Source organism: Psychrobacter sp. HII-4, from assembly GCF_904846595.1.
Classification (GTDB): Bacteria; Pseudomonadota; Gammaproteobacteria; order Pseudomonadales; family Moraxellaceae; genus Psychrobacter; species Psychrobacter celer.
Genome location: NZ_CAJHBJ010000008.1, coordinates 57,672 through 100,908 on the forward strand (window position 1 = coordinate 57,672; position 43,237 = coordinate 100,908).

35 protein-coding genes and 1 pseudogene (1 of these 36 running past the window's edge) are annotated in these 43,237 nt (G+C 46.5%); 10 read left to right on the forward strand and 26 right to left on the reverse strand.

Annotated elements, in window-relative coordinates; all coding sequences use genetic code 11:
• Together JMX98_RS06180 and JMX98_RS06185 are read right to left on the reverse strand one after the other, a co-directional pair.
• On the reverse strand, window positions 1–1,450 hold the 5' portion of the coding sequence (locus JMX98_RS06180; RefSeq protein ID WP_201585319.1) for a hypothetical protein. 260 nt of this gene lie to the left of the window's left edge; the window shows 1,450 of its 1,710 coding nt (coding positions 1–1,450); the start codon lies at window positions 1,448–1,450; its stop codon lies off the left edge, out of view.
• 136 nt (window positions 1,451–1,586) lie between these two features.
• A pseudogene (locus JMX98_RS06185) lies at window positions 1,587–2,540 on the reverse strand (YifB family Mg chelatase-like AAA ATPase); the annotation flags it as partial.
• Window positions 2,541–2,831: 291 nt separating this feature from the next.
• On the opposite strand from JMX98_RS06185, the gene JMX98_RS06190 reads away from it, so the two are divergent.
• The 3 genes from JMX98_RS06190 to hemN all read left to right on the forward strand — a co-directional run bounded on the left by JMX98_RS06190 (window position 2,832) and on the right by hemN (window position 5,479).
• Window positions 2,832–3,077, forward strand: a complete 246-nt coding sequence (locus JMX98_RS06190; protein WP_201585322.1) for a hypothetical protein — start codon at window positions 2,832–2,834, stop codon at window positions 3,075–3,077.
• Window positions 3,071–3,664, forward strand: coding sequence for a penicillin acylase family protein (locus JMX98_RS06195; RefSeq protein WP_265089352.1), 594 nt, complete (start codon window positions 3,071–3,073; stop codon window positions 3,662–3,664). The genes JMX98_RS06190 and JMX98_RS06195 overlap by 7 nt, the downstream gene beginning before the upstream one ends.
• A 354-nt stretch (window positions 3,665–4,018) precedes the next feature.
• On the forward strand, window positions 4,019–5,479 hold the full coding sequence (gene hemN / locus JMX98_RS06200) for an oxygen-independent coproporphyrinogen III oxidase (protein WP_413786522.1): 1,461 nt from the start codon (window positions 4,019–4,021) through the stop codon (window positions 5,477–5,479).
• 223 nt (window positions 5,480–5,702) lie between these two features.
• On the opposite strand, the gene JMX98_RS06205 is transcribed toward hemN, so the two are convergent.
• The 4 genes from JMX98_RS06205 to JMX98_RS06220 all read right to left on the reverse strand — a co-directional run bounded on the left by JMX98_RS06205 (window position 5,703) and on the right by JMX98_RS06220 (window position 8,577).
• Window positions 5,703–6,563, reverse strand: coding sequence for an SPFH domain-containing protein (locus JMX98_RS06205; RefSeq protein WP_075101278.1), 861 nt, complete (start codon window positions 6,561–6,563; stop codon window positions 5,703–5,705).
• A 39-nt stretch (window positions 6,564–6,602) separates the two neighbouring features.
• Window positions 6,603–7,100: an NfeD family protein gene (locus tag JMX98_RS06210; protein ID WP_201585326.1), complete on the reverse strand. Its 498-nt coding sequence runs from the start codon at window positions 7,098–7,100 to the stop codon at window positions 6,603–6,605.
• A 232-nt stretch (window positions 7,101–7,332) separates the two neighbouring features.
• Window positions 7,333–7,887, reverse strand: coding sequence for a porin family protein (locus JMX98_RS06215; protein ID WP_201585328.1), 555 nt, complete (start codon window positions 7,885–7,887; stop codon window positions 7,333–7,335).
• A gap of 144 nt (window positions 7,888–8,031) precedes the next feature.
• Entirely contained in the window at window positions 8,032–8,577 is a 546-nt protein-coding gene (locus JMX98_RS06220; RefSeq protein ID WP_201585329.1) for a porin family protein, read from the reverse strand.
• 414 nt (window positions 8,578–8,991) lie between these two features.
• On the opposite strand from JMX98_RS06220, the gene JMX98_RS06225 reads away from it, so the two are divergent.
• Window positions 8,992–10,242, forward strand: a complete 1,251-nt coding sequence (locus JMX98_RS06225; RefSeq protein ID WP_201585373.1) for an 8-amino-7-oxononanoate synthase — start codon at window positions 8,992–8,994, stop codon at window positions 10,240–10,242.
• 122 nt (window positions 10,243–10,364) lie between these two features.
• The gene (locus JMX98_RS06230) at window positions 10,365–11,171 is read left to right on the forward strand and encodes a methyltransferase domain-containing protein (RefSeq protein WP_201585330.1); all 807 of its coding nucleotides are present in this window, start codon (window positions 10,365–10,367) and stop codon (window positions 11,169–11,171) included.
• A gap of 104 nt (window positions 11,172–11,275) precedes the next feature.
• Here JMX98_RS06230 and dnaK read toward each other — a convergent pair whose 3' ends face one another.
• Window positions 11,276–13,213, reverse strand: coding sequence for a molecular chaperone DnaK (dnaK, locus tag JMX98_RS06235; RefSeq protein WP_201585331.1), 1,938 nt, complete (start codon window positions 13,211–13,213; stop codon window positions 11,276–11,278).
• 197 nt (window positions 13,214–13,410) lie between these two features.
• The gene (grpE, locus tag JMX98_RS06240) at window positions 13,411–14,010 is read right to left on the reverse strand and encodes a nucleotide exchange factor GrpE (protein ID WP_201585332.1); all 600 of its coding nucleotides are present in this window, start codon (window positions 14,008–14,010) and stop codon (window positions 13,411–13,413) included.
• 526 nt (window positions 14,011–14,536) lie between these two features.
• On the opposite strand from grpE, the gene JMX98_RS06245 reads away from it, so the two are divergent.
• Window positions 14,537–15,937, forward strand: coding sequence for an alpha/beta hydrolase (locus JMX98_RS06245; RefSeq protein ID WP_201585333.1), 1,401 nt, complete (start codon window positions 14,537–14,539; stop codon window positions 15,935–15,937).
• A gap of 24 nt (window positions 15,938–15,961) precedes the next feature.
• Here JMX98_RS06245 and JMX98_RS06250 read toward each other — a convergent pair whose 3' ends face one another.
• From JMX98_RS06250 to fmt, 10 genes are all read right to left on the reverse strand, one after another.
• The gene (locus JMX98_RS06250; protein WP_201585334.1) at window positions 15,962–16,219 is read right to left on the reverse strand and encodes a hypothetical protein; all 258 of its coding nucleotides are present in this window, start codon (window positions 16,217–16,219) and stop codon (window positions 15,962–15,964) included.
• A 223-nt stretch (window positions 16,220–16,442) separates the two neighbouring features.
• A complete protein-coding gene (locus JMX98_RS06255) occupies window positions 16,443–16,925 on the reverse strand; it encodes a hypothetical protein (protein WP_201585335.1) in 483 nt (160 codons plus the stop codon).
• Between the two features lie 95 nt (window positions 16,926–17,020).
• On the reverse strand, window positions 17,021–17,980 hold the full coding sequence (locus tag JMX98_RS06260) for a TIGR01777 family oxidoreductase (RefSeq protein ID WP_201585337.1): 960 nt from the start codon (window positions 17,978–17,980) through the stop codon (window positions 17,021–17,023).
• A gap of 260 nt (window positions 17,981–18,240) precedes the next feature.
• A complete protein-coding gene (locus tag JMX98_RS06265; RefSeq protein WP_413786521.1) occupies window positions 18,241–18,903 on the reverse strand; it encodes a fatty acid desaturase family protein in 663 nt (220 codons plus the stop codon).
• 252 nt (window positions 18,904–19,155) lie between these two features.
• A complete protein-coding gene (locus JMX98_RS06270) occupies window positions 19,156–19,785 on the reverse strand; it encodes an L-threonylcarbamoyladenylate synthase (RefSeq protein ID WP_201585339.1) in 630 nt (209 codons plus the stop codon).
• 89 nt (window positions 19,786–19,874) lie between these two features.
• Complete coding sequence (gene dprA / locus JMX98_RS06275) at window positions 19,875–21,107, reverse strand: DNA-processing protein DprA (RefSeq protein ID WP_201585341.1); 1,233 nt, start codon at window positions 21,105–21,107, stop codon at window positions 19,875–19,877.
• 64 nt (window positions 21,108–21,171) lie between these two features.
• Window positions 21,172–22,269 (reverse strand): LysM peptidoglycan-binding domain-containing protein, encoded by a 1,098-nt coding sequence (locus JMX98_RS06280; RefSeq protein WP_201585343.1) that lies wholly within the window; start codon window positions 22,267–22,269, stop codon window positions 21,172–21,174.
• 341 nt (window positions 22,270–22,610) lie between these two features.
• Window positions 22,611–24,032, reverse strand: coding sequence for a threonine synthase (gene thrC / locus JMX98_RS06285; RefSeq protein ID WP_201585345.1), 1,422 nt, complete (start codon window positions 24,030–24,032; stop codon window positions 22,611–22,613).
• Window positions 24,033–24,090: 58 nt separating this feature from the next.
• Entirely contained in the window at window positions 24,091–25,662 is a 1,572-nt protein-coding gene (locus tag JMX98_RS06290; protein WP_201585347.1) for a transcription antitermination factor NusB, read from the reverse strand.
• An 85-nt stretch (window positions 25,663–25,747) separates the two neighbouring features.
• Window positions 25,748–26,833 carry a methionyl-tRNA formyltransferase gene (fmt, locus tag JMX98_RS06295; protein ID WP_201585349.1) on the reverse strand — a complete coding sequence of 362 codons (1,086 nt, stop codon included), beginning with the start codon at window positions 26,831–26,833 and terminating at the stop codon, window positions 25,748–25,750.
• Between the two features lie 252 nt (window positions 26,834–27,085).
• On the opposite strand from fmt, the gene JMX98_RS06300 reads away from it, so the two are divergent.
• Window positions 27,086–29,962, forward strand: coding sequence for a response regulator (locus JMX98_RS06300; protein WP_201585351.1), 2,877 nt, complete (start codon window positions 27,086–27,088; stop codon window positions 29,960–29,962).
• A gap of 377 nt (window positions 29,963–30,339) precedes the next feature.
• On the opposite strand, the gene JMX98_RS06305 is transcribed toward JMX98_RS06300, so the two are convergent.
• From JMX98_RS06305 to rpmH, 8 genes are all read right to left on the reverse strand, one after another.
• A complete protein-coding gene (locus JMX98_RS06305; protein WP_105244450.1) occupies window positions 30,340–31,014 on the reverse strand; it encodes a riboflavin synthase in 675 nt (224 codons plus the stop codon).
• 513 nt (window positions 31,015–31,527) lie between these two features.
• Entirely contained in the window at window positions 31,528–32,583 is a 1,056-nt protein-coding gene (gene ribD / locus JMX98_RS06310; RefSeq protein ID WP_201585353.1) for a bifunctional diaminohydroxyphosphoribosylaminopyrimidine deaminase/5-amino-6-(5-phosphoribosylamino)uracil reductase RibD, read from the reverse strand.
• A 68-nt stretch (window positions 32,584–32,651) separates the two neighbouring features.
• Window positions 32,652–33,110 carry a transcriptional regulator NrdR gene (nrdR, locus tag JMX98_RS06315; protein ID WP_058369796.1) on the reverse strand — a complete coding sequence of 153 codons (459 nt, stop codon included), beginning with the start codon at window positions 33,108–33,110 and terminating at the stop codon, window positions 32,652–32,654.
• 113 nt (window positions 33,111–33,223) lie between these two features.
• Entirely contained in the window at window positions 33,224–34,681 is a 1,458-nt protein-coding gene (gene mnmE / locus JMX98_RS06320) for a tRNA uridine-5-carboxymethylaminomethyl(34) synthesis GTPase MnmE (RefSeq protein ID WP_413786523.1), read from the reverse strand.
• A 175-nt stretch (window positions 34,682–34,856) separates the two neighbouring features.
• The gene (gene yidC / locus JMX98_RS06325) at window positions 34,857–36,539 is read right to left on the reverse strand and encodes a membrane protein insertase YidC (protein ID WP_201585355.1); all 1,683 of its coding nucleotides are present in this window, start codon (window positions 36,537–36,539) and stop codon (window positions 34,857–34,859) included.
• A 215-nt stretch (window positions 36,540–36,754) separates the two neighbouring features.
• Window positions 36,755–37,120 (reverse strand): membrane protein insertion efficiency factor YidD, encoded by a 366-nt coding sequence (yidD, locus tag JMX98_RS06330; RefSeq protein WP_201585357.1) that lies wholly within the window; start codon window positions 37,118–37,120, stop codon window positions 36,755–36,757.
• A 1-nt stretch (window position 37,121) separates the two neighbouring features.
• Window positions 37,122–37,493, reverse strand: coding sequence for a ribonuclease P protein component (gene rnpA / locus JMX98_RS06335; protein ID WP_201585359.1), 372 nt, complete (start codon window positions 37,491–37,493; stop codon window positions 37,122–37,124).
• A gap of 199 nt (window positions 37,494–37,692) precedes the next feature.
• Window positions 37,693–37,827, reverse strand: a complete 135-nt coding sequence (rpmH, locus tag JMX98_RS06340; RefSeq protein ID WP_007394757.1) for a 50S ribosomal protein L34 — start codon at window positions 37,825–37,827, stop codon at window positions 37,693–37,695.
• Window positions 37,828–38,445: 618 nt separating this feature from the next.
• Between rpmH and dnaA the strand changes: the two genes are divergently transcribed.
• The 3 genes from dnaA to recF all read left to right on the forward strand — a co-directional run bounded on the left by dnaA (window position 38,446) and on the right by recF (window position 43,079).
• Window positions 38,446–39,891, forward strand: a complete 1,446-nt coding sequence (gene dnaA / locus JMX98_RS06345; RefSeq protein ID WP_201585361.1) for a chromosomal replication initiator protein DnaA — start codon at window positions 38,446–38,448, stop codon at window positions 39,889–39,891.
• Between the two features lie 452 nt (window positions 39,892–40,343).
• The gene (gene dnaN, locus JMX98_RS06350) at window positions 40,344–41,519 is read left to right on the forward strand and encodes a DNA polymerase III subunit beta (protein ID WP_201585363.1); all 1,176 of its coding nucleotides are present in this window, start codon (window positions 40,344–40,346) and stop codon (window positions 41,517–41,519) included.
• Window positions 41,520–41,849: 330 nt separating this feature from the next.
• Window positions 41,850–43,079: a DNA replication/repair protein RecF gene (gene recF, locus JMX98_RS06355; protein ID WP_201585365.1), complete on the forward strand. Its 1,230-nt coding sequence runs from the start codon at window positions 41,850–41,852 to the stop codon at window positions 43,077–43,079.
• Window positions 43,080–43,237 lie beyond the last annotated feature (158 nt).

Here is a 43,237-nt window from a genome sequence, read left to right on the forward strand (position 1 = left end):
AATCGAATAGATAAAAAACTCCAAGATTAGTAATCAGGCGCATGACGAACACTACCCTTACTTGAAAGTCATTTTTTTTACTGCGCATACCACGCACTGTCTCACCAATAAATATAGGATCGTAAGCAACATTTACACAGTCTATGATTACAGGAGCGTAGCGCAAAGTAACTTTAAGGTCTTGAGCATAGCGTAAAAGACGTTCAAAATTATTCTTTATAGAGTGAATCGCGCCACTATCCACTAAAGCTTCAAATCTACCAATGTCACCATTAGCATTACCATCCTCCCCATCAGCATAAGCGTCAGGCTTGTTCTGCGGCAACCATATAACCTTTGATTTACAGCTATCTACAGCCTCATCTAAGGTCAAATTTGCGCCCTTGACAAGCTCTCTTATCTTGCCTATGAGTTCTATCCTATGCCTGACTACAGCTGTGGTTATATTATTAGCATCTCTTTCAGCCTCTAGTAAGATCTCATCAGACTCAACGGTGTTATAGATCGGTCTAATTCTGGATGTTTGAGGTTTGATGCCATCGCCGTATGTAGCAGAATTAGGCTTGTCTATCCTATATTCTATGGCATCTCCTTGCGGCATAGACATACCTAATATTTCAGTACAAAGCAGAGTCTGATCGTCAATTCTCAAACCTGCTATTTTAATTTGAATGTCCTGCTTGTGATAAGGTTCGACCTTTAAGGAATAGTACTGCTTGTCATTAGCGAGCATTCTTTTATTGAGGTTCCAAACCAACCCTTTAGTATAAGAGTTTGTTTTTAAGTAGTATAAAAATACAGCGTCGGCAATTACGCATCGATCAGGAATAGTAATTAGATCACCATATCCATCATTTAGATTAAGTCTCTCTTCGACCTCCTGTTTATGCCAGCTAATAAGAACTTTATTAATCTCTTTTGATACCCCATAGTGCGCAACAAAGAACAAGACCGATGGGATGATTATTTTAACAGTATCTGTATGTACGACGATGTTGGAATTAGAGTCTGTTTTGATGTCATCAACTGGATAGCTATCAGGCTTGAGAATATACTCGCCCTTATCCTTTGAGATGCCATAATGGTTAGTATAGGTAAGGTTTGGGCGCTTGTATTTCTTATTGTCATAAGCATCTAGCTTGGTATATAAAGTTTCAAATTCGTACTTTTCTTCGCACTTCCCCTCTACCCAAATAGATCCTATGGGTAATTTCAAAATTGATTTAATTGATACTCCAACTACAACTTGTTTATTGGTAGTAGAGTTTAAAAAGTACACTTGAACCGTTTTGCGTCTACGGTGATAGTATATTTTTCCATACCACAGTACGATGTATTCAGTCTCTGGGTTATAGTAACTTCCTAAACATATCTCAAAGTATCTTTTGATATTTACCATACCCATGTATTTAACTTTTTTGCCGTTAGAATCGAACAATGCATCAAACATAACTCACCCCCAGCATGCTTGATCTAGGTGGCGAGTTAGCTATTTTTTTGAAGGGTGTTTTGAGTGAACAAAGAGAGATAAAGAGGTGTTTTTGACATCTATTCTTGGAATTTGACATTAATTGTTGGAATTGACAGCCACCGCCCACCAGTGCCACTGCCGATATGGTGTGATGCACTTGACGAAAGGGCCGTGTACCATAATCATAATCACTGTCTGCCACCGAGTAAGTGCTGGCTACCTCCAGCGCCTCCTCATCACTCAAATCTGGCAAGATGGTCGGCAATCTCGATGCCATCAGCGTCTTGCCAGAGCCAGGCGGCCCTGTAAACAGTAACGAATGACCGCCTGCTGCCGCAATCTCTAATGCCCGTCTGGCATGATGCTGGCCTTTGACATCAGCCAAATCTACCTGATAGCCGACATGCCGCTGCACGGTGCTGGGCGTGACAATAGGTAAACGCTGAGAGGTCGCGTTTGGGTCAGTCAGTGACTGTAAGTGCTCACACACAGCCTGCAAGCTCTCGGCGGCCAATACATCTACACCCTCGACGCGGCTGGCCTCAGCACCATTATCCATGGGCACGATCAACTGCGGCAGTTTTTGCGCGCTAGCTTCTTTCTGATCTTCTTTTTGCGCGCAGCCTTTTGGGTCAGCTGTCGTTGTCATCTGCCCTAACCGCGCCGTTACCCCCTCTGCTTTTATCGCCCGTGCTACTGCCAGACTGCCGCTGACTTGGCGCAGCTCGCCATTTAGCGCCAGCTCGCCGATAAACTCAAACGCGGACAAGCTCTCAGGCTCGATCTGACCACTCGCCGCTAAGATACCAATCGCAATCGGCAAATCCAGCCGCGCGCCATCTTTTGGCAGGTCCGCTGGCGCTAAGTTGATGGTCAGACGACGATTGGGAAATTGAAAACCTGAGTTTAAGATGGCGGAGCGTACGCGATCCTTACTCTCACGGACGGCCGCCTCTGGCAAACCCACAATGGTGAGTGCAGGCAAGCCTTGCGATAAATGCACCTCAATGATGACCTTGGGGGCATGCAGCCCGACGACTGAGCGGGTATAGACTTGAGCAAACGACATCAGTACTTCCTAATATAGGGAATCAATCGATAATAAAACATTAATTATAAGTGCGCAAATGTCGTGTCTCACTCGCTTTGTTTTCAATTTTAATATCATTTAATACCGATGCGTTAAATAAGGCAGCACTAGCATCACACTTCTATATTGTTATATGATGAATAGATGCGTCTTAATCTCAACCCTAGTCTTAAACGCATGCGCAATAAAAGGATGTTATTGCCTCATAAAGCTGATTGAGTCGAGCTTTATGTACCACGCTTTTTTTAACCAACCAAGGATGGATAAGTTATGAACATCAATGTGCTTAAGCATCGACGTGTGCCGACCCTTACGCTACTGACAGTGGCTGTCTCCTTAGCTCTATTCGGTTGTTCGGATAGTGATAACAGTTTTAATAACGCTGATACCGCCCAGCCCACGACCACCTACGAGGTGGACATCCAGCGCACCGAGTTTGGTATTCCGCATATCACCGCAAAAGGACGTTATCGAGCGGTGGCAGTATCGACGCGACCCAAGCTTGCACAGTGCTGAGCAATTGGGACCGCCGTAATAACTTAGACAGTAGGGGCGCTCATGTCTTTAGAGAGTTTTGGCGCAATGTCGACTTTACCGAAACCACTGATGATGCCTTTAATGTGCCGTTTGATGAGTCTGACCCTATCAACACACCGCGCGATCTTAAAATCACAGCGAGCACCCGTGCCGCCTTGGCAGATGCGATTGCCTACTTTCAAAACAATGGCGTGGCGCTCGATGCCACATTGGGCGAGCTACAATACACCCTTGATGCCAGCAAAAACAACGAGCGTATTCCGATGCATGGCGGCCAAGGACGTGAAGGCGTCTTTAACGTAGCGCGCGGCCCAGCACCAAACGCCGATGCCAGCGAGTATGCCTTTATCAATAACGGCCCGACATATATGCAAGCGGTGACGTTTGATGACAAAGGCCCTGTGGTCAACGCCTTACTGGCGTATTCGCAATCCGCGGATAGCACACGCCCTTATCACCGTGACCAGACGCGGCGTTACTCTGCAAAAGACTGGATTCGCCTGCCGTTTAGTGCCGGTGAGATTGCAACTCACGCGGTGGGCGATACGCTGCAATTAACCGAGTAAAACCAACTGCTATTTAACCTTATCAAAAGACCTCAGATCACACCGCTGAGGTCTTTTTTTCTGCTGAGCAAGCGCCGTTTCAAGAGCATAGCAATTCTAAGCCTTTACACCCCCGCTATCACTTCTCCACATCCCAGTCCTTACCCAACTGCTATAAGTCGTCTCCCCACTACTGGTAGGGATTTGTTATACTAGCGGTAGCAAGTCAGTCATCTCTATACAATCAAAAGCGACACCCAAAACCGCAGCCTGTATGGTCAACCCGAGGAATGCCGTATGACAGAATACTCACAACCAGATACTCAGCAGCCCTACAACCGCGCTGACGAGCAGCCGACGACCACGCGCCCTGTCATGCAGCCTGACAACCCATATGCCAGTACGCGCGGCAGTATCACCAGCAAGCAGCTGCCAGCATTTGATGAAGCGTTGATCCAAAAATACAATCGTTCAGGGCCACGTTATACCTCTTATCCAACAGCGCTGGAGTTTACCCCGATACCAGTAGATTTAGAGACCAAAATTCTAAAAAATCGCGAAGCGCGGGCGCCACTGTCTTTATACTTTCACATCCCGTTTTGTCGCCACCTTTGTTATTACTGCGCTTGCAATAAAATCATCACTAAGAAAAATAGCGATTCAGGCGACTACTTAGAGTATCTCATCGCTGAGATTAAACTCAAGCGGCGCTTATTGACCACTGAAGGTGGCAAGAACCCAGTCGTCAAGCAGTTGCATTTAGGTGGAGGTACGCCGACATTCTTGCGTGACGAGGAGATGGTACAGCTGTGGGAGTTTTTACAAACCCAGTTTGAGTTTTTAAGTGATGATGAAGGCGACTACTCTATCGAGATTGATCCGCGTGAGCTGAGCGGCAACACCCTCAAAGTCCTACGCGATCTGGGCTTTAACCGCATCAGCTTAGGGGTACAAGACTTAGATGAGAGCGTCCAAATCGCCGTCAACCGCGTGCATTCAGCGGAATTAATCGAAAGCGTACTTACTGAAGCACGCGAATTGGGCTTTCATTCTATCAATATCGATCTGATCTACGGTCTGCCGCATCAAACGCCTGAGACATTGGAGCAAACCGTACGTCGCATCATCGAGATGGCACCCGACCGGCTGTCGGTGTTTAACTACGCGCATCTGCCGGAGCGCTTTAAAGCCCAGCGCCAAATCAAAGAAGCGGATTTACCTAGTCCTGCAGCCAAACTGACCATGCTGGGCAACACCATTAACACGCTCACCGAGGCAGGCTATCAATACATCGGCATCGACCACTTTGCCAAGCCCGATGACGAGCTGGCTGTGGCACAGCGCGAGGGTAAGTTGCATCGCAATTTTCAGGGCTATACCATCATGGGCGACTGTGATTTGCTCGGCTTTGGGGTCTCATCGATCAGTCAAATCGCCAATGCTAATAGCCGCTATATCTTGCAAAACGATACCGACCTGCAAGCTTATCAAGCCACCATCGATGCTGCGCAGCACAATCTGGCCATCATGCCTGCGGTCAAAGTGATCAAAACCTCTATCAAAGATCGCTTGCGCGAGTATGTGATCATGAATCTGCTGTGTCACGACTACATCGACTTTAAAGACGTCAATCAAAAATTTGGTATCGATGCCATCACCTATTTTATTGATGAGATTGCGCAGTTAGGCGCGATGCAAGAGGACAGACTTATCGATATGGATGCCGCTGGTATTCGTGTGCTGCCAAAAGGCCGCCTACTCGGTCGCAACGTCGCCATGGTGTTTGATGAATATTTGGACAAAAAGCATAAAAACCGCTTTTCTAAAGTGATTTAACGTATAGTCGATACATTCTAAAAATGTCATAGCGCTACTGGGATGAATTTTGCGCAGCCTCTGGGAACGCAGCACGCAAGTAAAATTTATACCAGTAGCGCGTCTAAATTCATAACAGTTTTACATTCAGCTAACTATACTTTAAAAAATACTTTATGCACAAAAAAGACCTCGTTTTTGAGGTCTTTTGTTATGTCAATATGAGCGCTCAACCGTAGCGTTGTTACACCTTAAACTTATCGCCAACCATACCTTTGACCGTGCTCAAGATGTCGGCAGGCAGTACCACCATTTTTGAGTTATCAGACTCTGCAAGCTGACGTATCGACTTGATGTATTGCTCGCCTAGCAGATAAACAATCGGCATCTCTTCATCGCCCATCGCAGCGGTAATCAAGCGAATGGACTCCTCAGAGCCTTTGGCCAGCACCACTTGCGCTTCAGCGTCACGACGGGAGGCTTCTAAGCGGCCGTCTGCTTCTAAGATAGCGGCTTGCTTTTGACCATCGGCACGCGTCACTGTCGCACGGCGCAAACGCTCAGCAGCCGCCTGCTCTTCCATCGATGCTTGCATCGTATCTGAGGGGTTGATATCTTGAATCTCGACTGTTTTGAGTGTGATACCCCAGTCAGCGATGTCTTCTGAGATGGCATGCTTGAGCTTGGTTTTAATCTCCTCACGACTAGATAGTGCGTTATCCAAATCCATCTCACCGATGATCGAGCGCAGGGAAGTCTGTACCAGATTACGGATACCATACTCATAATCTTCGATACCATAGACCGCCTTATCGGGGCGGACGATATTGATATAAGCCACCGCGTTGGCGATGATTACCACGTTATCACGGGTGATGACTTCTTGCGATGGAATATCAAGTACGATGTCTTTGGTCGTCACTTTATACGCGACGTCATCGACATAAGGGATAATCAGGTTGAGACCAGGCTCTAGTGTCTGGCTATATTTACCCAGTCGCTGCACCACCCACTTATAACCTTGCGGTACGATGCGCACCCCTTTAAACACGGTAAAGACTACCAGCGCAATCAACACCACCATCACAATGCTAAAGCTTTCCATAACTCATCCCTATAATTGATAATTCTATTTGACTGGCAGTCAAACTTGCCTATTTTTTTGGCTCAGCGTAGGCGACTGCATACTTCTGACGATCAGCTCATTGCCCACGATATCTGTCACCACCACCCGCTCACCAACTGCAATCTCCTCTCCTGTGGTGCGGCACATCCACTCTGCCGCGCCAACGATAGGGACACTAAAGCGCACGATACCTGCGCGCTCGGACTGCGGTGATAGCACAATCATCCCTGTCTCACCCACGATGACACCACCGCCCAATCCAGCTTTGGTACGGTCCACTGATAAAGGCTTGATAAACTTAAACCATGCCACTAAAAACACCGCCGACAGCACCAACCAAATGACAACTTGCACAAAAAGAGAAATCGGCAAGAGCCAAGCCAATGCTGCAACAATAATGGCAGCGGCACCAAACCACAGGCTGGCGAATGTCGGCACAAACATCTCAACAATCAGCAACAAAAAGCCCAGTACCAACCAATGCCAAGGCTCAATCATCAAAAACATCTCCATCATTGCCACCTACCCTGTTTGAATCATCCTAGCTTGCTATCCTAGCTTTCAATGTAGCATACTTTTAGCATCTATAACCTCTTAAAAATCATCAATATACACCACTCATAACACAACGCCCATATCTTAGATGAAATCAAAAAGCGCCGAATAACCTTTGCCACATAAAAAAACGACCGCCAAAGCGATCGTTTTTTGTCTGATATATAAATATAAGCTGTGGTCAATCAATGCCTTAGAACTTTAGCTGACCACCAACAGTCATTAGATCAGCATCACTTCCCAACTTGTCGTATTCAGCTTCAACGCTAAAGTTTGGACTCACTGAATAACCAAGACCAACACCGCCTGCTAGGCTCGTATCACTGTCCGAATACGTCTCGGTTCTGATTTCAGTATTGCCAATATTGCGCGTATAGTCCCCTTCTATCTCAGTTTTTGCCACACCTAGTTTACCTTTGGCGTATAACCCTGTATTTGGGATCTGATAGCGGTAAGTACCATAAGCGCCATAAGACTTAGCATCAATATCGCCACCGCGATAATCTGCATCATCTGAGCCGACATACTCAGCTTCGATACCAAAGTTAGGGTCAAAATTATAACCCCCATAGATACCATAAGCCGTTGGATCATCAGCATCATTGACGTCTAGATCAAATTGACCGACTTTGGCACCGACGTAGGCTTGACCAGTGTAACCATTACCATAAGTAACAGCAGCTTGTGCGCCTACGGTGAGTAATGAACCTGCCGCTAAAGCCAATAGTGTCTTTTGTAAAGTTTTCATAATATTCCCCTAAGATAGTGTAGTTCGTCAATCTTATATAGAGTATTGGTTTGAGAAACGAGACAGACAACTGTCGTTTCTCAATGACTGTATTTCTCTTGTAAATTTCTAATCCGGTAGACTTTAGGTCATTTCATCATCGATTTAGAATTTTAAATGAGCGCCCACTGTTAATAGTTTGGCATTAACATCGCTATCCATCATGGCGTACTCGGCTTCAACCCCAAAGTTTGGGTTCACTGAGTAACCAAGTCCCACGCCACCTGCGATACCAGTATCACTACTAGAATCTGAAACTTTAACTGGTCCCACAGTGTAATCGCCTTCGACCTCAGTTTTGGCTACCCCTAGTTTGCCTTTGGCGTATAAGCCCGTGTTTGGAAACTGGTAGCGAGCTGTACCATAAGCACCATACGTTTTGGCATCTAGGTCGCCGTTTCTGTAGTCAGCATCGTCTGAGCCGACATATTCTGCTTCGATACCGAAGTTTTGGTCAAAGTTATAACCACCATATATACCGTAAGCTGTTGGGTCATCAGCATTGTCGATATCTAAGTCAAACTGACCGACTTTTACACCCACATAAGGTTGGCCTGTGTAGCCGTTGCTATAAGTCGTCGCAGCTTGAGCACTGACTGTCAACAATGAACCAGTAGCTAGCGCAAGTAGGGTTTTTTGTAGAGTATTCATGATAAGCTCCTTAAAATTGTGACAAACAAGTTATCTATTTATATAGGCTTTTGGCCTTATCGCCTTGTTTGCTAACGATGAATATATAGTAACAAGCTATTTCAAACACTCTGTCAGTGTTTAATGGTATGAGAGTTAAGATTTGCAAGTATTTATCAGCGTGTGGGTTACAAAGGCAAAGATATGAAATCTTTTGTTACAACCTCCATTTTTGTGCAATAATTCCTACTTATTTCATCGAAAGCGATGGCAGCGCGTGTATTTGAGCACTAGGTTTTACCGAGCATATCCTCATGTTCACCCAGTTAGACGATTACCGATTGATAGAATACATGCCCTAGCCACAAGGGACAAAGAGACTGAAAAAGGCCAAAAAATCGCTTTGTTTTATCAAAATAACAGGAAAAATAGATGATGACCCTCAAGGATGAGCTGGAGCAAGCACTACAGACGTTAAAGAAAAATGAGCAGTATCGGCAGATACCGACGCTGGCACATGATGGGCGCTATGTTGTTTATCAAGGCAAACGCTTACTAAACATCGCCAGTAATGACTATCTGGGCTTGGGCAGCGACAGTAGTCTACAAAGGGCGTTTTTTGAGCAGATGGATCAATTGTCTGACACGCATTATCCTAAGATGAGTGCCACCTCCTCACGGCTACTCACAGGAGACGACACGCAGTTACAAGCCTTAGAGCTTGAGATGCAAGCATGGTATCAAACGGCAGTGTGTCAAGAAGATGCCTCTAATAGTCCTAGCAGCCCTAGCAATCTGAGTAGGCCAAAATCTGTGTTGGTATTTAACAGCGGCTACCATGCCAATATCGGTATTTTGCCCGCGCTGACCGCCTTACCCATCAAAACGCTGGTGTTAGCAGATAAGCTGGTGCACGCCAGTATCATCGATGGGCTGCGCCTTAGCCAAAACAAGACCGTTGGCTATCGCCGTTATCGTCATAATGACTACGCGCATCTGGCTCGGCTTATCGAGCGAGCTGATGACGATATCAGGCGCATCATTATCGTGACCGAAAGCGTGTTTAGTATGGATGGTGATCGCGCAGACTTACAACAACTGGTACAAATAAAAGCTCAAGATACGCGCATTGAGCTGTATGTCGACGAAGCTCATGCTATCGGGGTCTTAGGGGAGACAGGGCTTGGGCTGGCAGAGGAAACGCAGACACTCGGGCAGATTGATTATTTGGTTGGTACCTTTGGCAAGGCATTTGCCTCCGTTGGCGCTTATATCATGTGTGATGAAACCATCAAGCGCTGGCTGGTCAATCACATGCGCTCACTTATCTTTAGTACCGCATTGCCGCCCATCAACCATGCTTGGACACGTTTTGTGTTGGCCAAAATGCCAAGCTTGACACCGGCGCGGACGCATTTGGCGCTACTGTCTACCGAGCTGAGCGAGGCCATTGCCCTCAAATACTCTACCAGCGCAGTCAGCAGCGCCTATACCTCGCCTATCGTCCCTTATATATTGGGCGATAATGCGCGCACACTGGCCAAAGCCCAGCAGCTACAGACCGCTGGGTTTTATGCACTGCCTATTAGGCCGCCTACGGTGCCTGCCAACAGCGCGCGCATTCGTCTAGTAATGAATGCCAAACTGACCTATGATGACTGTGAGCGGTTAATTCAGCAGCTGTAGTTGTCTTAAATATAGGTTGAATCGCTACTAGCGATGACTGACGTACAGATGCCTTACGATCAGTCACAGACTGACAATATGGTTTAGGAAAAATGGCTCGCCGACAGGATGTAATAGCATAGATGACACACTCAGCCGCACTCAAGCTAGATCACAGAAAGCAAACCATCGCGCGCCATTTTGCCAATGCCAGTCATTATGATGAGCACGCCACTATCCAGCAAAAGATCTGTCACGACTTGCTGGCGACCATCTCAAAAAAAACGCAAGATAGCGTCTTAGAGATTGGTGCAGGTACAGGTCAGATGACCCGCCTATTGGCCGAGCACATTCAAAGCCAGCACTGGCTGATCAATGAGCTATGCGCCGAGCAAACAGCCACCTTGAAAGGCATTTTGCCAAATGCTCAGATCGCCATCGGCGACGCTGAAACTATCGACTTCAAAGGAGAACATAGCTTGATTGTCAGTGCCAATGCTGTGCAATGGTTTGATAATCCTCTAAGCTTTGTTACCCACTCTGCCTCTCGCCTCCAAGCAGGTGGTCAGCTGGCCTTTAGCACCTTTACGCCCAATAATTTTTTGCAAATCAAAGCCCTGACTGGTCAAGGGCTTCACTATCCTGATATGCAGCAATGGCGCTTGGCATTGCATCACGCTGGGTTTGACAATATTGCGTTATCGACACGGCGCTTTGATGTGACGTTTTCTAGTCCTTATGCGGTACTCAAACATATGAAACTCACTGGTGTATCGACCAATCAAACGCAAAACAAAGCCAGCCCGCGCGTGGCTTTCATTTGGAACAAATCGAGCTTACAGCAATTTGAGCGACGCTACTGGCAGCATTTTTCGGTGATAGACGAGGCGGGAGACGCTGGTGTCATACTCACTTATGAAGCACTGATTATTAGCGCCCAGCTTACTTGAACCAAATATCGATCGTTGATCAAGTGGGTAACTGCCACAAAAAAACGCACCTCGAAAGGTGCGTTTTTATGTCACATTAATCAACGGTCAGCTTATCAGCCGTTTTATTTTTTGTCGTCTACTTCTGTAAACTCAGCATCGACAACATCATCGTCGGCTTGGTTGTTACTTGCTGCATCCGCACCTTGCTGGAACTGGCTTGGATCCATACCTTCTGCGCCTGCACCGCTATCAGCATAGATTTTTTGGCTGATAGGCAAGAAAGCATTGTCTAGCGCTTCAAGTTTGACTTTGATGTCGTCATGATCATCTTCTTTAGTCGCTATCTCTAACTCAGAGATTGCCGCTTCTACTGATGATTTTTCTTCTTCAGTGACTTTATCACCCGCTTCTTTTAGCGCTTTTTGTACCGCATGGATACGACCATCCGCTTCGTTGCGAACTTGTGCCAGATTTGCAAACTTCTCATCTTCAGCTGCGTTGGCTTCAGCATCTTGTACCATTTGCTCAACTTCTTCATCCGACAAGCCAGAGTCTGCTTTGATCTGGATGCTTTGCGCTTTACCAGTACCTTTGTCAGTCGCTGAGATGTTCATGATACCATCAGCGTTGATATCGAAAGTCACTTCGATTTGTGGCACACCACGCGGCGCTGGTGGAATATCTGTTAAGTCAAAGCGGCCAAGCAGTTTGTTTTGGTTAGCGATTTTACGCTCGCCTTGGTAAACCTGAATGGTTACCGCAGGCTGGTTGTCTTCTGCTGTTGAGAACACTTGTGATTTCTTGGTAGGAATCATGGTGTTTTTCTCGATGATTGGGGTCATTACGCCGCCCATCGTCTCAATACCAAGCGTCAATGGTGTCACATCAAGCAATAAAACGTCAGTTTTGTCACCAGACAATACCGCACCTTGAATCGCGGCACCCGCTGCTACTGCTTCGTCAGGGTTTACGTCTTTACGTGGCTCTTGACCGAAGAACTCTTGTACTTTTTGTTGTACAAGTGGCATACGAGTCTGACCACCGACCAAGATCACGTCGTTGATGTCGCCGACTTTTAGGCCAGCATCTTCAAGGGCAATCTTACAAGGACCCATGGTACGCTGTACCAGATCTTCGGTTAAGCTCTCAAGCTTAGAGCGGCTGATAGTGATGACCAAGTGCTTAGGACCACTGCTGTCAGCAGTGATGTATGGTAAGTTCACTTCAGTGCTTTGCGCGCTTGATAGCTCGATTTTTGCTTTTTCGGCTGCTTCTTTTAGACGCTGCATCGCAAGTGAGTCACCTTTTAGGTTGACGTCTTGCTCTTTTTTGAATTCATCGACCAAGTAGTCAATCAATGCTGAGTCAAAGTCTTCACCGCCAAGGAATGTGTCACCATTGGTCGCTAGTACTTCAAACTGTTGCTCGCCGTCTACATCTGCAATCTCAATGATTGAGATATCAAAAGTACCACCGCCCAAGTCATATACAGCAACCGTGCTATCGCCTTGCTTTTTGTCCATACCATAAGCAAGAGCGGCGGCAGTTGGTTCGTTGATGATACGTTTTACATCAAGACCGGCGATTTTACCGGCATCTTTGGTGGCTTGACGCTGTGAGTCGTTGAAGTAAGCAGGTACGGTTACGACCGCTTCTGTTACTTTTTCACCCAAATAGTCTTCTGCCGTTTTTTTCATTTTTTTCAAGATTTCAGCAGAAACCTGTGGTGGCGCTAGTTTTTTACCGTTTACTTCTACCCAAGCATCACCGTTATCCGCTTTGGCGATTTTGTATGGCACCATGCCGATGTCTTTTTGTACCACTTTGTCATCAAAACGGCGACCGATCAGACGCTTGATCGCAAACAAAGTGTTTTTTGGGTTGGTGACCGCTTGACGCTTAGCCGATTGCCCAACGAGGATTTCGTCGTCTTTATAAGCGACGATAGAAGGTGTGGTACGGGTACCTTCAGCGTTTTCGATGACTTTGACTTTGTCACCTTCCATCACTGCCACACATGAGTTGGTTGTACCCAAGTCAATACCAATTACTTTACCCATAATCAAATGCTCCTAATGTATATTTTAAATATAACTACTTATATCTTCAGACCATAGTCGGTCACTTATTGCTATATATCGGTTTGCCTGTCGGTTTTTTCAAGGCAATCATCAAGCAAAAATTGTCTTTTGTGTGATTTTTTGTCAAAACCCTTTATATAAGTAAGGTTTAGATGCTTAAAATCAAGTAAAAAATCCTACTGACCCACGCGTACCATCGCTGGGCGTAGTAGGCGACCATTTAGGCTATAGCCTTTTTGTAGCACTGTACCGACCACATCAGCGTCGGCATCGGCATCGATACCCACCGCTTCGTGAACATCGGCATTGAACTTTTCACCTTGTGGGTCAATCACTTCGATACCGTTTTTGTTGAGGACAGACAGCAGGGCTTTGTGCGTCAGTTGCACGCCTTCGGTAACCGGATCGCTGGCGTCGGCGTTTTCAATCGCACGCTCTAGATTATCAACGACTTCCAATAGCTCTTTGGCAAATTTTTGTAGGGCAAATTTTTTGCTTTTATCGGCTTCTTGCTCCATGCGTTTTTGCGCATTGTAAGCTTCGGCATTGGCACGGGCGGTGGTCTCACGGGCCTGCTTGACCTCGCCTTCGAGCTCAGCAATACGTGCTTTGAAAGTGTCGATATCGATTTCGTTGTCGATAGTGACGTTTTCAGCTGAATTGTTTTTTGGATCAAACTCTTGCATGGTTTCTTCTAAAATACTGTCATTATGCTCGACATTGTCGTGCGCCACATTGTGCTCAGGGGATTTGTGGTTATTGTTTTGCTCGCTCATGATAGCTCCTTAGAATTTTAATAATGACGATTGATGTATGGCACAACAAACCTGCTGGCAGCAAATCATGCTGTGCTCTTATTAGTCTGCGCTTTTATTAGATAATCAACAAATATCACTGATTTTTTGCGAATATGCTTTGATAGCTGATTGATAAAGGTGATGAGGACAAATTTCAAGCCTTGCGCTGAGGATTTTTTCCCATTTACAACAATTGCTGTACCAACGAGCGTGGGACTAGAGATATGGCGCTGACAACGGCATAAACAGTGAGGCCAAACATTGAAACAAAACGTTGGAACAAACAGGCAAATCTAGCCAATCTATTTTGCAAGAGGTACCCTCCTACTGGTATTGATTTACCTTTATAGCTCACACCCACTACCAAACCTTCGGTTTATTCCAAAATTTTTACGGTTTTCATTCAATCCATTACCAAAATATACTCAATTTTGTTTTCTTTTGCTTTACTATGGCCAAAAACATCTGTTATTTCAAACACTAACCATCATGTATCCGAGGTGTTATGTCTCACTCAACCATATCGCTCAACACCTTATTAAATAGAGCGTTGATCAATCTAAAGCGCTCAAACGAGCTAGCGCCTGAGATAGAAGCTGTACCAAAAGATAGCGCTAAGCGTCAATGCTTTGCGTTAAAAAGCACGTGTTTGGGTTATCAGCAAGTCGTTCATCATCAAGCGCATACCTTGCATTATGCGATAAAAGGGCTGGGTTATTTGCCATTGCCGCTATTAGAAAGTTTGGTCAGCTACCTTGGCGGCCCGACTTCTAAGCAATACTTGCATGCCGATGCCCATCTACGGCTGATTTTGGCGATAAATAGTAAGCTAAAAACCCCGCTTGAGCTGACGCCGATGCCTAAGCTGCGCGAAAGGTTCGCTGCCGATGCCGTGGCCATGCAGTCTCCAAAGGTATGGCAACAGACGGGCGATACGCTGATGAATAATATAAAGCGCTTTCGCAAAAAAGGTGAGGTCAGCGTTCGTTGGTCTGATAAGGTGATTGCAAATGCTGATGATGGCGATATGACCATTCGCTGCTATCAGCCAGACGCTAGCACTTATAGAAAGACAATCAAAAAAGGCAGCGTGCACAATCCTGATGAGACCGTGTTGTTGTTTTTTCATGGTGGTGGGTTTTGTATCGGCGGTATCGATACGCATCACGAGTTTTGTCATGCGCTGAGCCAGCAGACTGGCTGGCCTGTCGTCAGTGTCGACTATCGATTGGCACCTGAGCACCCCGCCCCAGCCGCGCTAAAAGACTGTATCAGCGCTTATGCTTGGCTGGCCGAGCATTGTCATATGTTTGGCGCGCTGCCATCACGTATTGTCTTGGCAGGCGACAGCGCAGGTGGCGGCTTATCTACCCTTATTGCTCAGCAGCTCACCGCCCCTGCCAAACAAGCTTGGGCAGACTTAGGCGAAGCGGGGCAAGATATGTTTGCGCTGTTAGAGCGTCTGCCTCAACCACTTGCACAAATGCCGCTTTACCCTGTTACCGATATCGAGACAGACTATCCAAGCTGGGAGCTATACGGCGAAGGCTTGTTGTTAGATCATGACGATGTGGCGGTGTTTGACGCGGCATGTCTAAAAAACAGCCCCTTACCCCGACAACACATTCTCAACTCGCCTATGCTGGGGGACAACAGCCACGTCTGCCCCACTTATATCGTCACCTCAGAGCTGGATGTGTTACGTGATGAAGCTTTTGCGTATGCAGAGCAACTAAAGACACATAGCATATCGGTGAGAAATTATACGGTACTTGGTGCGCCGCATGGTTTTATTCACTTTATGAGCATTCATCAGAGGCTAGGATTAGAAACCCGAAAAATCATCCACGGTTTTGCCAGTTTTGTCCGTGAGGTCATTCGTGAGCAGGGGCAGTTAGCGGCCTAATGACTGACTGCTTTGGCGCGCTGACTATGACGACGGCTCAGCAACGGCACCACTGGGCGTCAGGGTAATCATCCAAATCTCAGAGCGTGAGCCCAGTCGAAACGGTACCGGCCCAAAGCCATATCCCGATGTCACCAAAAACTGCGTCTCCCCTACCACCTTAGCGCCATAATGTAGGGGCGCAAGCCCGCGCATCAATAACGTCAATGGAAATATCTGGCCGCCATGCGTGTGCCCTGCTACATGCAAATCTATCGGTAAAGAACTGATTTCGTCTATCATAGCTGGCCTTTAGACGCTCTTTCATCAATGCTTCACGCTTTTTACATAAAACCTCATATAGTCGAATCCAAATAAACCAGATGCATGGCGCTCGGGTCGCTCAAAGTAGCGTGGCTATTCATTTAAACGCGGAACTGGTATAAATCAGTTATATGGTTTCACGTGAAACACCTCTAAGTTAAAACCTCTCACAGCAAAGTCAAATATATCCATTCGTTTAGCGCTACGATTTGGGAGTCGTTAAACCGCCTATTATGATGGCGCTACATAACCCTGACATACCCACCAATGTCGCCAAATAAAAGAGCCCAAGATCTACCGAATCCGCTATCAGCATTACGATGAGGCTAAACGGAACAGTCGCCATAAATCCCAATACTCCTAACGCAAGCCAGCTTTTGATTGTTTTAAGATGCAGCTTAAAATATATAATGACACCTGCAGTTATCAAAGCAGGAAATAGACCCGCTATCATCTTGAAACCAAGACCTTCGAACATGTTTGTTATGAAGTACTGAAAATCAAACCCTTGCATATTTCTTGGCAAAGCGCCGTCCAGCAAAAACAATATAAAATTCATCGCATTGGCCCCGATCCACCCACCAAGTAGTGCGAAGCTGACAACAATCCTTAACCACGGATAAGGCTTGCGATCGTACTGTTTTGTTAGTGTGATACTTGAGTCTTTGCTTTTTTTGACAGCCATAATTAGGCACCAGTTTTATCATATCAATGCGGATGGTGAACGGGTTGTATTTGTTTCACATGAAACAACTCCGTAGACCGTTCTTTTATTTAGCGCTATTTCGCCTCTAAGGCTTGCATGAGCGTAGGATATCGAAACTCATAACACGCCGCTAATAACGCCTGTGGCAATACTTTTTGACCATCAATTAGTAGTGTCGACATCTCACCAAATATCAGCTTTAGTAAAAATTCTGGTAAAGTAAAGAGTGTTGGACGATGTAGCCAGGTACCTACGGTTTTGGTAAAAGTATGATTGGTCACAGGATTGGGCGCAGTTAAGTTGTAGACCATGGCTGGCGTATCATTTGTGACTTTTAGTGAATTATCATTTGTGGTTTGACTGTTGTCATAATCAGCAAGGTGCTGCTCAATGATAAATATCACAGCGCCGACCCAGTCTGCCCGACTGATCCAGCTCATGATTTGCTTGCCATCGCCCAATTGTCCACCAACGCCCATTTTAAATGGGGTCAAAAGCTTGGCAAGCATCCCGCCATCAGGATGAATCACCACACCAGTGCGCACGATTGCCACAGGCACACCATGTTCAGTGGCTTTAAGCGCTAACTGCTCCCAATCATCACATAATTTATGAGCAAAATCTGTCTCAAAACCACTACTTTCTGTCAATGGTTTATCGCCTTGTGTGCCGTACCATCCTATCGCTGAACCACTAATCAATAATTTGGGGTTGCTGCGACTGCGAGCGATAAATGCCAACAATGCCTCAGTAGGCCGGATACGGCTCGCCATCAGCTGCTCTTTGCGACTATCGCTCCAGCGCGAGTCGGCAATACCAGCCCCCGCTAGGTTTATTATCACATCAAAGCTTTTATCAGTCTTTGTAAGCTCATCATAAGTCATCATAGCGATATCGTCAGGGTGTGCCTGGTTACTATCACGCGTCAGCCAAGTGACTTGTAGTACCTTTTTTCGCTCACGATACCGTGCCATGATTTCGTCGCTAAATGCTCGACCCAAAAACCCTGAACCACCACTGATTAAGATATGCATGTCTGACTCCTTATTCATGTCGCCAACTATCTGTATCGTCAACTCTTTGCTTAAGATAAACGCTGTCTCTCCATCATCGTCTTCTTTTACCGTGATATCAAAACGACTTTCACAGGTGTTTGGTAACGTCTTTTGGTCTAGGACATCTCTTCAATTCAATCAATAGTCATCTAAATGGGTTAAAAATAAAGACATGCCCTAGTGACCAGCACCTATAAAATAATTGGCCTTCTTTTATCCATTTAGAGATCTACTCGTCTCTAAGCAAAACGCTTACGGATAGGGCATTCACTGTCATTACTGTTTTGGTACGTGTCTTTTATGGCACTCCAGCGACGCTTCATGCGCTTTATAACGGTAGTGCGGCTGGGTAGTACAGGCGCATTGGTCAAGTGAGGTGCGGCTGCGTCCAAACGCTTGGCAAGCGCTGGCAAATGGTTGGATGGTATCGCAGGAAACAAATGATGCTCTACATGATAAAGTAAATTAAATGTCAGCAGATTTACCAGAGGGTTGCGCTCAGTGCGAGCTATCGTCTCGTCACAGTCATGATGCACGCCCCACACAGCGATGATACCGACACTGGCATTGGCCAACATCATCACCACAAGATGGTATAGTACCACCTGCCCAAGCACCGTAGACGCAGCAAACACGCTCATCATCAGGGCGCCCATGATCACCAATGCTATCAATCCAAACTCTAGCCAAGCCAGCATCCTATGACGGCGACTGCTCAAGCGCAGCCCTTGACGGTAGATAGCCAACCGATACGTGATACCGCCGAGCAGTGCTTGCTGCCATGATGCCTTTGCCAAATGACCCTCAACGTCGTGATCGCCTAATGGGTCTCGATGATGCGCCATGTGAGTGGCTCGGATACTATGTAAGCTGGTCATCAGTAGCACACTAAGCAGCAACAAAATAGCAGTGGTCAGACGCCGACCTGCACCTAAACTATGGTGGTAACCATCAGGCGCTTGACGAAAAGCGGCGGCAAAAAACAGATAAGACGCACAGCACCCAAGGAAAATTTATACCAGTTCCACGTTGATATATAATGTATCTTTTTCATTTAGAATCGACTATAAGACGATATATAGTCAGATTAATACAAAACCCAGTCCAACCTACTTATGCCGTGTGTCTGATTTTCTGTAAAGCATGAGTGGGCGCTAACGAATAATCAGACCTGTGCGCGCGTCACGGATTTGGCTCGGCAGCGTATACCCCAAGGTATCAGCCTGTAAGTAGCCAATTTGCTCAGAAAAATACGCATAAGCTTCAGAGAAAGTCATGGCAGGCGTCTGGCCTGAAGGGTTACAGCTGGTGGAGACCAGCAGGCCAAAAGGGTTTTGCTCACTGACCAACTGCTGGCACAGCTGCTGGATAAGCGGATGAGAGATGACCCGTACCGCCACAGTTTTATGCTGGCCGGTTATCCAATGAGGGATACTGGTGCTTAGTGTTTCCGGGATAGGCAATAGCCATGTATGCGCTTGTTGATACTGCGGCTGGGTGTTGTCGCTGTCCGTCTGCCAGCTTGCCAAAATAGGCTGACGCTGAGCCTGTGTTAAAGGTGCAAGCAACGGCGCTAAACGCTCGGCACTATCGGTAATGACAATCATGCCTTTGGCGATTGGTCGCTGTTTGATGGTCAAGATGCGCTGTACGGCGGCTTGATTATAAGGGTCACAGCCGATACCCCAGACACTTTCGGTTGGATAAGCAAGTAGCTGGCCATTTTTTAGCCAAGTAGCAGCTTGGCTGACAGAGTCGGCCAAAACGGAGGAGGATGGTTTCATGATGGAGGTACAAAAAATAAAAAGGTAGAAACTTATCATACCACAGCAAAAAGCCAATCTAAGACAGCCACTCGCAAAAATAGCATTTTTTAGACACGCAAGTAACGCCCGCCTTGTACGCTGATGAGACCCAATAGCTCAAGCTCCATCAGCTGCCCGATCAAAGCGGGTGCTTCAAGCGTGGTGGCCAGTAACAGCGCATCCAAATCTTGCCCATGCCAATCAAGCTGCTCATATACTGGCTGCAAGTGTTTGGGAGCCACAGGGTCCGGGTGATGAGCTATCGTAGATGGCAGCGGGCTTTCTGCAGTATTGGCAACCTGTGCTGATGGTGTGGCGTTATCATTATCAGAAGGTGTGCGTTTGTTCGGCGGTACGCGACTATCAAAACCTTTCTGGTGGCTAAGCTGACTGCTGACATCTTCAATAACCTGCTGAGGATGATAAATCAACGTCGCCCCTTCGCGTATCAAATGGTGGCAGCCTTCAGCATTGCTATTGTCAATATGGCTTGGCACCGCAAAGACTTGCTTGCCTTGCTCTGAGGTCAAGCGCGCGGTGATCAGCGAGCCACTTTGAATGGTGGCTTCGGTGACGATGGTCGCTAGACTGAGTCCTGCGACCAAGCGATTACGGCGTGGAAAGGTATGCTTGTGCGGCGGCGTATGCGGTAGCAGCTCACTGATGATACAGCCGCCCTGCTCGATGATTTGACTAAATAGCTGGTCGTGATGATTGGGATAATTGACATCAATTCCTGTGCCCATCACCCCAATCGTCCGGCCTTGATGGGCTAAATCTGTCTGTGCCAGTGCGCCTAGATGTGCGCGTTTATCCACACCCATGGCCAGCCCGCTGGTGACAATGTAGCCTGCCTGCGCTAAGTACTGCGCCATATCAAAGGTGATTTTTTGTGCGTGGGCGGTGGGCTTGCGACTACCGACGATGGCGATTTGGGCTTGGTGCAGACGAGAGAGATTACCGCGATAAAACAACACTGGCGGCGGATCATATATCTGTAGCAGCTGGGCAGGATAGTCCGCTTGATCGGCAAACAGTAATCCATAGCGTCCTTCTACGCGTGCTTGTTGGATTTTGTCGATATTAGCGCGTGTTTGCGCTGGCTGCTCATGGCGTTTGAGATGGGTATAATGAATACCCAGCTGCCGCCAAGCCTCTACTGTCGCCGTCCACGCCATCTGTGCACTACCAAAGCTCGTCGTCAGCTTGTGATAAGCAGATAATGACGCATTCACCTCATACCATAGCGCCACTATGGCGCGCTGCTCGTCTGATAAAGAAGGAGTGACTGCTGTCATCATCGTTTGGCTCGCCTCCGCTAAGATCGGGTGCTCATCTCAAAACCTTGTACTGTATTTGGCGTGTTTATAAATATGGCGGCGGTAATAACTGATCACCGACATTCAGTGGTAGCTCAGAATCCAGTACATAGGCATAGCTGATATGTTCAAACGTATTAAAAACCATCAGCATCCCACTTGGCTCGTTTGGCAAACGCACTGGCGTATCATTGTCTCTGATATCACGCACCAATGGTCCTTTTTGGTACACAGTCAACACATCACCAGGTTTGGCACCATGCGTACTACCAAGGTTGATGGCGACCACGCTGCCTTTTGCTGCGGAGCTGATCGAATCCATCACTCGTACGATCATACCGCCACGACTGACGCTGGCTGGGGTTGGATAAAACACAGGCGGGATAGCATTGTCTAATTCTACAAATACCCGATCACCTTCGCGCACTTCTTTGCCATAGCTGTCTGTCAGTTGCAGGCTGGTGACGCCGTTGCTTTCTGTCGATGTCACTAGGCCTGTGGCCACTTGGGTGACTTCAAGACCGATGACTTTTTGGGTTTTTGGCTCGACGTATCTCTCACCTTCACGGTAAATGCCATAGCGTTGCCCCACGATCAGTGGTACGCCTTTGGCATAGACCTTATCACCACTGGCGGTGATTAAGTTGCGGTTTTTAGAAGCCAAGATGTATGGCGTGGTATTAAAATCTTGTGGATCGACAATAATGGTCTTATCGAGCCAATGCTGAATCGCTGACCAAGGAATAGGAGGGATACTGTTGGCCGTTGAGGTCACAGTGACCGCACTGGCGGTGACATCACCCGTCAACTGCTTTTCGATTCCTGCACAGCCTTCGCCCGTATCGACACCGACCAAGGTTTTACCCTGAATCACGCACAAGATAAGGATGTCGTTTGGGTAGATCAGATGTGGGTTTTTGATGTGTTTATTGGTTGCCCAAATCTCTTTCCAGCGCCATGGGCTGTCTAAGTAGCGCCCAGAGATATCCCATAAGGTATCGCCTTTTTTGACGATGTAGCGATTGGGGGCATCGGCTTTGATGGTAGGTGGTGGATTATTGGCGTGGGCAGTACTCATTAGCATGGCACTGCTAAATGTCGTGATCAACAGTGCTTTTGCTATCTTTTTTAAGCTCATCTTCATTGTTATATCCACAATATGTACCGCTGTCGCCGCCTTAACAAACCCTACTTACGTCTATACCTGTCAAGCCCTTCGATTATATATTCGTAGAGACTCAGCGCAGTTTACAGACACAGCAATGCAATTATTATGACGCCTATTGGGCAGCTGTTTTTTGTAATTGACTGATGTTTATGGCTAAAAAAGCGTCTAGCACGATGATGACCTGCCGACGCTGTTTCTCATATTACAATTATATCTACCATAACACAATCATAAACACTTTATTACAATGCCGTAACCTTTATATGGATGATTTCCTAGATTTACTTTTTACAATGAGCGTTAAATACCTCTATTAATTACGCTGGGCTTGCCGTTACATGTTGACGAATTTGTTCAGCGACCAGCTCAGCGTCATTGTCTAATACCACGACATGCTGCGGCAAGTCCTCTAGCCCCTCGGTATGCGCTGGACGAGCAATCTGAATTTGCCCAACAGCCTCAACAATGGTATCGGCAAACTTTACAGGCAAAGCAGTCTCGGCACATACAATCACTTCGCCTGCGCGTTGTAATTCTTTAGCGACTTTAATCCCATCGGCAGTATGCGGATCAACCAACTCACCATGCTGCTCATAAAGCGCCTTGATGGTTTGTAAGCGGTCGCTATGGGTGGACTTGCCAGCAGCAAAACCATAACGTGTGCTAACTGCTTCCATCAAATCAGACAAATCAAACCCCTGGCCGGATTTTACGCCTTCAAACAACGCATGGACGCGCGCGCTGTCTTTGTCGAGCAGCAAATAGACAAAACGCTCAAAGTTAGAGGCTTTTGAGATATCCATCGATGGGCTAGAGGTCACGTAAGTCTGCTCAGCTGGGCGCGGCTGATAGGCACCTTGATTAAAGAAATCATTGAGCACATCGTTTTCGTTGGTGGCGACGATAAGGCGATCGACTGGCAGCCCCATCTCACGAGCAATGTGACCGGCGCAAATATTGCCAAAATTGCCCGATGGTACGCTAAAGCTGACTTTTTCGTCATTGCTTGTGGTGACGGCAAAATAGGCCTTAAAGTAATAAACGATTTGCGCAAGGATACGGCCCCAGTTGATCGAGTTCACCGTACCGAGATTATAATCGGCTTTGAATGCCGCGTCCTGTTGCAGCGCTTTGACGATATCTTGACAGTCATCAAACATACCGTCGATGGCGATATTATGGATATTGTCATCAGTCAAACTATACATCTGCGCACGCTGAAACTCACTCATCTTGCCATGCGGTGACAGCATAAAGACTTCGATATTTTCTTTGCCGCGTAGCGCATACTCCGCCGCACTACCCGTATCACCACTGGTGGCACCAATGATGGTAATCCGCGCGCCTTTCTTTTTCAGCACGTATTCAAAGGCATTGCCCAAAAACTGCATAGCCACGTCTTTAAATGCCAGCGTCGGACCGTTGGACAATCCCAAAATATACAGGTCGTCTTCAAGTTTGCGGACAGGGACAATCTCATCAGAACCAAATACGTCAGCGGTATAAGTACGCTCGATGATATCTTGCAAATCAGCCGCTGGGATATCCGTGGCAAAGCGCTGCATAATCGCCATGGCAAGCTGCGGATAGCTCAGCGTACGCCACTCATCAAGGGTAGCGCTATCAATGCTCGGATACTGTTCAGGCAGCATCAAACCGCCATCTGGCGCAAGCCCCATCAAAAGCACATCACTAAAATCCATCGGTGCTGTCTGACCACGGGTACTGATATATTTCATGAGATTGTCCTGTCTACAATGATTTTTTTCAATATTTAAAACGGTTTATTTAGCAGTTTTATGCCATTGTCTTCTGTAGCAGCGCATAATAAAAACCATCGCCACCATCGCGATCTATCGGCAAGCACTGACGCCCGATCGCTTGTTCGATACCCCAACTACACGCCTCGGTAAACGCAACCGCCGCCGCATCGTCATGACGACTGACAAAGTCTTGCATTTGCAGGACGTTTTCTTGCTTTAAAATAGAGCAAGTCACATATAACAAGTAACCGCCGACTTTGAGCTGTGGCCATAGGTTTTGCAAAATCTCTGCTTGCAATAACGCAGTCTGCTCAACGTCCTCTTCGGTACGCAAGAGGCTGATATCTGGATGACGACGAATCACGCCGGTCGCCGTACAAGGCGAATCCAGTAATATAGCATCAAATACGCCGCTGTTTTTAGCAGAATCTTGCTTTTTAGACGCACCAGTGCGCCAGCGGGTTGCATCGGCGCAGACGATATTTAGGGCAATACCACTGCTACTTTGTGCCAAGTCTGTCTGGGTAAAGTTAAGGCGCTTTAGGTTGTCATAAATACGCTCGATGCGCGATGCTTCGTTATCGATAGCGGTGAGCTTAATGCCCGTAGGCACTGATGTCGCCGCTGTATCGTCTTGTTTCACGTGAAACAAGACTGACGCATCTTCAGAGCTCAATAATTCTAGCCAATGCGCCAGTTTGCCCCCAGGTGCCGCGCAAGCATCTAAGATATGCAGCTCATTATTATCCAAGCCCGCCTGAGACTTATCAGCGCTCACCCTACTAATCAAAGCACGATAGATAATCGGTGCCGCAAGCTGCGCGTGCATGTCCTGTACACTCACGATGCCGTCAGCGAAGTCAGGCAAGGCGCTGACAGCAGTGCTTTGGCGTAGCCGCAGACCTGTAGTCGCTAGGGTAACGGGCGCAGCGTCAGAGGCACTGGGTAAACAAAAACCTGTGGTCATCTCGGTCGGCTCTGTCTCAATCTCTGCCCCGTTTAGCGCTTCTTGATACTCTGTAACTGAGGTGGCCGCCGCGTTTACTCGTAAAAACATCGGGGCTGACTGCCGCAGTCCTTGTGTCAGCGCATCATACTGATCGCTCCAGTCTTGCTTGAGCTGATAAGCAAGCCAGTTGGGCAGGCTGTGGTTTTTATTGCATTTTTTGCGAAACTTATTGGGGTTTTTGGCGACCTTGCGCAGGATGGCATTGATAAGACCAGTCGCATGAGCAAAGCCGACCTCTTTTGCTGCCTCCACCGTTTCGTGTATCGCGGCGTGGTCAGCGACTTCTAGATACAGTAGCTGCACCAGACCGACCTGAATGGTGGTACGAACCTCGACTTCATCGATAGGGTTGTCCGCCAAACTATCCAGCAGCCGCGCCAGTGCATGCCACTGGCGTAAGGTCGTCAAAAGTAGCGCATGGGCAAACCCTTTATCACCATCGTGCAAGCTGTTGAGCAAAGGGTCAAGAACGCTTGCCAACGACTGCCCATTTTGAATGGCCAACAAGGTACGTATGACTCGTACGCGGACACTGCCATTCATAATCAGGTTGCTTGAGGGTTTATGGTTTTTAGACGCAGGGCTGGGATGTCTCATTGAGTTGCTGTTCCTTGACGTATGCGCGATAGCGTCTGATAAAGGTTAGATAACTTATAACTAAAGTACATTAAGCTTAATTGAATTAGTTTGATTCTTTGGTGAACTGGTCGCCATCATTTAATTGGTTGCCATGGCAGACTTGCTCTGCTGTCATCGGCTTGCCACCTGCAAACTGCAGATGAGTAATGGCCAATGTCCCACTCGCCTGCTCAGTATGACCGGCCGCCAAGCTATCGTCTTTGCCACAAGCGACCAATATCGCTTTGCGTCCAACACTGATGATGGTACCAGCGGGCAATTCGGTTTGCTGCGAGGGGTTGACAGGTAGGCTGGCCAAAATCTTCACACGCTGACCATTGAAAAAAGTATAAGCGCCTGGCCACGGTGTCAGACCACGAATTTGACGCTCAATCATCGTCGCCGATTGCGCCCAGTCAATCTCGCCTTCGGTTTTGACAAGCTTTTCGGCGTAATTGGCTTGACTGTCATCTTGCGCGGCGGCTTGGGCTTGGTAATGCGCCAAATCTTTTAACACAGTACCGATGGCGTCCGCACCCAATGTTGCCATTTTGTCGTGTAGGCTGGCTGCCGTGTCATCAGCGGTGATAGGCGCACTGACTTTGTAGAGCATATCACCGGTGTCTAGTCCCTGATCCATCTGCATAATGGTAATGCCAGTCTCACTATCGCCTGCCAAGAGTGCACGATGGATGGGCGCTGCACCACGCCAGCGCGGCAGTAGCGAAGCATGAATGTTAAGACAGCCATAAGTAGGTATCGTCAGTACGCCCGCAGGTAGTATCAGCCCATAAGCGGCAACAATCATCACATCGGGCTGATAGCTACGCAGCATCTGGCGGGCTGCCATGCCTTCGGTGCTCGATTTTTTAAAGGTCGGTGGCTGCTCTACCACGATATCATGGGCGAGCGCCACTTGCTTGACCGCTGAGGCAGCCAGTTTTTGCCCGCGGCCCGCTTTGCGATCAGGCTGGGTATAAACCGCCACAATCTCTATGTTGAGTGCTTGTTGCTGGGCAATGAGCGACTCGAGGCTGACCGCCGCAAACTCAGGCGTCCCAGCAAACACCACACGTAATGGCGTGCTAGAAGTCGTGTCGGCAAGGCTAGATGAGGAGGATAACTTAGAAGCAGGAGCAATTGTCGTCATAATCATGCATTATATAGGGTTCGGTGCTTCATTATAGGTGAGTTTGGCGTATTGTGCCATGATTGTAACCTCGCCTACTCAGCGTTACTTACGAGGTCTTTTCGCTTTATAATAGGCGCTATAGACAATAAAATAGCGATTGTTTTGCTATAGATAACCGTCATTGGTTATATTAAAGACATTGACTGCTTTATCATGGTAGTTGTCATGCCACATTTATCCTGCTAAGTGACGATATAGGACCTCGCTTTCATGCAACAGTTTCAGTCCTTACAGCGCTTATTGTTATTTTATGTCCTAACGTTGCTGGTGATGCTAGTACTGTATTATGTTATGTTGTTTGATGGTATGAGGCAGTATCAACAGCAGCACAGCGTCGATACTTTTTTTACCTTACAACACGAGCTCACTGAGCATGCTGTGCTACGAAACGATGAGCTAAAGGGAGTTTTGGCGCATCCGGCACTTAACGGCATCAGCTATCAGCTTATCTTTATGCTGCCCTCCGGACAGACATACATTCATCGTGATACCCGTCCGAACGAGCCTGCGTTTTCGACAGTGACGTTCCCGACTGTCACAGCCTCTGCTCAGAATAATGGCGCTTATACGCTCAATGCGCGCAATCTGGCGGGCACCATTGAGCTAGATAGTGGCCAACGGATATATATGATATTGCGTCATAAGCCGCTTGATATCGACTGGACCTCTTATAAATACTGGTTGCCACTGATGGCAGCCACTGCGTTGTTTATCACTGCACTGCTATACATGCTCAAGCGCCGCACCAACTGGGAGCAGCTATTACGTTATACGGATAATTTGAGTGATAATGCAAAAGAAGCCTATACCCCACCGCCATTTTTAGAAAGCCAATCGACTGGGGAGTTTTTACGCTTAGGTCATGCGCTCGGCCGTATCAATTATCAGCTACACAACGACTATCGCCGCATCAAAACCCTCAAGCACCGTCTTGAGCGCCTGATTGAGCAAGCACCATTACCGATGGCAATGATCATGCGCCACGGTCAAATCAGTTTTTTTAACCAGCGTTTTGAACAAGTCTTTATCAGACCTGCGCACAGCAGTGGCAGCGAGCAGCTGACAGACTTTGTCGCTGGCAAAGACGACCCCACCCAACAACTACTACAAAGGCTGGTTAATCTGCGCGTCACGCGTACGCTAACGGTGCTAGGAATAAAAGACCAACAAACCTATCAGCTGCATGTGACGCCATGGTTTGGTGAGCATGGACAGGTGCATGGCTTTACCGTTTTGCTCAATAATATCAATGAGCTGGCCAGCCAAACAGAGCAGCTACGGCTAAAAAACCAACAATTACAACAAAAAGTCGATGAGTTTAGCGAGCTGCGCTCCATCATGGGGCATAAACTGCGACTACCGCTGGAGTCTTTGATAGACACACTCGAGCCTATCGACCCTAGCACCTTGACCGATAAGCAAAACCACACGCTTGAGACACTGATAAAAACCAGTCACTATATGCTCACCACGCTCGACAACATGCTAGATATCGGCGATATAGAGGTTCGAAAAACCCGCCTGAGCATAGCGCCTGTCGATATTTATAAGCTTGGACAAGAAGTGGGTGACGCGGCCGTAGATGATGCGCGCCAGCAGGGGCTAGAGCTTATTTATTTCTTTGATCCAGAGTGTCCACGTGTGATCGATACAGATCATACTCGCCTGCGCCAGATATTCTTAAATCTACTTCATAATGCGATCAAGTTTACTCCCTCAGGCTACGTCGCCTTGGCGATCGATGCTATCAGTCCTGAGCAAGTATCTCAAATCAATAAAGGCAGCCTACTACCGATCAATGAACAGGTAAAAGCGCAGCAGCCGCACTACTGGGTACGTTTTAGTATCAAAGACTCAGGCACAGGTATCGATATCGCCAAACAGCATCAGTTATTGAGTTATTTTAATAAACAAAGCCCGTCCCTTCAGCAACACAACAACCTCGCTTATCACCATGGTATCGAAGCGGGTTTGGGCTTAAATAACGTCAATAGTTTTGCCCGTTTGCTTGGCGGTTTTATTGAGCTAAAAAGCGCGGTCAATAAAGGCAGCACCTTTAACCTCTATCTGCCTTGTCGGCAGCCAAGTTATCAGCCAATTTATCACCCACACCAGCACTTACAACATATTCATCTTATCGCCGTGGTCAACCAGACCTTGCTGGCCGATTACTTGCGCCGCTTGTGCCACTGTTTATCGATTCCAGCGACGATCTATACCGATGTTGATAGTGCCACCATCGAGCACTTGGCCGAGCGGCTTGGCAAAGACGCCCAGAGCCTAGCGCCCATCTTGTTATTGGATTATGAATACTACACTGACCACACCGCCATAAACCTCTCTGACCCAGTGGCAGAGCAAAGCGACAAACTGTCCGCCGAGACCTCTATCAACGAATCGAAGACCGCAGCAAAGAGCCCTGCATCAAAGACACAGGCAACCAAAGAGCGCCTGATACTGGCCAGCAACGATAGACGCCAAGCACTACATGACTTATTGTCTAAAAAATCACTGCCTAAGATTTTGTGTAGCATGAAGCCTGAGCGCCGTATTCCCTCTGCCCTGCTGGATCAATGCGATGGTTTTTTATTAAAACCCCTAGATAGTGCCCTCCTGCTCTCTGAGCTGACACGACTAACGTTACCTGTTCGGCAAACCTTGACCACCCAAACGCCAAAAAACGACATGACGGTGGCCACTCCCCTACACAAGGATGACGTAGAGCCACTGATACTGGTGGTAGAAGACAGCCCAACCAATCAAAAAATCGCCTGTAAAATCTTAAGTAAACTGGGTTATCGCAGTATCGTAGCAGAAGACGGCCAACAAGCGCTTGAGCAGCTAAAGGCGCAGCGGGAGGATATCTCGCTTATTTTGATGGATTGCCGTATGCCAGTCATGGACGGGCTACAAGCCACGCAAGCGATTCGCGCGCAAGGGGATGATATTGCAATCGTCGCCCTAACCGCGAACAGCTCAGACGAGGATCGCGACGCTTGTATACAAGTGGGTATGGACGAGTTTTTATCCAAACCTATCAATAAGAAAAAGCTCGAGGCTGTGCTAAAACATCTGATAAAACACTAAAATCCCGCTTACTATAGTCGATGCACTCTAAAAAGCGCATAGCGCTACTGGGATGAATTTTGCGCAGCCTTTGGGAACGCAGCACGCAAGTAAAATTTATACCAGTAGCGCGTTTAAATTTATATAACAGTTTTATTTTCAACTGACTATATATCTGTATCTATATCCAAAAAAAATAGCGGGTTAATATCAAAATATTAACCCGCTACCTGACTGGCCTTTGTGCGCATCGTATAGTAAAAGCAAGGCTAATAAGAGTTTTTGCATCCTCTGTCAGCAACGGCACAGCACGCCAGAAAACGTTTATCAGCTTTGCTGGTTAATCAATGCCTGACTCTTTTATTTAGAATCGACGATACCTACGCTTTAGCTTATCACTACTTCATAAAACCATTATCGGCTAAGAATGCCTCGGTGATTTGGCTTTGCGGACTTGGTGCGTTTATGTCACCAGCTTGCGACTTATTTAACAAACGTTCCAAATAGCGGGCGACGATATCTACCTCGATATTTACCTTACTGCCGACCAGCCAGTGTTTGGCGATATTGGTCACTTGCGCCGTATGCGGGATGATATTGAGACAAACCACATTGTCACGTACTAGGTTGGTGGTTAGACTGATGCCATCGACAGTGATAGAGCCTTTGGTCGCAGTATAATGCGCCAGCTCTTTTGGGATCTCAATCTCGATATAGATAGAGCGCGCGTCTTGTTGCAGTTTACTAACGCGGCCGACCCCATCGACATGACCTGCGACGATATGACCACCAAAGCGCGTGGTGGGTAGCATCGCTTTTTCCAAATTGACGATATCCCCAGGCTTTAGGGTTTCCAATGCAGTACGAGCAATCGTTTCACGTGAAACATCGACAGAGTAAGATTTATCGCCAATCTCTACCACAGTGAGGCAGATACCATTTGAGGCAATAGAGTCGCCCAATTTGACATCACTAAAGTCTAGCTCGCTTGACTCTATCGTCAAGCGTATGTCACCGCCGGTAGGCTGCATGGACGTGACTTTTCCAACACTTTCTATAATTCCAGTAAACATAGAGACCTCGTATCCTAATTTTTTGCTGTTATAAGCGTTTAGTAATAGTGACGATTATTACAATGGTATCCAATAGATGATAAATGCTAAATGATGACTACTTATCAATAGACAATAAATGAGCATTGCTTTTATCCAAATATTCCCTAAAAGCACTGTCTTTTAAGCGTGTAAGGGGATAAGTTGTGGATAAGTAACAATAAATCAAGCCCTTCTGCGATAAATCCTTATTTTATACAGAGTTATCCACAAACCTTTGCATTTTTACTATTACACTATCAACAGCATGATATTAACGTAAGTATATGATTTTTATTACTTATTGATAAAACAAACAGTAAATCAGGGCCCTTTAGTTTCACATGAAACAGAGTTATACACAGTTTCATGTGAAACAGGTGCATCCTTCAGGCAACGCCACTATCTAGATAACTATTTGACCCTTTATCTATAGAGCAGGTATCTTGACCTTAATATCCAAGGCTTGTGGATAAGGTGTTTATAACTTATGGTCTATAAAGGATACAACGTCAGCTTAAGATCAGGGCCGAGTTGCTCATGGCCGCTCATGTTAAAACGTAATTGTTCAGATAAAAACAGCGGATGAAAATTCACCATCGGCCGCGCCGCTGCACCCAATAGACAAGGCGCTTGATAGACAATCAGCTCGTCTACCAGTTGTTGGCATAAAAAACTACCTGCGACGCTAGCGCCCGCCTCTACCAATACATCATAGCATTGATGCTCACTGACCAGATGCCTTAATAGCTCGGCTAAATCGTCCTTACGCCAATACAGCGTATCTGCGCGGCGGCATAGTTGGTATTCTGATTGCGCGTTGTGCGCTAAGCGCTGACGTCTATCAAGCACTACAACCTTAGGAGCCGGAACTTGCTCAGCCGGCACGCCCAACTGAGTAGAGCGCACGTTGAGCTGTGGATCATCAGTAACGATGGTCTCACTGCCAGTGATAATGGCGCCACTTAGGGCGCGAAGCTTTTGTACGTCCTCACGAGCCGCTACCGAGGTAATCCATTTTGACTCGCCTGTCGCCATCGCAGTACGGCCATCGAGACTGGTGGCAATCTTAAGCCGAACGTAGGGCATCTGGGTGCGCATCGCCTTTAAAAACCCATGGTTTAATGCTTCTGCTTGCTCTGTCAATACGCCAACAGTGACTGCAATGCCGGCCTGCTCTAACAGCTGTACGCCGCGCCCCGCTACTTGCGGATTGGGATCGAGACCAGCTATCACCACCCGCTGTACGCCTGCCTCTATCAAACCTAAAGCACAAGGCGGCGTACGTCCTGTATGGCTACAAGGCTCTAAAGTCACATAGGCGGTGGCACCAACCGCTTGCGCACCTGCGTCTTTGAGGGCAAACACCTCTGCATGAGGCTGGCCTGCCTTAGGATGAAACCCTTGCCCGACCACCATTCCTGCCTGAACAACCACGCAGCCTACCGCCGGATTGGGTCTTGTGGTATATAGTCCTTGCTTGGCTTGCTCAATCGCCAGCATCATAAAATAGCGATCTTGTGTAGCTTGTGCATGGTTAGAATTCGACATAAGAATTGGCTTCATTTATAAAGAATATGTAGGGTGTGTTGAACATTCAACCATGGCACTGACAGAGACTATTTTTCATTGGGGCGAATATTGGCAATCTCTTGATGAAACGCATCGATATCCTGAAAATCGCGATAGACACTGGCAAAGCGTACATAAGCGACATCGTCCAGTGTCTTTAGCTCACTCATGATGATCTCGCCCAGCACCTTACTACTAATCTCGCGCTCCCCCATTTGCCTGACGCGCTTTTCGATTCGGCTAATCATTGCCTCTTGCTCATCAATGGTGATGGGGCGCTTTTGTAGCGGCAATAAAATAGAGCGGCGCAGCTTTTCGTTGTCATAGGGCTCAATCTTGCCGCTAGATTTGATGATACGCGGCATCACAACCTCCACCATCTCAAAGGTGGTAAAGCGCTCTTGGCAGCTATTGCAAGAGCGGCGGCGACGCACCTGCGCACCCTCTGCCGCCAGACGCGAGTCAATCACTTTGGTATCTGACGCGTTACAGTAAGGGCAGTGCATAGCGTTTCCTTATTTTGATATTAACAATACATAGCGTCATTTATGAGGCTGAGTTTGATAGCTGACGTACTTTAAAAAGTTGATACGCGAACTTAAATAGCCAATCAGTAGCATTATTTGCCAATACAAAAACTACCAAATATCTTACCTAGTAAGTCATCAGCACTAAACTTTCCGGTGATCTCACCGAGGCTTAGTTGTGCTTGACGCAGGCTCTCAGCCACCAGCTCCCCGGCTTGAAAGACCGTCAGCTGCTCATGCGCTTCTGTTAAGTGCCCAGCTGTCCGTCTAAGCGCATCTATATGACGCGTACGGGCGATTAGGCTATTCTCTGGTGGATGAAAACCAACCTTAGCACACAATGTCTCGATCAATGTCTCGATACCAGCGCCTGTTTCACATGAAACATTGACTTGCTCATAACCACGCTGAGTGATTTCGTTTTGTGAGCTCGCCATTTGCGCTTTATCGTGGGCATCAGTGAGTAAGTCGCTTTTATTGGCGATAATCAGTAGTTTTTTGGCCTCTGGGAGCTTACCAAATAACTGCTCTGCCAGCTGTAGCGGTGTGCTGTCTTCTGCAAGGTCGCGGCTGACATCGTAGACCATCAGTAGCATATCGGCTTGTGTGATTGCGGTACGCGCGCGCTCAATTCCGATGCGCTCGACAGTGTCGTCGGTATCGCGCAGACCTGCAGTGTCGGTGAGGTGAAGGGTCAGGCCGTTGAGGACGACGGTCTCTTGTAGCGTATCTCGCGTGGTGCCTGCCACATTGGTCACGATGGCGCGCTCTTGCCCTGCCAAACGATTAAGCAAGCTTGATTTGCCCGCATTAGGCCGTCCTGCCAACACCACATGAATCCCATCGCGTAACAGCTGGCCTTGTTTTGCCGTTGCCAGCACTTGCCGGATTTTATCTTGTGTTTGCTCAAGCTTGTCTTGAATCACGCCATCCGATAAAAAATCAACGTCCTCTTCATCAGGAAAGTCGATGGCAGCCTCGACGTGCAAACGCAAATGAATAAGTTGCTCTAATAGCTGATTGATCTTTTGCGAAAACTCGCCGCTGAGCGAGCGGATGGCACTACTGGCAGCAGCGGCACTGGTTGCATCAATGGCATCAGCGATTGCTTCTGCTTGCACCAGATCCAATTTATCATTATCAAAAGCACGATAAGAGAACTCCCCTGCACCCGCTTGCTTGGCACCCAACTCAAACACGCGGGCGAGCAGCTGGTTTTGCAAAATCATGCCACCATGCCCTTGCAGCTCGATCACATCTTCACCTGTAAACGAGTGCGGGCCTTTGAAGTACAGCACCAAGCCTTCATCGACGATGGTACCATCCGCTTGATAAAATCGGCAAAAACTGGCCATGCGCGGTGTAAATGCTGTCTTGCCCGTCAGCTGACACGCAATATCATATGCACGCGCACCTGATAACCGTATCACGCCGACACCGCCGCGCCCAAGCGGCGTCGCAATAGCAGCAATCGTAGCCAATCCTGATGGATGAGGCGTATTAGATGTAGCAGGTACGGCTTGCGCCAGCTCAAAAGAATCCACAATCATTCTCATTAGTTAAAAGTCCCATTATAGACGGCTAAAGAGCGACTGACAAAGCCAAACTTAATATAGCAAATCTTGCGTTTACCGGTGTATGACAAAGCGATTGTAAAATACTAACAAATAAAAAAACCACCGCCGCTGCGATGGTTTTTAATGAGGACTAAAAATGTGAAGTGATTTAATCAAGTACCTTAGCGGTACGACGTTTTTGTTCTTCTTCAACTTTTCTGTTGACGATATATTGCTGCGTCATACTAAACAAGTTGTTCACCGTCCAATAAAGCACCAAACCTGCTGGGAAGAACAACATAAAGGCGGTAAAGATAATTGGTAAAAACTTCATTACCTTCGCTTGCATCGGATCAGCTGGCTGCGGGTTTAGCTGCTGCTGTACAAACATCGATGCACCCATCAACAATGGTAAGATAAACCAAGGATCCATCGCCGAGAGATCTTGGATCCACAAAATCCAAGGCGCGTGACGCAGCTCCACACTCTCAACCAATACCCAGTACAAGGCTAAGAAAATCGGCATTTGCAGCAAGATAGGCAAACAACCCGCCATCGGATTGACTTTTTCTTCTTTATATATTGCCATCATCTCTTGCGACATTTTCATGCGATCGTCGCCGTACTCTTCTTTTAGTGCCTGCAGTCTTGGGGCGATAGCACGCATCTTCGCCATCGAATAGTAACTTTTATTCGAAAACCACATAAGAGCTATCTTCACCAAAATCGTCAGAACAATAATGGACCAACCCCAGTTGCCAATGACTTTATGAATGCCATCAAGAATCGCAAATAAAATCTTAGATATTGGCCACAATAACCCATAATCAACGGTCTGATTGAGCCCTACGGCGACTTCTTTAAGCTCAGACTGCACCTTTGGTCCTGCGTACAAGGTTGCATTGAGCGTCACTTGCTTGTTTGGCGCGACATTGACAGGCTGGCTATTAAAGCCGATAAAGTAGTCGTTACCTGTCTCGCGGCTAAAAAACTTACCCGTGAAGTTGCTAGGCGTCCAAGCAGAAACAAAGTAATGCTGCACGATACCCACCCAGCCTTTGTCACTGGTAGTAGTCAGCTCACCGTCGTTGAACTTACCAAACTTTAGCTTATTATAAGGGTCGTCAGGCGTACCCCAAGCACCGCCTAGATAAGTCGCCATGCTGAGCGCGCCTTTATCAGACATACCAGGATCTTTGCTGTCATCACGCTTGAGCTGCGCAAACATTTGCCCTTGCCACGCATTGTTAGAAGCGTTTTGGATTTGATAACTGATATCGATCGGATATTTATCTTGGGTAAAGGTAAAGGTCTTAGTGATCGTTACGCCATCTTTTTTGTAAGTGAGCGGTACCGATAGCGTCTGCTGGCCTGCTTCCATCACATAGTTATTGGCAGTGTGGCTATAAACCGCGCGACCTTCTGCGGTGTCGATACCATCTTGGCCAATCAGACCCGACTGCGCCACATATACCCGATTGTTATTATTCTCTAATAACACAAAAGGCTTATCACTATCGAGCGTTGCATCATACTGTTTGAGCGCAGCATAGACGATATCACCGCCTTCTGGGTTGATTTTTATATCATAGCGATCTGTGGTGACTGTGATTAGACTTGTGTCTGTCACTGGCGCGTCAGTGACGCCGCTCGCATCTACAGGCATCGTCTGTACTGGAATGTCACCTGCTGCACCAGTGGTAGACGGGATGTCAGCACCCACTGAGGTGATAGTTTCTGGCACCGTATCTACAGCTGGCGCATCGGCATAATCATCTCGCCATGCCAAAATCAGCAGATAAGCGGTGATTAGCATCGCAATGATGATCATCACCCGAAATATCTTTTGCATAAATCTTTCCTAGATTGAAAAATTAGGGAATGAAAAATCAGGCATGTATCATGACCACCGCACAGTATTCACCCGTGTTTGAAGCGGCAATATCAGTAGTCAATCACATAAAATGTTCATCATTTTACTAAAAAACCGCTCTAAATGATACAAGAGTGTGGATAACTTGTGGGTAACTAAAGCGTTATCCTCAGCCAGTCCAAGCGCAGGTTTGCTCAGAGCACGCTCATTAGATGATTTAAACGTGAAACATAGCTTGTGGTGTCTCTAAATACATACAAACCTTGAGCAGTATGCCGAGCAGGGGATAAGTATTGATAATGATAACTAGACAACGGTAACGGCACAAAATCAATGCCATGTCCGCCCAAAGGGTGACAGCGACTCAAGCGCTTTAATAGCAGCCAGCTACCCGACCACCCCCCATGCCATGCCAACGCCTGCTTGCCATAGTTAGAGCACGTTGGATAATAACGACAACGCGCCGGTATGATAGGGCTTATTATCTTTTGATAAAGAACAATGAAATAACAAATAAAATTATAAAAAAAATTATTTATTATTTTTAGAAAAAACACCATTTTATTTTTTTTCTATTTTTTTAAAAATATTATTTATTTGATTCTTTAAATCTGTATTATCTATATCTTTTAAAGGATTTTTTATTATAAAAACAATATCTTTGTTTTCTAGATTAGAATACTTGATACGAAACTGCTCACGTATTTGGCGTTTGATTAGATTGCGCATCACGGCCGTGGGTACTTTACGCTTGGTGATCGCCATACCTACGCGTGCACCTCCATGCGTGTTAGTACGTACAAACGCCATCAAATGGCTTTGATGAATTTTACGCTCTGGCGCATCAAACACCTCTTTGAACGCTGTAGGCGTGAGCAGGCGCTGCGCTTTGGTAAAGCGAGCATTGGGGGTCACTAAAGCAGTATGGGGCATAATCAACCTGGTTTTAGAGCTTACGATGGTAGCAAGAATAATAGCGTAAATATCAAAGCAAAGTATAGAGACAAAAAAAGCGCCGATATAGGCGCTTTTAATATATGACGATGTGTTAGTTGTGAAGACTGACTATCGCAATCTATAATTAATAGAAACACAACAAGCACATATGGCCATGCTTATCGCTATCTACTGATTATACAGTAAGGCGATGACGTCCTTTAGCGCGGCGACGGGCTAAGACCTGACGGCCTTTTTTAGTTGCCATACGTGCACGGAAACCGTGAGTACGTTTACGCTTGATCACGCTTGGTTGGAATGTACGTTTCATAACTCACCTATCAAAATAATGGGACTAAATTCGTAATAGCGGAGGATTATACCATTCCCTATTATTTTGGTCAATAAACTAATTTGCTTTATGAAATTATCGTTGAATCCGGTAAAGCCCTCTGTACGTCTCAAATAATTTAGACACTTAAACATAATTTATCTAGTAGTAACTATCATCCAACCAGGTATTCAAGGATATCAAAATCGTTTAGTTATCCACAGTTTTCTGCCAACTCCATAATAATTAATTATTAATATATATAGATATTGTTGTTATTGGGGACGGTTTTTTCTGTGGTTAACTTATTATTTCTATTTTATATCAGTGGTTTGTGCTATGGGTAAAGTTGTGGATAACTTGTGTATGAATTATGGATAACCGAGTGTTTTTACTTATCCCCAAAAGTATCCACAGTCTTATCCCCAAAATAGAGGATGTTATCCACAGGCGATTTGTGGTAGATTATCACCTTGTTTGGCGGACAAGAGACAGCATGTGGCTGTCTTTTTATTTGATTATCAAAAGCGAGCAAAAATATCGATGCTGGTAGTAGCGAAAGGCTTGCCTCTGGTGTCAGTTTGCTAGGGATTTGATATTAACGAGGTAATGGGTTTCATGATAGATACAGCCACTATTTGGGATAAGTGCCTAAATGACTTGCGTTACAGCGTCAAGGACAACGTATTTACCATGTGGTTACGGCCACTGTCAGCGCATCAAGAGGCCAGTAGTTTAATTATTCTTGCGCCCAATGATTATTTTGTAACTTACATCAAAAAAAATCATTTACAAGATATTCAGCAGCTGGTAGCTAAGCACAGCCAAGGCAGTATTGAAGAAGTGGTGGTGCGTGTAGACAATGCTGGTCGTCAGGTAGAAGATAATCCACAAGCGCAGTCAGGCTCTCTGTTTGTAGAGGATATCCCCTCCCCTACCCTTACTGACCAAAATTTTCAGACCGCGCATCATCATATGGCAAAGGCTGACATCGATACCAATACGCGTCAGGCAGAATTAATTGGCTCTGCTGATGCAAAATCGCTTAGTTATCTCAACCCTGACTTTACCTTTGAGACCTTTGTCACTGGTAAGTCTAACAATCTGGCTTACAAAGCCTGTTATGAGCTTGGTAAGCGCCAATCGAAAAACCGGCACAATCCTTTATTTATATACGGGCCTTCTGGGTTGGGAAAAACGCATTTGATGCATTCCGTTGCACATCGCTATTTAAAAAATAATCAAAGTTTTTATTATTTCACTTCCGAAAAATTTATTAATCAATTAGTTTATTCATTAAGGAATAATAAAATAGAAGATTTTAAGAAAAAAATAAAAAAAGTAGATTTGTTGATTGTAGATGATATTCATGTATTGGCTGGAAAGACAAAAAGTAGTAATGAGTTTTTGACGTTATTTGCTGACTTCACAAGTGGTGATAAACAGCTGATTTTGGCGTCTGATAGACACCCCTCACAGATGACAGAGTTTGATGAGCGCTTTAGGTCGCGTTTTTCTTGGGGGCTGACGGTGGCTGTTGATCCGCCTGAGATTGATACACGTGTACAGATTTTGCAGAAAAAAGCGGCTTCTTATGGGATGACGTTGCCTAAAGAGTGTGCGCTGTTTATCGCGCAAAACGTCGTCTCTAATGTTAGGCGTTTAGAGGGCGCACTAAACCAAGTATTTGCCAATGCCAACTTAACTGGCGCGCAAATCACACTAGAGATGGTGCAATATGCCCTAAAAGATATCGTTGCCATGCGTGTACAAGCAGTCAATATGGACAACATCCGCAAAATCGTCGCTGAATATTATGATGTGACGGTAAAAGACATCATGGGGCGCAAGCGTACCCGCAGTATCGCAAGACCGAGGCAAATAGCCATGGCCTTGTCACGTGAGCTGACGGGTGATAGTTTTCCAGAGATTGGTCAGTCGTTTGGCGGCCGTGACCATACGACAGTGATGCATGCTTGTGATAAGGTCAATGAGCTGCGTGCAGCAGACCCAGCGTTTGATAAGGATTACAAGACGCTAGCCCTTATGTTACAAGCAGGTTAGCAGCTCTCAGTCTTACTATGTTTTAGCGCCATGATATGGTTTATACTATAGTCAACCCGACATAACATTGGCATGTTTTATGTCATATGCTACTGGTATTTATTTTGTGCAGCCTCTGTCGGCGTCGACACAGCGCGCCAGAAAAATAAATACCAGTAGGACAGCACCTATTTTAAAATAGTTTAATTCTATCAATGTCTAGGCAGGCGTATGCTTTATAGATTATCGTCAGTAGACAGGGTATGATTAAGCCACTATTTGTATAGTCGATTCATTGTAAAAGCGATACAGTGTAGCTGGTATAAATTTTGCCCAGCATCTGTCAGCGTAAACACAGCAAGCAAGGAAAGTTTGTACCAGTTGCACGTTCATATGAGCGTATCGATTTTATTTCGAACTGACTGTAGTTTATTTTTGTAAAAAAAGAATCCTTTAAATAAGAGTAACTAAGCATGCAATTATCGATTAATCGAGAGTCGTTACTAAAAGCTATTAATTTGATCGCCAAAGCTGCTGATAAGCGCCACAATATGGTCATTTTAGGCAATATTAAGTTGCAGCTATCTGAGTCGCAGCTGATCTTGACGGCGTCTGACCTAGAGGTCGAGCTGACATCGACATTGAAATTGCCTGCCGGTGCTTGTATTGCCGCAGGGACGACCACGTTACCTGCCACTAAGTTAAAAGATATTTGTAAATCGCTGCCAGCTCAAGCTCAGATCAATTTGACCACGCAAGAAAACGAGCGCTGTTTGCTGACCAGCGGCAAAAGCCGCTTCACTTTGGGCACCTTGCCAAGTGAAGATTATCCAAGCCTAGGCAATCCAGAGAACATCACGCCGCTTATCATCAGTCGTAGCCGTCTGACGGATCTGATTCACAAGACTCAGTTTGCGATGGCTATCCAAGATGTGCGTTACTATTTGACTGGGATGTTGTTCGATGTCTCTCAGCAGCAGCTGACCACGGTGGCCACCGATGGGCACAGATTGGCATTGGCACGTAGTGTGATCGATGTCAGCAGCGACCTAAATATGCAAGCTATTTTGCCTCGTAAAGCGGTCATTGAGCTTGAGCGCTTGGCTTCTGAGCTGGGTAAAATGCTGGGTGATAAAGACAATCCTGTCACCCTAAGCTTTGGCCGTGAGTTTTTGCAAGTCAGCTTGCCATTTGGTGAGGTGGATAGTGCAGGGCAGGTCAGTAATGATCTGGTAGTGATTTTTACTGCGCGCCTGATCGATGGTAAGTTTCCTGATTACCGCCGAGTCATGCCGAGCAATACGGATAAGTTGGCGCTGTTTAATCAAGAAAAAATGACAGAAGTACTGCGCCGTGTGGCGATTTTGAGTAATGAAAAATCTCGCGGTGTGGTCTTTAATTTTGCCACCGACGGTATGGTCGAAGTACGCGCCAACAACGCTGAGCAAGACGAAGCGGTCGAGGTGATTCAGGCGAAATATCAAGGTGAGCCGATGGAGCTGTCGTTTAATGCTGCGTATCTACAAGACGTATTGGGCGTCATCCAAGGCGATGTACAAATGCATATGAGTCAATCCAATGCCTCGGTGTTGGTCAATCAGCTAGGTGATGAGTTTCATCAGTATGTGATTATGCCAATGCGTATTTAGTGTTCGCAGTTTATTCCCACTATAGTCGATACACTATAAAAATGTCATAGCGCTACTGGGATGAATTTTGCGCAGCCTCTGGGAACGCAGCACGCAAGTAAAATTTATACCAGTAGCGCGTTTAAATCCATAACAGTTTTACATTCAGCTAACTATAAAAACAACGTGTACGTGATTTTAACAGTATTACTAAGGCTGTTTTTTGCCAATTTAGATCAAAAGCATGCCTTAGTAAACTCTAAGTTTTCGACTCAAATTAATTCTCAAACCTTTCTTTACCAAACGTTTATCTGCTAAATTAAGCGTTTTTAATAGGCGGCTGTCGCTATCATGATTGAACGTCTACAAATCTCAAATTTGCGTAATCTTACGCATGTCAATATGCACACTGCCGCCTGCAACGTGCTGATTGGTGCCAATGGCAGCGGCAAAACCTCGTTGCTTGAAGCCATATTTTTGTTGTCCAGAGGCAAAAGCTTTCGCCATCATCAGCCTAAACGTTACATTCAGCATCATCAACACACTGCCACTGTTCATGCGCGCTTGAGCGATGGCAATACGTTGGCGATCCAAAAGCAAGCCGATGCCACAACGCTGCTGCGGCTCAATCAAAGCACCGTCTATAATCAAAGCATCTTGACTGAGCAACTACCGACACTATTAATCGATCCTTCTAGTATGGACATGCTAGAGCAGGGCAGTGCCAGTCGTCGTCAGTTGTTAGACTGGCTAGTGTTTCACATGAAACAAGGATTCCACCCGCAGTGGCTAGCCTATCAGCGCCTGCTAAAACAGCGCAATAGTTTATTAAAAAAAAGTAAGCATTTAACGCACGTACAGCTTGCTGAGCTGAGGTCTTGGGATAAAGGGCTTGGCAATCATGCCGCGCTTATTCACCATTATCGTCAGCACGTGTTTACAAAGTGGCAGCCTTACTTTGCCGATAGCATCGCTCAGCTGTTGCCGAGTTACGCCGAGCAGCTGAGTCTAAGCTACCATGCAGGTTACGATACCGATGTGGCGCTAGAGGTGCAACTTGGTGAGCGCTTAGAGCAAGACTTGCAGTTGGGCTATACCCGTATCGGCAATCATCGCGCTGATATCCATGTCCATTGGCGCTCTAATGACACCGTAGCAACCAACGATACCATGCTACCTGACAAGCTACCTGCTGGCTCGGGCAGCAAGCAGGTAGTCGCTGACCCCTTACCGATGCTAAAAGAGCAAGCGGCAAACGTCTTGTCTCGCGGCGAAAAAAAGCTACTCATCACTGCGCTACGTTTATCACAATTGCCTTTATTATTACAGACGGCTATCACGACACAAGTAAGTACCAATGAAAACGAACGAGTGCTCACTGCCACACCAGTAGTACTACTTGATGATATCACCGCCGAGCTAGATGAGAGAGCGATAGAGATATTATTATCCACGTTAGCCAAACTGCCTTGTCAAGTGTTTATGAGCAGCCTGACCGCTGATGTCACACCTTTGGTTAATGATTTGTGGTCAAACCCTATGATGTTTCATGTGAAACAAGGGCAGGTTTTGCCTTTCTAATAGCGCTAAATCTTGTCAAACAGCCGCAATGAGTTTAGGGCGTGTTGAACATTCGCAAATAGGCACTGCTGATCGCTAAAATTGTTCCAGACAAGGCACAAAGCGACGATAATGCAGATGCCTTAGCGAGATTTGTAACGCAGTATGGGGCAATTTTA

What these genes read in the sequence shown, in the direction of transcription:
- JMX98_RS06190 (WP_201585322.1), top strand. Translation starts at nt 2,832, where the DNA reads ATGAACATCAATGTGCTTAAGCATCGACGTGTGCCGACCCTTACGCTA.
- hemN (WP_413786522.1), top strand. Translation starts at nt 4,019, where the DNA reads ATGCAGCCTGACAACCCATATGCCAGTACGCGCGGCAGTATCACCAGC.
- JMX98_RS06205 (WP_075101278.1), bottom strand. Translation starts at nt 6,563, where the DNA reads ATGGAAAGCTTTAGCATTGTGATGGTGGTGTTGATTGCGCTGGTAGTC.
- JMX98_RS06210 (WP_201585326.1), bottom strand. Translation starts at nt 7,100, where the DNA reads ATGATGGAGATGTTTTTGATGATTGAGCCTTGGCATTGGTTGGTACTG.
- JMX98_RS06215 (WP_201585328.1), bottom strand. Translation starts at nt 7,887, where the DNA reads ATGAAAACTTTACAAAAGACACTATTGGCTTTAGCGGCAGGTTCATTA.
- JMX98_RS06220 (WP_201585329.1), bottom strand. Translation starts at nt 8,577, where the DNA reads ATGAATACTCTACAAAAAACCCTACTTGCGCTAGCTACTGGTTCATTG.
- JMX98_RS06225 (WP_201585373.1), top strand. Translation starts at nt 8,992, where the DNA reads ATGACCCTCAAGGATGAGCTGGAGCAAGCACTACAGACGTTAAAGAAA.
- JMX98_RS06230 (WP_201585330.1), top strand. Translation starts at nt 10,365, where the DNA reads ATGACACACTCAGCCGCACTCAAGCTAGATCACAGAAAGCAAACCATC.
- dnaK (WP_201585331.1), bottom strand. Translation starts at nt 13,213, where the DNA reads ATGGGTAAAGTAATTGGTATTGACTTGGGTACAACCAACTCATGTGTG.
- grpE (WP_201585332.1), bottom strand. Translation starts at nt 14,010, where the DNA reads ATGAGCGAGCAAAACAATAACCACAAATCCCCTGAGCACAATGTGGCG.
- JMX98_RS06245 (WP_201585333.1), top strand. Translation starts at nt 14,537, where the DNA reads ATGTCTCACTCAACCATATCGCTCAACACCTTATTAAATAGAGCGTTG.
- JMX98_RS06250 (WP_201585334.1), bottom strand. Translation starts at nt 16,219, where the DNA reads ATGATAGACGAAATCAGTTCTTTACCGATAGATTTGCATGTAGCAGGG.
- JMX98_RS06255 (WP_201585335.1), bottom strand. Translation starts at nt 16,925, where the DNA reads ATGGCTGTCAAAAAAAGCAAAGACTCAAGTATCACACTAACAAAACAG.
- JMX98_RS06260 (WP_201585337.1), bottom strand. Translation starts at nt 17,980, where the DNA reads ATGCATATCTTAATCAGTGGTGGTTCAGGGTTTTTGGGTCGAGCATTT.
- JMX98_RS06270 (WP_201585339.1), bottom strand. Translation starts at nt 19,785, where the DNA reads ATGAAACCATCCTCCTCCGTTTTGGCCGACTCTGTCAGCCAAGCTGCT.
- dprA (WP_201585341.1), bottom strand. Translation starts at nt 21,107, where the DNA reads ATGATGACAGCAGTCACTCCTTCTTTATCAGACGAGCAGCGCGCCATA.
- JMX98_RS06280 (WP_201585343.1), bottom strand. Translation starts at nt 22,269, where the DNA reads ATGAAGATGAGCTTAAAAAAGATAGCAAAAGCACTGTTGATCACGACA.
- thrC (WP_201585345.1), bottom strand. Translation starts at nt 24,032, where the DNA reads ATGAAATATATCAGTACCCGTGGTCAGACAGCACCGATGGATTTTAGT.
- JMX98_RS06290 (WP_201585347.1), bottom strand. Translation starts at nt 25,662, where the DNA reads ATGAGACATCCCAGCCCTGCGTCTAAAAACCATAAACCCTCAAGCAAC.
- fmt (WP_201585349.1), bottom strand. Translation starts at nt 26,833, where the DNA reads ATGACGACAATTGCTCCTGCTTCTAAGTTATCCTCCTCATCTAGCCTT.
- JMX98_RS06300 (WP_201585351.1), top strand. Translation starts at nt 27,086, where the DNA reads ATGCAACAGTTTCAGTCCTTACAGCGCTTATTGTTATTTTATGTCCTA.
- JMX98_RS06305 (WP_105244450.1), bottom strand. Translation starts at nt 31,014, where the DNA reads ATGTTTACTGGAATTATAGAAAGTGTTGGAAAAGTCACGTCCATGCAG.
- ribD (WP_201585353.1), bottom strand. Translation starts at nt 32,583, where the DNA reads ATGTCGAATTCTAACCATGCACAAGCTACACAAGATCGCTATTTTATG.
- nrdR (WP_058369796.1), bottom strand. Translation starts at nt 33,110, where the DNA reads ATGCACTGCCCTTACTGTAACGCGTCAGATACCAAAGTGATTGACTCG.
- mnmE (WP_413786523.1), bottom strand. Translation starts at nt 34,681, where the DNA reads ATGATTGTGGATTCTTTTGAGCTGGCGCAAGCCGTACCTGCTACATCT.
- yidC (WP_201585355.1), bottom strand. Translation starts at nt 36,539, where the DNA reads ATGCAAAAGATATTTCGGGTGATGATCATCATTGCGATGCTAATCACC.
- yidD (WP_201585357.1), bottom strand. Translation starts at nt 37,120, where the DNA reads ATGGTGTTTTTTCTAAAAATAATAAATAATTTTTTTTATAATTTTATT.
- rnpA (WP_201585359.1), bottom strand. Translation starts at nt 37,493, where the DNA reads ATGCCCCATACTGCTTTAGTGACCCCCAATGCTCGCTTTACCAAAGCG.
- rpmH (WP_007394757.1), bottom strand. Translation starts at nt 37,827, where the DNA reads ATGAAACGTACATTCCAACCAAGCGTGATCAAGCGTAAACGTACTCAC.
- dnaA (WP_201585361.1), top strand. Translation starts at nt 38,446, where the DNA reads ATGATAGATACAGCCACTATTTGGGATAAGTGCCTAAATGACTTGCGT.
- dnaN (WP_201585363.1), top strand. Translation starts at nt 40,344, where the DNA reads ATGCAATTATCGATTAATCGAGAGTCGTTACTAAAAGCTATTAATTTG.
- recF (WP_201585365.1), top strand. Translation starts at nt 41,850, where the DNA reads ATGATTGAACGTCTACAAATCTCAAATTTGCGTAATCTTACGCATGTC.